The organism is Sorangium sp. So ce834, assembly GCF_051521425.1.
In the GTDB taxonomy this organism is placed as follows: Bacteria; Myxococcota_A; Polyangia; order Polyangiales; family Polyangiaceae; genus Sorangium; species Sorangium cellulosum_D.
The window spans coordinates 5,002,744-5,060,414 of record NZ_CP150351.1 but is presented as its reverse complement, the minus strand read 5'-3'; the positions used below and the strand labels follow the sequence as shown (position 1 = coordinate 5,060,414).

At 73.6% G+C, this 57,671-nt stretch carries 39 protein-coding genes (1 of these 39 running past the window's edge); 16 read left to right on the top strand and 23 right to left on the bottom strand.

Annotated elements, in window-relative coordinates; genetic code table 11:
- Window positions 1-13: 13 nt before the first annotated feature.
- Complete coding sequence (locus WMF20_RS18345; protein WP_437615335.1) at window positions 14-847, bottom strand: CheR family methyltransferase; 834 nt, start codon at window positions 845-847, stop codon at window positions 14-16.
- A 14-nt stretch (window positions 848-861) separates the two neighbouring features.
- Complete coding sequence (locus WMF20_RS18340) at window positions 862-1,149, bottom strand: hypothetical protein (protein ID WP_020735730.1); 288 nt, start codon at window positions 1,147-1,149, stop codon at window positions 862-864.
- A gap of 111 nt (window positions 1,150-1,260) precedes the next feature.
- Here WMF20_RS18340 and WMF20_RS18335 point away from each other — a divergent pair, with 111 nt between their 5' ends.
- A complete protein-coding gene (locus WMF20_RS18335) occupies window positions 1,261-2,181 on the top strand; it encodes an ABC transporter ATP-binding protein (protein ID WP_437615333.1) in 921 nt (306 codons plus the stop codon).
- Window positions 2,182-2,220: 39 nt separating this feature from the next.
- Here WMF20_RS18335 and WMF20_RS18330 read toward each other — a convergent pair whose 3' ends face one another.
- Window positions 2,221-3,795, bottom strand: coding sequence for an AAA family ATPase (locus tag WMF20_RS18330; protein WP_437615331.1), 1,575 nt, complete (start codon window positions 3,793-3,795; stop codon window positions 2,221-2,223).
- Between the two features lie 97 nt (window positions 3,796-3,892).
- Between WMF20_RS18330 and crcB the strand changes: the two genes are divergently transcribed.
- Together crcB and WMF20_RS18320 are read left to right on the top strand one after the other, a co-directional pair.
- Window positions 3,893-4,276 carry a fluoride efflux transporter CrcB gene (gene crcB / locus WMF20_RS18325; protein WP_437615329.1) on the top strand — a complete coding sequence of 128 codons (384 nt, stop codon included), beginning with the start codon at window positions 3,893-3,895 and terminating at the stop codon, window positions 4,274-4,276.
- A 75-nt stretch (window positions 4,277-4,351) separates the two neighbouring features.
- Entirely contained in the window at window positions 4,352-5,248 is an 897-nt protein-coding gene (locus WMF20_RS18320) for a hypothetical protein (RefSeq protein ID WP_437615327.1), read from the top strand.
- 42 nt (window positions 5,249-5,290) lie between these two features.
- On the opposite strand, the gene WMF20_RS18315 is transcribed toward WMF20_RS18320, so the two are convergent.
- The 6 genes from WMF20_RS18315 to rpsB all read right to left on the bottom strand — a co-directional run bounded on the left by WMF20_RS18315 (window position 5,291) and on the right by rpsB (window position 13,279).
- Window positions 5,291-6,286 (bottom strand): hypothetical protein, encoded by a 996-nt coding sequence (locus WMF20_RS18315; protein ID WP_437615325.1) that lies wholly within the window; start codon window positions 6,284-6,286, stop codon window positions 5,291-5,293.
- Between the two features lie 550 nt (window positions 6,287-6,836).
- A complete protein-coding gene (locus WMF20_RS18310) occupies window positions 6,837-8,537 on the bottom strand; it encodes a hypothetical protein (protein WP_437615323.1) in 1,701 nt (566 codons plus the stop codon).
- Between the two features lie 287 nt (window positions 8,538-8,824).
- The gene (locus WMF20_RS18305; RefSeq protein ID WP_437615321.1) at window positions 8,825-10,189 is read right to left on the bottom strand and encodes a hypothetical protein; all 1,365 of its coding nucleotides are present in this window, start codon (window positions 10,187-10,189) and stop codon (window positions 8,825-8,827) included.
- Window positions 10,190-10,232: 43 nt separating this feature from the next.
- Window positions 10,233-11,177 (bottom strand): polysaccharide deacetylase family protein, encoded by a 945-nt coding sequence (locus WMF20_RS18300; RefSeq protein ID WP_437615319.1) that lies wholly within the window; start codon window positions 11,175-11,177, stop codon window positions 10,233-10,235.
- Between the two features lie 9 nt (window positions 11,178-11,186).
- Entirely contained in the window at window positions 11,187-12,137 is a 951-nt protein-coding gene (tsf, locus tag WMF20_RS18295; protein WP_437615317.1) for a translation elongation factor Ts, read from the bottom strand.
- A 257-nt stretch (window positions 12,138-12,394) separates the two neighbouring features.
- Window positions 12,395-13,279, bottom strand: coding sequence for a 30S ribosomal protein S2 (rpsB, locus tag WMF20_RS18290; RefSeq protein ID WP_275938218.1), 885 nt, complete (start codon window positions 13,277-13,279; stop codon window positions 12,395-12,397).
- Between the two features lie 488 nt (window positions 13,280-13,767).
- Between rpsB and WMF20_RS18285 the strand changes: the two genes are divergently transcribed.
- Both WMF20_RS18285 and WMF20_RS18280 read left to right on the top strand, forming a co-directional pair.
- Window positions 13,768-15,879 carry an IPT/TIG domain-containing protein gene (locus WMF20_RS18285; protein WP_437615315.1) on the top strand — a complete coding sequence of 704 codons (2,112 nt, stop codon included), beginning with the start codon at window positions 13,768-13,770 and terminating at the stop codon, window positions 15,877-15,879.
- Window positions 15,879-17,921 (top strand): IgGFc-binding protein, encoded by a 2,043-nt coding sequence (locus tag WMF20_RS18280; protein ID WP_437615313.1) that lies wholly within the window; start codon window positions 15,879-15,881, stop codon window positions 17,919-17,921. Before WMF20_RS18285 ends, WMF20_RS18280 begins: the two co-directional genes overlap by 1 nt.
- 72 nt (window positions 17,922-17,993) lie before the next feature.
- On the opposite strand, the gene mutS is transcribed toward WMF20_RS18280, so the two are convergent.
- The gene (mutS, locus tag WMF20_RS18275) at window positions 17,994-20,639 is read right to left on the bottom strand and encodes a DNA mismatch repair protein MutS (protein ID WP_437615311.1); all 2,646 of its coding nucleotides are present in this window, start codon (window positions 20,637-20,639) and stop codon (window positions 17,994-17,996) included.
- A 7-nt stretch (window positions 20,640-20,646) separates the two neighbouring features.
- Between mutS and WMF20_RS18270 the strand changes: the two genes are divergently transcribed.
- A complete protein-coding gene (locus WMF20_RS18270; protein WP_437615309.1) occupies window positions 20,647-20,823 on the top strand; it encodes a hypothetical protein in 177 nt (58 codons plus the stop codon).
- On the opposite strand, the gene WMF20_RS18265 is transcribed toward WMF20_RS18270, so the two are convergent.
- Complete coding sequence (locus tag WMF20_RS18265; RefSeq protein ID WP_437615307.1) at window positions 20,820-23,711, bottom strand: hypothetical protein; 2,892 nt, start codon at window positions 23,709-23,711, stop codon at window positions 20,820-20,822. The two genes, WMF20_RS18270 and WMF20_RS18265, sit on opposite strands and share 4 nt — an antisense overlap.
- Window positions 23,708-25,399 (bottom strand): hypothetical protein, encoded by a 1,692-nt coding sequence (locus WMF20_RS18260; RefSeq protein ID WP_437615305.1) that lies wholly within the window; start codon window positions 25,397-25,399, stop codon window positions 23,708-23,710. Before WMF20_RS18260 ends, WMF20_RS18265 begins: the two co-directional genes overlap by 4 nt.
- Window positions 25,400-26,015: 616 nt before the next feature.
- Here WMF20_RS18260 and WMF20_RS18255 point away from each other — a divergent pair.
- The 5 genes from WMF20_RS18255 (at window position 26,016) to WMF20_RS18235 (ending at window position 35,240) form a co-directional block, all read left to right on the top strand.
- Window positions 26,016-27,314 carry a PP2C family protein-serine/threonine phosphatase gene (locus WMF20_RS18255; RefSeq protein WP_437615303.1) on the top strand — a complete coding sequence of 433 codons (1,299 nt, stop codon included), beginning with the start codon at window positions 26,016-26,018 and terminating at the stop codon, window positions 27,312-27,314.
- A 458-nt stretch (window positions 27,315-27,772) separates the two neighbouring features.
- Window positions 27,773-28,813, top strand: coding sequence for a hypothetical protein (locus WMF20_RS18250; protein WP_437615301.1), 1,041 nt, complete (start codon window positions 27,773-27,775; stop codon window positions 28,811-28,813).
- Between the two features lie 281 nt (window positions 28,814-29,094).
- The gene (locus WMF20_RS18245; protein ID WP_437615299.1) at window positions 29,095-33,231 is read left to right on the top strand and encodes a serine/threonine-protein kinase; all 4,137 of its coding nucleotides are present in this window, start codon (window positions 29,095-29,097) and stop codon (window positions 33,229-33,231) included.
- 90 nt (window positions 33,232-33,321) lie between these two features.
- A complete protein-coding gene (locus tag WMF20_RS18240; protein ID WP_437615297.1) occupies window positions 33,322-34,002 on the top strand; it encodes an OmpH family outer membrane protein in 681 nt (226 codons plus the stop codon).
- Between the two features lie 56 nt (window positions 34,003-34,058).
- Window positions 34,059-35,240 carry a hypothetical protein gene (locus WMF20_RS18235; protein ID WP_437615295.1) on the top strand — a complete coding sequence of 394 codons (1,182 nt, stop codon included), beginning with the start codon at window positions 34,059-34,061 and terminating at the stop codon, window positions 35,238-35,240.
- Window positions 35,241-35,307: 67 nt separating this feature from the next.
- Here the strand turns inward: WMF20_RS18235 and WMF20_RS18230 are convergent, their stop codons facing one another.
- Together WMF20_RS18230 and WMF20_RS18225 are read right to left on the bottom strand one after the other, a co-directional pair.
- Window positions 35,308-36,426: a hypothetical protein gene (locus WMF20_RS18230; protein ID WP_437615293.1), complete on the bottom strand. Its 1,119-nt coding sequence runs from the start codon at window positions 36,424-36,426 to the stop codon at window positions 35,308-35,310.
- A gap of 145 nt (window positions 36,427-36,571) precedes the next feature.
- Window positions 36,572-38,674 (bottom strand): hypothetical protein, encoded by a 2,103-nt coding sequence (locus WMF20_RS18225; protein ID WP_437615291.1) that lies wholly within the window; start codon window positions 38,672-38,674, stop codon window positions 36,572-36,574.
- A gap of 64 nt (window positions 38,675-38,738) precedes the next feature.
- Here WMF20_RS18225 and WMF20_RS18220 point away from each other — a divergent pair, with 64 nt between their 5' ends.
- Together WMF20_RS18220 and WMF20_RS18215 are read left to right on the top strand one after the other, a co-directional pair.
- Window positions 38,739-39,173, top strand: a complete 435-nt coding sequence (locus WMF20_RS18220) for a hypothetical protein (RefSeq protein ID WP_437615289.1) — start codon at window positions 38,739-38,741, stop codon at window positions 39,171-39,173.
- A 79-nt stretch (window positions 39,174-39,252) separates the two neighbouring features.
- Window positions 39,253-40,725, top strand: coding sequence for a hypothetical protein (locus tag WMF20_RS18215; RefSeq protein WP_437615287.1), 1,473 nt, complete (start codon window positions 39,253-39,255; stop codon window positions 40,723-40,725).
- Window positions 40,726-40,837: 112 nt separating this feature from the next.
- Here WMF20_RS18215 and WMF20_RS18210 read toward each other — a convergent pair whose 3' ends face one another.
- The 6 genes from WMF20_RS18210 to WMF20_RS18185 all read right to left on the bottom strand — a co-directional run bounded on the left by WMF20_RS18210 (window position 40,838) and on the right by WMF20_RS18185 (window position 50,691).
- A complete protein-coding gene (locus WMF20_RS18210) occupies window positions 40,838-41,440 on the bottom strand; it encodes a hypothetical protein (protein WP_437615285.1) in 603 nt (200 codons plus the stop codon).
- A complete protein-coding gene (locus WMF20_RS18205) occupies window positions 41,440-44,202 on the bottom strand; it encodes a type VI secretion system Vgr family protein (protein ID WP_437615283.1) in 2,763 nt (920 codons plus the stop codon). Before WMF20_RS18205 ends, WMF20_RS18210 begins: the two co-directional genes overlap by 1 nt.
- Window positions 44,203-44,218: 16 nt before the next feature.
- Window positions 44,219-46,492 carry a type VI secretion system Vgr family protein gene (locus WMF20_RS18200; protein WP_437615281.1) on the bottom strand — a complete coding sequence of 758 codons (2,274 nt, stop codon included), beginning with the start codon at window positions 46,490-46,492 and terminating at the stop codon, window positions 44,219-44,221.
- 27 nt (window positions 46,493-46,519) lie between these two features.
- Window positions 46,520-48,745, bottom strand: coding sequence for a type VI secretion system Vgr family protein (locus WMF20_RS18195; RefSeq protein WP_437615279.1), 2,226 nt, complete (start codon window positions 48,743-48,745; stop codon window positions 46,520-46,522).
- A 516-nt stretch (window positions 48,746-49,261) separates the two neighbouring features.
- Window positions 49,262-49,825: a hypothetical protein gene (locus tag WMF20_RS18190; protein ID WP_437615277.1), complete on the bottom strand. Its 564-nt coding sequence runs from the start codon at window positions 49,823-49,825 to the stop codon at window positions 49,262-49,264.
- A gap of 110 nt (window positions 49,826-49,935) precedes the next feature.
- A complete protein-coding gene (locus WMF20_RS18185) occupies window positions 49,936-50,691 on the bottom strand; it encodes an SDR family NAD(P)-dependent oxidoreductase (RefSeq protein WP_437615275.1) in 756 nt (251 codons plus the stop codon).
- A 308-nt stretch (window positions 50,692-50,999) separates the two neighbouring features.
- Between WMF20_RS18185 and WMF20_RS18180 the strand changes: the two genes are divergently transcribed.
- On the top strand, window positions 51,000-51,845 hold the full coding sequence (locus tag WMF20_RS18180; RefSeq protein ID WP_437615273.1) for a helix-turn-helix domain-containing protein: 846 nt from the start codon (window positions 51,000-51,002) through the stop codon (window positions 51,843-51,845).
- A gap of 343 nt (window positions 51,846-52,188) precedes the next feature.
- The gene (locus tag WMF20_RS18175) at window positions 52,189-53,586 is read left to right on the top strand and encodes a PA14 domain-containing protein (protein WP_437615271.1); all 1,398 of its coding nucleotides are present in this window, start codon (window positions 52,189-52,191) and stop codon (window positions 53,584-53,586) included.
- Window positions 53,587-53,617: 31 nt separating this feature from the next.
- Here the strand turns inward: WMF20_RS18175 and WMF20_RS18170 are convergent, their stop codons facing one another.
- The gene (locus WMF20_RS18170; protein ID WP_437615269.1) at window positions 53,618-53,785 is read right to left on the bottom strand and encodes a hypothetical protein; all 168 of its coding nucleotides are present in this window, start codon (window positions 53,783-53,785) and stop codon (window positions 53,618-53,620) included.
- A complete protein-coding gene (locus WMF20_RS18165; protein WP_437615267.1) occupies window positions 53,782-54,738 on the bottom strand; it encodes a LysR substrate-binding domain-containing protein in 957 nt (318 codons plus the stop codon). Before WMF20_RS18165 ends, WMF20_RS18170 begins: the two co-directional genes overlap by 4 nt.
- 124 nt (window positions 54,739-54,862) lie before the next feature.
- Here WMF20_RS18165 and WMF20_RS18160 point away from each other — a divergent pair, with 124 nt between their 5' ends.
- On the top strand, window positions 54,863-55,615 hold the full coding sequence (locus tag WMF20_RS18160; RefSeq protein WP_437615265.1) for a glucose 1-dehydrogenase: 753 nt from the start codon (window positions 54,863-54,865) through the stop codon (window positions 55,613-55,615).
- A gap of 57 nt (window positions 55,616-55,672) precedes the next feature.
- Here the strand turns inward: WMF20_RS18160 and WMF20_RS18155 are convergent, their stop codons facing one another.
- A protein-coding gene (locus WMF20_RS18155) for an alpha-2-macroglobulin family protein (RefSeq protein WP_437615263.1) crosses the window boundary here: on the bottom strand, window positions 55,673-57,671 show its end. It continues 2,813 nt past the right edge of the window; only the last 1,999 of its 4,812 coding nucleotides appear in the window; its start codon lies beyond the right edge, outside the window — the gene reads right to left on this strand; it ends in the stop codon at window positions 55,673-55,675.

Here is a 57,671-nt window from a genome sequence, read left to right as displayed (position 1 = left end):
GACTGTCGCTTTCTCAGGCGCCCGGGGCGCGGAAGGCGGTGACGTGGGCGTTCACCCGGACGGGGGTGAGGCCGGCGCCGCAGAGGCGCGGCGCCTCGCTCGCGGCCGAGAAGAGGAGCCCGCCGGGGCCGAGCTCGGCGGCGAGGCGGCGGGCGACCGCGTCGCCCGCGGGCTCCGCGAGGTACAGGAGGACGTTCTTGAAGAAGATGATCTGGAAGCCGCCGCTCGGCACGGCGTGGACCAGATCGCAGACCTCGAAGGAGACGACCTCACGGAGCTTCTGGCAGACGTGGAGCGCGCCGCCCTTCTGCTCACAGTAGCGCTGGAGCAAGGCCGGCGGGAGCTGGTCGGCGGCCTCGGCGGAGTAGGCGGCCTCGCGGGCCGCGTCGATGGCCGTGGCGGCGCGGTCGACGCCGAGCACGCTGAAGCGGCGGCCGGCGCTGGCGAGGACCATCCCGAGGGTATAGGCCTCCTCGCCGGTGCTACAGCCGGCCGAGAGGCCGGCGATGGGGACGTCGGGCGGGATCTTCGGCAGCACCGCGGTGGCGATGGCCTCCCAGATGATCGGATCGCGGTAGAACCGCGTCTCGCCGACGCGGAGCGCGCTGACGATGCCCTCGACGGCCTCCCTGTCCTCGTGCAGGCGCTCGGCGGCCGCGAACGGGGACACGCCGTGGCGCGCGGCCACGCCGCTCAGCACGGCGAGGACCCGCTCGCGGACCCACCCCGGGGCGGCGAGGCTGCGGCCCAGGCCGAACCTGCGCTCGAGCTCGGCGAGCGCGAGGTCGACGGCCCGCTCGGCGGAGCGCCCCGCAGGACCTCCTCCCGCTCTCGGCGATCTGGCCATCGGGGGCGCCGCGGTCAGCCGAGGAAGCCGGCCTTCCTGGCCTGGGCTCCCTTGCCGCCGCCGTCGAGGGCGATGGCGAACACGTCCTTCAGCGCGAGCACGAACGTCTCGCCCTTGGTGCTGCGCGCCTTGAGGAGCCCGCCCACGCTGAGGACCGCGTCGATCTTCGTCACCGGGAGCGACACGCCCTCGTGGGCGGCGTAGAGCGTGAGCACGCGCCCTTCCGGGAGCTCGGCCCAGCCATCCTTGTCGGTCTTGGCCTCGGCCGTGTCGAGGGCTGCTTTGAGGATGTCGTCGGTCATGAGCAACGTTTCCGCCCCGCGCCCTGCCGCGTCAAGCGCGTGCTGTCCCTTACTGGATTGCAAGGCGATCGGGGTCGTACGGGACCTCGTCCGTGGTACCGTAGTGCGCCGATGTGGAGAAGGGCTCCCAGCCAGCCCCCGAAGGACGGGGCCGCCTCCGGGGCGCAGCCGGGGGGCGCGATGCCGCCGGGGTGGGAGCCTGGGGACCATCTCTTCGTCGACGACATCAAGAAGTCGTTCGGGCCGACGAAGGTGCTGCACGGCATCACCATGCACCTCAGGCGGACCGAGACGGCGGTGATCATCGGCGGGTCCGGCGCGGGCAAGACCACGCTGCTGCGGCTGCTCATCGGCCTGGAGCGGCCGACCACCGGGCACATCTGGGTCGACGGCGTCGATATGGGCGCGCTCGGCGACTACGAGATGAACCGGATGCGCCAGCGGTTCGGGATGGTGTTCCAGTACGCGGCGCTGCTCGACTCGCTCACGATCTTCGACAACGTGGCGTTCCCGCTGCGCGAGCACCGGAAGCACATGTCGAAGCGGGACATCCGCGACAAGGTCGTGGGGATGCTGAACTCGCTCGGCCTGGAGAACAAGGAGGACCGGATGCCGTCGGAGCTGTCCGGCGGGCAGCGCAAGCGCGTGGGCCTGGCGCGCGCGCTGATGCTCGAGCCCGAGATCCTCATCTACGACGAGCCGACGAGCGGGCTCGATCCGCTGACGAGCCGGATGGTCGACGATCTGATCGAGGAGACGCGGGCGCGCTTCAAGGTGACGAGCGTGGTGATCTCGCACGACATGGCGAGCACGTTCCGCATCGCGCACCAGGCGTTCCTCGTGATCCAGGGGCGGGTGGTCGCGTCGGGGACGCCGGACGAGCTGGCGTCGGGCGACAACGAGCAGGCGCGCCAGTTCATCGCGGCGGCGGGGGTGGCGCCGGACAAGGTGTCGCGGGTGAACCGGCCGGCGCTCGCGGGCGGCAGCGGCGAGGGCGGCCAGGTGATCGAGTTCCGGAAGGCGGCGGAGTAGGTCGCTGCGGCGCGCGGGACGCTGCCCGCTGCGGCGCCGCTACAGGCGGAGCACCGCGACGCGGCGGCCGCGGGGCGTCGTCGCTTCGGAGAACCGGGGTGGGTTCCGGGCGAGCCGCCCGCGGGCGTCGAAGATCACGAGCGTCCCGCGCCGTTGACGCAGGCGCGCGAGGTACTCGTCGAGCTGGGCGAGGCCCTCGCGGAGCGGGTCCTTCTGGCCCTTGCGCCACACCTTGAGCTCGAGCGCGCGCCGCTGGACGGCCCGGGAGCCGTCGGGCTTGCGGTAGGGAAAGCGGACGAGCAGATCGATGCGCCCGCGTCCGACGCCGTACTCGCGATCGATGAAGCCACCGCCATTCACCGCGCGCTGCAGGAAGGCCATGAGGACGAGCTGCGGGGCGACCTCGGGGTACGGCATCCCGGAGGCGAGCACCTCGCCGTGCTCGTGCCAGAACGCGGCGAACGCGCGGAGCAGTCGCCGGAAGGCGAGGCGGCCGTCGGGCAGGAGAAAGCGCTCGGGCGGGGCGTCGATCCGCTCCTCGGCCGAGGACGAGAGGACGCGGGCGATCACCTCGCGGTAGATCGGGTTCGCCACGCGCAGCGGCTTGCCCTGGGCCACGAGGCCGAGATCGCGGACGTAGGAGGCGTCGTCGTCGTAGGTGTCGCCGCCGCCCTCGTACGTTCCCGCCAGCATGGGCTCGAGCACGCGGCGGACGCGCGGATCGGCGAGCTTGCTGACGAGCGAGTCGAGGTGGGTGGCGCGCTCCAGGATGAGGCGCTCCTTGGCCTGCTCGACGTGCGCCCGCGTGATGGCCTCGCCGGGCGCGACGGCCAGCTTCTCGACGATCTCGCGGCCGAGCGCGTTGACCAGCCAGGGCTGGCCGGCGGTGAGCTCGAAGGCCCGGGCGAGCGCTGCATCGAGGAAGACCTGGCCGGTGTCCTCGGTGTGCTGGGCATACAGCGCGCGGAGCTCTTCCTCGGAGAAGTCTCCGAGCCGTAAAGACTCGAGCTTGATGTTGAACGGGCTCGCGGTGCCGAGGCGCTCGGGATCGCCGCCGCTCGCGACCTTGTAGTCGCGGACGTCGCGCAGCCCGCAGAGGATGACCGAGGCGGGAAAGTGATCGGGACGGCTGGGGAAGCCGGCGCGGAGCTGACGCAGGATGCTGAGGAGGCCCTGGCCGCGCAGGGAGTCGATCTCGTCGAAGATGAGGGCGAGCGGACGCGGGCAGGCGCGCGCCCAGGCCGTGAGCGCCGCGGAGAGGATGCCCTCGTCGCCCTCGAGCGAGAACGGCGGCGGCTGGAGCTCGGGCGGCAGCGCGATCTGGGCCGCGCGCGCGAGCTCGCGCAGGACGGCGCGCTGGGCGGAGCCGTAGTCGTCGCCCGCGGCGCTGCCCTCCTCGCAGGAGAAGAGGACGGCGGCGTGGCGGCCCGAGGCGGTGAGCCGCTCGGCGACGGCGCGCAGGGCGGTGGTCTTGCCGGTCTGCCGGGGGGCGTGGACGACGAAGTAGCCCAGCTGCTCGACGAGGCCGGGGACCTCCGGCAGCCGGCTTTCGGCCGGGATCATGTAGTGCAGATCGGGGCGGCAGGGGCCGGTCGTGTTGAAGCGGCGCTTCACCCGCCGAGCCTTGGGCCAGCGGCCGGGAAGAAGCAAGGGAGCAGCCGCCGAGCGCTACGAGCGCTAGGGACGCGACGAGCGCGATAAAGTGACGCGAATGGATCGGTGGTTCTGGATCGGGCTCGGCGGCGCGGCGGGAACGCTGGCCCGCTACGCGCTGTCGATGTGGTGCGAGGAGCGCTTCGGCGCCGGTTTCCCGTACGGGACGCTCGCCGTCAACGTGCTCGGGTCGTTCTTGCTCGGCGCCATCGGCGAGGTCGCCGCGACGACGGCGCTCCTGTCGCCGACGCTCCGGCTGGGCCTGAGCACCGGCGTCATGGGCGGCTTCACCACGTACTCGAGCTTCAACAACGAGACGCTCAGGCTCATCCACTACAAGTCGCTGGCGGCGGGGCTCGTCAACATCGCGATCACGCTGTTCGGCTGCCTGCTCGCCGGCGTCCTCGGGATGGTCGTCGCGAGGCGGCTCGTCGCGAGCTAGGGCGGTGGTGGCGGGCGGTAGCGTGCGGCTTGGCCGGGCTGGTCACACGAACGCCGGCGTGCGAGCGTCGCCGCCATGGTGTCCGTGCGCCACGAGAGCCTCGTGGATCTCTTCAAGAATCGCCCCTCCCTCGCCGCCGAGCTGCTGGCCGAGGCGCTCGGCGTCGCGCTGCCGGTCTACTCGGAAGCCCGCGTCGCCTCGGTCGCGCTGAACCAGACGCAGCCCGCGGAGTACCGCGCGGATCTGGTGATTGTCCTCCACGCAGGAGAGGCGCCCGCGCGCGTGATCGTCGTCGAGGCGCAGCTCAGGCGCGACGACGACAAACGGTTCACGTGGCCCGCCTACCTCGCGGTCGCGCGGGACCAGCACCGCTGCCCGGCCCACTTGCTCGTCGTCGCGCCCGACCCCGCGGTCGCCGCGTGGTGCGCGGAGCCGATCGAGCTCGGCGTGCCCGGCTTCGTCCTGCGTCCACCCGTGCTGCGCAGCGAGGACGTCCCCGTCGTGACGGACGTCGCCGAGGCGGCCCGCCGGCCCGAGCTCGCGGTGCTCTCGGCCATGGCCCACGGCGCCACCGATCGAGGAGCGGCCATCGCCGGCGCCGCGCTGCCCGTCCTCCGCGGGCTCGATGACGAGCGGGCCAGGTTCTACTACGATCTCGTGGTCATCTCCCTCAACGAGGCGGCTCGCCGGGAGCTGGAGGCAATGATGAAAGGCTACGAGTACCAGAGCGATTTCGCCAGGAAGTACATCGCGCTGGGCCGCGACGAGGGCCGCGACGAGGGCCGTGACGAGGGCCGCGTCGAGGCGACGGCGCGCAGCGTGCTCACCGTGCTCCGGGTCCGCGGCATCGACGTGCCGGACGCCGCGCGCGAGCGCATCCTGGCCCAGAAGGATCCGGAGGTCCTGGAGCGCTGGCTCGAGCGGGCTGCCGCCGCCGCATCGCTGGCCGAGGTGCTCGACGAGCCCAGCTGAGCCGAGCCCGGCGCACGGCGCTCCTGGTCCCGAGAGCGAGGATCAGCCGTCGGCGCCGAGGATCGGCGTCGTGTCTTCGTTCACCGGCGCCGGGGGCGCGTCGCCCTGCGCTCCACTTCCGCTTCCGCCGGGCGGGGGCTTCTGTCCCGGGGGCGGCGCCTTCTTGCCGGCGCTGCCGGAGCGGGCCTCGAACATCCAGGCGGCCTTGTTCAGCTCGGGGACCAGGATGGTTCCATCGACCCGGCGCGCCGCCCTGAAGGCGCGGAGGATCTTCTCGATCACGATCGCGACCCTCCCGTCCTGCAGATCGAGCGCCCGCTGCGTCACCCGGCGCCCGGCGGCGACCTGGACGCTGGCGATCCCGCGCACCCGCTGCGCCGTGGCCCGGAGCGAGGCCGCGCAGTCGGCGCCGACCCCGTAGTCCTCGAGGAGCTGCGCGTCCTGCGCCGGATCCACCCGCCGGGTCTCCTCGATGAAGCTCGCGAGCGCCTCCAGGCCCTTGGCGAGGCTCTCTGGGGAATCCGCGCGCCCGACCACGGCGTCGACCCGCGCCATGCGGCGCGCGCCGAGCGCGTTGCGCAGGCCGTCGTAGCAGAGGTCGCGCTCGCCGATGCCGTCGCGCATCGCGCTCCGCCCCTGCACCTCGAGCGCGGCCCGCGCGCCGGCCACCTCGGTCGCCTCGGCGTCGTGCGACCGCTTCATCGCCTGGAGCCGGCCCGCCTCGGCGACGAGCAGCGGCAAGAGCGCGTCGGGCATGCGCACCTTGGCGCGCTGCGATCCGGAGAGCGAGCCCAGGATGCGCCGCGCGGAGGCGACGAAATGCGGGGCGTCATCGATGAGGCTCTGCGAATCGATGCGCGTACCCTCCGCGACGAGGTCCTCCTCGGGGATGCCCGCGTAGGTGCGCGCGGCGAACGCGCCGTCCGCGGGGCCGAGCTCCCGCGCGAGCGCGTCGAGGGTGATGGTGGTCGGTGGAACGGCAGGTGCCTCGGCCGGCGAGGTCGCCGGCGCGGGCTTCTTGGTCTTGGAAGTGGCCATGGGAGGAGAAGCTACGAGGGAGCGTCAACGAAGGGGAAGCGGGCACGTCCACGGGGCAAGATCTCGTCGCGGCGATCCCGGCGGACCGGGGGGACGCCGCGCCGGCGTGGCGACAGGAGGCCGACGATGGGGGCGCGCATGGCGGGGCGCGGCGCGCGCGCGCCAGGTGGACGGAACCGCGGCGGCGGACGGCGCGAGCGAGAGCGGCAGGCAGCGCGCGCAAGCCAGGTCAGGCCAGCGCACCACCGGGGCCGAGGCGCGCGCGGCGCGGCGAGAGACGCGCACAGGCGGGTCGAACGCGCGCACGATGCGAGGGTGGCGCGCGAGAAGCCTCTCGCCACCGCGCACCAGCGGCCTCGAGAACACGCACAACGCACCGGGAACGTGCGCACGACGCGCGGGAATACGCACACGACGCACCGGGAACGTGCGCACGACGCACCGGGAACGCGCGCACGACGCACCGGGAACGCGCGCACGACGCACTGCATCAATTTTCCTGGCTACCAGCGGGCAACAGGTGCGCTGGCGGCACGCCGCGCGCGGCAACCTAGAGCGAACGCGCTGCGGCGGTGAGCAGCGCGTCCCAGGCGGGCACGCCGAGGTTGCCGAGGGGCTGGGCGAGCGCTGCTGCGCGCTGCGCGACGGAGCGAGCGTCGCCAGCGCCGGCGCTCGCCAGGCGCCGCGCCAGCTCGCGATGCGCCGCCACGGCGAGCACGCGGCTCACTTGATCCTCGGCCGTGTCGCCAAGGAGCGCCTCGGCCCGGCGGGTGAGGTCGCGCGCGGCGGCGACCGCGCCATCGCCGTCCGGCTCTAGCGCAGCTCGAAGCAGCTCGATCAAGAGCTGTGCGCGAAGGCGTGATCGCCGGTCCAGGCCCCATCGACCCCAATCGGCGATCAAACCGCGCGCGCGCTCGAACGACAAGGAGGCGCCTCCACGATCCCCCGTGACCGTCGCGAGGAGCCCGAACGTCACCGCATGGAAGGCCTCTGCCCTGAAACCGCTTTCTGGCTCCGGCTCCCTCAAGTGCGAGGGAGCCGGTGAATTCCTCGGACCCCCGAGCAGCTTCGAGGCTCGCTCCTCATTTCCGCGAGCGATCTCGACAAGCGCCGTGGCGACTTCGCAGCGGCGAGGGAGGCTCGCGTGCGCCTCCGGCCAGACGGTGCCCTCGGCGCGAGCTTGATCAAGCGCCCGAACCGACGTATCGAGGTTGCCGGAGAGAAACTCTAGATCCGCGATGACAATGCGCCCCATCGCCCTCTCTGTGTGCAGCCAGGAATCGAGCAGCGCGGGGACCTGCTCTCGCGCCGCAGCGATCTGGCCGCGCTCGACGAGCCGGAGAAGGCGCGATCGAGCGACGAAGGCACGATGGAACCATCGGGCGATCTCTGTAGGCGCCTCATGCCCGGCCGCAAGCGTCTGATCGAGCTGCTCCGCATACTCGAGATGACCGAGGCACCAGTGCACGAGCGCGTTGGCCCGCAGCACGCACGCAGTGACGTACGGCGAGAGAGCCGTCCGGGCGCTCCCTCCGCCGAGCTCGGCGCCGAGGAGTGAAAGGGCCCGATTCCCATGAACAGCAGCGACGTCCGCGCGATCCTGCGCGGCGATCGCGATGGCAAGCTCCGAAAGCGCGACGGCTGTCAGCTCCGTGTCGTCGGCGTCGGCGCGCTCCAGCAGACCGGCGAGGAGCTCCTCTGCACCGTCGAAGCACCGCACAGCAAGCATATCATCGGCTCGGCGCAGCTCCCTTCGCGCCAGGACGGACGGCTCAACGCCCCATGGCTCGCGCTCCTGGATTGGTTCGCTCATCGGATCAGCGGCCCAGCGCGCAGACAGGAGATTCTCAACCCAGGGTCGGACCACGAGATCGCCGCCGAAGAGCGCGAGCGGCGGGACGGCCCGGAGGAGCAGCAGTGCGTCGTCGAAACGCCTGCTCACGCTCCCCGCCGCCGTCGCCGCCATTGCGGGAAGGGCCACGCGAGCAACGCCCACGAACGAGAGGGCGCCCTGCGCGCCGCTCTCCAGGCCAGCGCCACGGGCGGGCGCAACCTCGTCTATGCCGTACTCGCCGCTCCGGATCGACCACACGTCCGGCGCCGCGTTCGCAAACGATGGCGCGAGCACGGCCGGCAGCATCACCACGACCTCGCCGCGGGACGGGCCGAGGACGTTGCGCTTCTCGTTCCAGAGCGAGAAGAGGCGCGTCCACGCCGCGGTGTCCGCGTAAACCGCGCGCGACGCGTCCACGAGGTGGATCGCGCCGCGGAGCTCCTCGGGCGGGTCGAGGAGCGGAACCAGGACGCGCTCGGCGAGCTCACCGTCGGTGAGCGGCGTGTCCGACGGCCGCCCGCCGTACGGCTCCAGCCGTACCAGGCGGACGTCCGCGCGCCCGAGCCGCGGGAGCTCGGCCTCGAGCTCCGCGACCAGCTGATCCGCCGCCCGAGGGCTCGCGCACCGCGCGACGTAGAGGTGGAACCGCCGCGAGAGCGCGAGCGCCCGGATCAGCCGCGAGCGCTCCCCGCCCGCGGCGCCGGTCATGCGCCCTTCTCCGCCGCGGCGTCCTTCGCATCGGGAAAGGGCCCCGCGAGCTCCTGCATCCCCGCCACCGACGGGTGGAGATCGACCCACTCGTCGTCGTTGAGGTAACGCAGGATCACGTTGTTCTGGAGCAGGTGGTCGGCGGCCTCGCGCTCCTGCTCATTGCTTGTGATGAGCTGCTTCGTGCGGTTCACCTTCGCGAGCCACGGGATCGCGCCGCTGTCGTACACGATGCTCCGGTAGCCGTTCCCCGCGCGGCGCAGCTCCCGCTCGAGCGTCTCCCTGTCGACGGGGAACGTCTCGAGCTCGAGCAGCGTCTGGAGCAGCCGGACGATCTCCCGCGGGTAGCCGCCCGACCACAGCGCGATGGCGCGGAGCCGGTCCCGGAGCGCCGATTCGCCGAAGATCTCTCGGAGCGCGTCGTCGTCGATGCGCCGCTTCACGAGCTCGGTGATGACCTCGACCCCCTCGGGGTGAAGCCTGCCCTCGATGTCCCGCACCTTGATCATGGGCAGGAACGCCACGGGCGGCTCCACCATGCGGCGCGCGAGCGCCGGCGGGACCGTGTAGAGCACGTGCACCGGCAGCTGGAGGTACGGCGCGCCGGTCGAGAAGATGCGCTCGGCGCTCTCGAGCACCGGCTTCCACGTGAGGCTCGTGCCCCGGAGCTTCTCGAGCGAGTCGAAGAGGATCGCGATGCCCGAACGCCCGAGCTTGCGCGCGCGCCAGTCGAGCTCCCGGACCTCGTCGTGCACGAACCGGACGAAGGTGGACAGGTGCCTGGCGACGATCTCGCGGACCCGGTGGCGGACGGTCGGGTTGGTCTTGAGGTTGAGCTCAACCCCGGCCTTCGCCCCCGCCTCCACGCCCGCGGTGAGCTTTCCGATCTCCACGTCGGTCCGCGAGAGCCACGCCCAGAGTCGCCGGTGAGGGCCGTCCGTCAACGCGCTCGTCGCGTTGCCGCCCTCCGCGGCCAGGACGGCACGCTCGGCGTGGAGCAGCACGAGCGCGAGCACGTCCGAGATGTCGATCTCCACCGTGAGATCGAGGACATCGTCGGCGTCGATCAGGACCGTGAGGAGGTTGCGCCGCTTCGGATCGGAGAGCCTGGCCGCGAGCCGCTGGATCTCCGTGCTCTTCCCCGTGCCGCGGAGGCCGGTGAAGAGCTGGCAGACCGGCGTCCTGGAGAGCTCGATCTGGCGCGCGAGCTTGTTCGTCCAGTGCGCCCCGCGGACGCCGCGGACGTCGATGTCCACGTTGCGCTCGTCGCCCGGCGACAGCGGCTCGTCGGGGTTGCAGCGGTTGTAGAGCTCCTGGAGGCGCTCGAACTCCATCGCCGGGAAGGTACCCGACGGCACCATGCCCGTCAGGGAATTCGCGCCGCAGGCCGACCCCCTCCCCCGGTCACTCCACGAGCCCGCGCTCCCCCGCCGCCTCGTCCAGCCGCACGAACCTCGCTCCACCCCGCGCGACCTCGTCCACGAACGCCCCCAGCGCCTCCATCCGCCTGCCGAGCGGCACCCGGAGCTCCGGCTGGTACGGCGCGAGCGCCTCGAGGCCGTCCCCCCGGTCGAGGAAGTCCATCCCGTGCAGCTCCAGGTTGACCAGCGCCTCCCCGGCGCAGGCGCGCGCCAGGAGCCGCGCCCCCGTCGCGCCCGCGAGCGCCACGCTCGTCCCGATCACCGGCAGCCGCAGCCCCGGCGTCACCTGGATCGGCAGCTCGACGAAGCGCCGCCCGCCGCGCCGGTACCACGGCCGCCCCGGCCGGTACGGCCGCCGCGGCGCCGCGAGCACCCGCGGGGTGTCCAGGATCGCCGCCGATCCCCTCCCCTTCGCGCGCTGCACCCCCATCGCGAGCGCCTTCGCCGCGTAATACGGCGGGCACGGGAACACCGACGAGTCGAACGCGACCCCGACCGCGTCGAGCGCGTCGAACAGCGCGTCGCTCACCGTGTACCCCGGCGCGCGGAAGCCCGTGGGCCGCCGGCCGACCGCCTCCGCGATCGCCTCGGCGCCCAGCAGCACGTCGTAGGCGATCGCGGCGCGCGGGAGCCGCGAGAGGTCGTACCGGTGCCCGTACGAGTGGTTCTCGACCGCGTGGCCCGCGTCGCTCAGCGCGCGCAAGGCCGCCGCGCTCGCGGGGCGCGCGAGATCGCGGCCGATCGCGAACAGCGTGACGGGGATGCCGTGGGACGCGGCGAAGGCCGCGATGCGCGGCAGCGCCGTGTCATAGACGGCGCTCGGCGAGGCCGCCGCCCCGGAGCGCTCCGGGACGGCGAGCCCGTGGATGGCGAAGTAGTTCGGGACCTCGTCGAGATCGATCGAGACGGCGGCGAGGCGCCCCCCCATCGGACCGCGTCAGCTCGCGGCCATCTTCGCCACCTCGGCGGCGAAGTCGTCCTCTTTCTTGGCGATGCCCTCGCCGCGCTCGTACCGCACGAAGCGCGTGAGCTTGACCTCGCCGCCGGCCGCCTTCGCGGCCGCCTCGCGCAGCTTGTCGATCGTCTGGCCCGTCACGCCGCGCGACGCCGCCTCGACCGACTCCTGCTCGATCAGCGCGACCTCCGAGTACCACTTGTTGAACTTGCCCTCGATGATCTTCGGCCACGCCGACTCCGGCTTCGGCTTCGGATCCTCGCGCAGCTGCGCCTCGAAGATCTCCTTCTGCTTCGCCTTCAGCTCCTCGGTGATCTCCTCACGGCGGAGGACCAGCGGGCTCATCGCGGCGGCCTGCATCGCCGTGTCCTCGACGAACTTCTGCACCTCGGGGTGATCCGCCACCGCCTGGCTCGCGGCCTCGACCGCCACGAGCACGCCGATCTTGCCGCCGAGGTGCACGTAGGCGTGCGCGACGCCGTGCTTGCCCTCGGGGACCGACACCCGATCCCACCGCCGCACCGCGATCTTCTCGCCGATGCGCGCGGTCAGCTCCGTCGCGACGTCGGCGACCGGCTTGCCGCCGATCGAGAGCTGCGCGACGTCCGCGCCCTCCGGCGCCTTCTCGGCCGCGGCGAGCACGTCGCCGACGAACTGCCGGAACACGTCGTTGCGGGCGGCGAAATCGGTCTGGATGTTGACCTCGACCATCGTCGCGCTCCGCCGATCGGCCGCGACCGCCGCGCGAACCTCGCCCTCGGTGGCGGACGCGCCGGCCCGCTTGGCGCTCTTCGCGAGACCCTTCTTCAGGATGATCTCGACCGCCTTCTCCATGTCGCCCTCGGCCTCCGTGAGGGCGCTCTTGCAGTCGCTCATCCCCGCCTGGGTACGCTCACGAAGCTCCTTGATCGCCTGCGCATTGATGCCGGCCATGGCTCTTTCTCCTTCAACCTAGATAGGAAGAGGCCGCGCCGAGCGGCCCCTCTTCATCGCACTTCAGACTGGTGATCACGAGGGCCCGCGCGACGATCCGCCGGACCGCAGAGGCACAGAAGGCGCAGAGGCGTGAAATTTTCATTTCTGTCCCCGCGCCCTCCGCGCTCCCGCGGTCTCCACCGCGCCGGGCGGGAGGCGACGCCGTCACCCGCCGCCCGTGCGCCGGGCCGCTCTCCGATGCGGCTCGCGCCGCGCTACGACGCCTGCTGCTGGCGCGGACCGCCGCGGCCGCCGCGGCCGCCCTGGTAGACGTTGATCTCGTCGCGCTGGCCGCGGCCGCCGGCCGGGGGCTGCGAGCCGTGCGCGCCCTCGCCGTGATCCTTGCGGCGCTGCGCGCCCTCGACGCACGCGTCCGCGACGCGCGCCGTGATCAGCCGGATCGAGCGGATGGCGTCGTCGTTGCCAGGGATCACGAAGTCGACGAGATCCGGGTCGCAGTTCGTGTCCGTGATGGCCACGACCGGGACGTTCAGCTTGCGCGCCTCGCTGATCGCGATCGACTCCTGGTGCGGATCGATCACGAAGATCGCCGCGGGCAGGCCGCCCATGCCCTTGAGGCCGCCGAGGTACTTCTCGAGCCGCTCGCGCTCCTTCTCGAGGCGGACGACCTCCTTCTTGAGCAGCTGCTCGTAGGTCCCGTCCTCCTTCATGCGCTCGAGGGTGCGGAGGCGATCGAGGCCCTGCTTGATCGTGCGGAAGTTCGTCAGCGTGCCGCCGAGCCAGCGGTTCGTGACGAAGTACATGCCGGACCGGCGGGCCTCCTCCTGCACGATGTCCTGCGCCTGGCGCTTCGTGCCGACGAACAGCACGTGGCCGCCGCGGCCGACGGCGTCGGTCAGGAAGTCGTACGCGCGCTTGAAGAGCCGCGTCGTCTGGTCGAGATCGATGATGTGGATGCCGTTGCGCGCGCCGTAGATGAACGGCCGCATCTTCGGGTTCCAGCGCTTGGTCTGGTGGCCGAAGTGCACGCCCGCGTCGAGCAGCGAGCGGAGCGGGAGCGGGAAATCCCCCTGCTGGGGGGCAACGGCCTGCATGGTGTCGGCCGCCGGGGCGGATGCGGAGATGCTCGTATCGGTCACGGCTGTGTCCTTTCGGTTGGTCCGCCGCTCCCCCTCCCGCCGCCAACCCCACGCACGGACAGGAGCGTCCGAGCCGATGGGGCACCGGGCCGCGGAATGCCGTGGGTGCCAGGAGAGCGTGTGGATTTCGTCGCAGCGACGGCGAGGATTCGACCGCCGCTGTCCCCCTCGTCACGAAACCGCGAGAAGGGGGCGGTTTGCTACCCCGATGCGCCGCGCTTGTCAAGCGGAGGCGGCGGTGGGCACGGGACCGATATTTTCAAGTATTTATGCAAGGTTACGCGGGGTTATCGAGTTATCGAGTTATCGAGGCACGCGCGGCACGCGCGCCGCGGCGTTCGGCCGGCGCGCCCGTGCGAGCGCGCGTCGTCCCGCATGAATCCGACGCGGCCGCGCTGCTCGGACGAGGCGCGGCGCGGCACGGAACCGCTGCGCCGCGGGGCGCGGGGCGCCGTGTCCCGGCATCCACGATGGCGTACACTCGGCGCGTGCGAACCGCGTCACGACGCTTCCTTCCTGCACGCTTCGCCCCGATCTGCGCAGGCCTCGCGGTCGTCTCCGCCTGCATCGCCACGGCCCCGAGCGGCATCCGCCGGCAGACCGACGGCGACGGGGGCGGCGGCGGCGACTTCGGGACGGATCCGCGGACGACGTCCTCGTCGGCCGGCGCCGGGCTCCCGGACGCCGATCCGCACGCCCTGCTCGGCGCGGACCCGACGCACGGCCCGTTCAACGGGGGCCAGCGCGTCCTGCTCCACGGAAACGGCTTCAGCTCCAAGGTCCGCGTCTGGTTCGGCGACGTCGAGGTCGATCCGTCCGCGATCGTGCCCATCGATCCCAGCCGGGTCCAGGTGGTGGCGCCGCCGGGCGCGGCCGGGCCGGTGGAGCTCGCGGCGCAGAACGGCGACGACGCGTCGACCCGACGAGCGCTGCCAGGCGGCTACGTCTACGACGCGCTCTACGCGTCGCCGTCGAGCGGGCCCATCTCGGGCGGCACGACGATCGAGCTCATCGGGCAAGGCACGCGCTGGGACGCGACGACCGTCGCCAGGATCGGTCAGAAGCCCTGCACGTCGCTCGCCGTCCTGGAGCCGACCCGGCTCGCCTGCACCGTCCCCCAGGGCACGCCCGGCGCGAAGACGATCTCGGTGACGACCGGCGACGAGACGATCCTCGTGCTCGACGGCTACACCTACGAGGACAGCCAGAACGGCTACAAGGGCGGGCTCAGCGGCGGCCCCCTCGCCGGACGGCTCAAGGTCCTCGTCTACAACAACTTCACCGGCGACCCGATCCCGGGCGCGCGCGTGGTCGTGGGCAGCAGCCTCTCTTCCGCGCTCCTCGGCGAGGCCAACGCGTCCGGCGTCGCCGTGTTCGAGGACGCCTCGCTCGACGCCCCGCGGACCGTCACCGTCGCCGCGACGTGCCACAGCCCGATCTCGTTCGCCTTCGTGCCGGTCGACACGGTGACCGTGTACCTGGACCCGGTGCTCACGCCCGCGTGCGGCGCCTCCGGCGATCCGCCCCCGCCCGTCGGCGGCAAGGTGGGCAGCGCGGCCGTGCTCGACGGCGAGCTCGTCTGGGACACGGCGCTGGATCCAGGGGCCGCCGCGTGGGGCAACATCCCGAGCCCGCAGCGCGAGACCGAGCGCAAGGCGGCGTACGTGTTCACGACGGGGGCCGATCCGCTCGCGACCTTCAAACTGCCGCCGGAGTACCAGGCGATCACCCCGGACACGCCGGGAGACCTCGGGCACGGGTTCACGATGTACCTCGCGCCCGGCAACCGCACGATCTACGCGCTCGCGGGCGTCGAGGATCGATCGACGACCCCGCCCCGCTTCACCGCGTACGCGATGGGGATCGTCCGCGGGATCCCGCTGCTCCCGAACCGGGTGACGACGGACGTGTTCGTGCGGATCGATCAGCCGCTCGATCACGCCCTCAGGATGGATGTCACCGCGCCCGCGAAGGGGCCGAAGGGGCCGGACCGGATCAAGGCGAACGTGTCCTTGATGATCGGCAACGACGGGTACGCCACGCTGCCCGCCGGCGCCCAGAGCCCGCTGATCCCGTTCGACGGGCGGCTCTCGTTCGTGGGCGTCCCGCCGCTCAACCGCGATCTGCTCGGGGCGCGCTACCACTCCTCGGCGCGCGCCGTCACCGGCCAGGCCGGGCTCGCGCCGCTGTCCGTCGTCGGCCGCGCGCTCTCGATCAGCACGAGCGAGCCGGTGCGCATCGGCGATTTCGTGGGCGTTCCGACCCTCGAGACGCCGGCGCAGAACGGCGCCTGGGACGGCGCGCACCTCGCGACCTCGTTCGGCGCGGGCGCGCCCGTCGACCTCAGCGTCTACGACATCGCGAGCGGGAGCGGTCTCATCCGGTGGACCGTGGCCGTGCCGGCCGGGTCGCACGCCGTCGAGCTGCCCGACATCCGGCAGCTCGGGCTCGATCACGGCGCGCTGCCGCCGGGGCCGGTCACGATCGGCGTGTACGGGGCGCGGATCGACGGGTTCGATTACGGCAAGCTCGTCTACCGGCAGCTCACGCCGCAAGGGATGGCGGCGTACTCCCTCGACAGCTTCAGCGCGCACCTGTGATGAGCGAGCCGCTCCCCCCGACGCGATCCCGCAGGTCACGGCGCTGCGCCCGCCCGCGGCGCGCGGCGGCCGCCGCCCTCCTCGCCGCCGCGGCCCTCGGGCTCGCGCCGAGCTGCTTCGACAGCGGCCTCCGGTGGGGCGAGCTCCCGGACGAGCCGCCGCCGCCCCCGCCGTGCACGGCCGGCGAGATGCGGTGCGGCGCGGAGCTCTCGCGCTGCGAGGAGACCGCGGCCGGGCCCGCCTGGGTGACGCTCGAAGACTGCGCCGCGCAGGGGCTCGTGTGCGCGTCGATCGACCTCGGGTGCAGGGCGTGCGTGCCCGGCGTGACGTCGTGCCGAGGGCAGGACGTCGTGACGTGCGCGCCCGACGGCAGCTTCGGCGGCGTGCTCGAGACGTGCGACCCGGACGCCGGCGAGGCGTGCCGCGGCGGCAGCTGCCTCCACCTCTGCGCCGCCGCCGAGATCGAGCGGAGCAACGTGGGGTGCGAGTACTGGGCGGTCGATCTGGACAACGCGCTGATCGACGCGACCAGCAACGCGGCGGCGCAGCAGTTCGCCGTGGTGATCTCGAACCCGCAGCCGGACGTGCCCAACGAGGTCCATATCTTCCAGGACGACGGCGCGCCCGGCGATCCGCCCGCCCCCGTGGAGATCGCGAGCGCGCTGATCGCGCCGCTCTATCTCCAGGTGTTCAAGCTCGGGCCGCGCGAGGTCGATGGCAGCCCGGAGGGCGAGTACAACGCGGGCACGCACACGGCGCTCACGCGGCACGCGTACAAGATCACCTCGAAATTTCCCGTCGTCGCCTACCAGTTCAACCCGCTGGAGAACGCCAACGTGTTCTCGAACGACGCCTCGCTCCTGAAGCCGCGCGAGGCGCTGACGTACAGCCCGGGCGCGCTGACGACGGCGTACGTGGTCGCCGGGTGGCCGCAGACCATCGCGAGCACGGACGATCCGGACACGAACTTCGATCCGCTGAACCCGACCGATCTGCGGGCGTTCTTGACCATCGTCGGGACGCGCGAGGACACCACGGTGCAGGTGAAGACGACGGCGAAGATCGTCGGCGGCGGGCCGGTCCCGGAGACGCCGGCAGGCGGGTCGATCGAGGTAAAGCTCGGCGCGTTCGACGTGCTCAACCTGGAGACCGGCGGGTTCAACGAGGACTTCACCGGCTCGGTCATCAAGGCCGACCAGCCGATCGCGGTCTTCACCGGCAGCGAGGCGTCGGACGCGCCCCACTTCCCGAAGCTCGCGGATCGGCGCTGCTGCGCCGATCACCTGGAGGACCAGCTCGACCCGATCCGCGCGGCCGGCAAGCGCTTCGCGGTGCCGCACACGCCGAACCGGTCGCAGACGGTGAAGCAGGCGGGCGCGCAGATCGAGATCGTGCCCGAGCCGGAGTACGTCAGGATCGTGGCCGTGAGCAGCAAGGGCGCCGCGATCACGACGACCCTGCCGCCGCCGGACGACCGGATCACGCTGTCGTCGCAGGGCGCGTTCCACGAGGTGATGGCGTGGGGCGACTTCACGATCGAGAGCTCCGAGCCGGTCATCGTGTCGCAGATCATGGCCAGCCAGAACGCGACCGGGGTGCGGCAGGGGCTGCCGGGCGGAGACCCGAGCCTCGTCATCCTGCCGCCCATCGAGCAGTTCCGGCAGGACTACGTGTTCCTGACGCCGGACAAGTACGCGTTCGACTTCATCTCCGTGATCGCGCCGCCGTCCGCCGTCGTGCGGCTCGACGGCGTGGCGCTCGGGCCGGAGGAGTGCGAGATCGCGCCAGCGGACGGGCTCACCGACGAGCAGCGCGGGGGCGGCGCGCCGCCGTTCGTCGTCTACCGCTGCCAGCTGAGCTTCGCGTCGATCGATCCGACCCTGCCGGCGCCGGACAACGTGCTGCCCGGGCGGCAGCGCGACGGCGTGCACCGGATCGCGGCCTCCGCGCCCGTGGGGCTGCTCGTCACGGGGTTCGACTCGTTCGTGAGCTACGCGTACGCGGGCGGCACCGAGCTGCGGGAGATCGCGGCGCCGGACTGAGGCGCGGCGCCGCCTCGGTCCGGCCTGGCGCCGGCCTCCGCGGCCATCGGCCGGCGCGGCCGGCCGCCGCGGTCATTTGCCGGCGCCGCCGAGCAGCCCCTTCAGCTTCGCCACGAGCCGCAGCGCGTCGAGCGGCGCGAGCCGATCGACGTCCACGGCGCGGAGGGTCTCGAGGACAGCCGCCTGCTCCGGCGTCACGGCGGCCTGCGCCGGGACGAACAGGTCGAGCTGCGCGGCGCCGCCGCGCGTGCGGCCGCGGAGCGAGGCGTGCTTGCCGCCCGGGAGCGCGGCGCCCGACTCCAGGGTCGCGAGGATCGCGCGGGCGCGCGCGAGCACGCCCTCGGGCACGCCCGCGAGCCGCGCGACCGCCACGCCGTAGCTGCGGCTCGCGGGGCCGGGCTCGAGCTTGTGCAGGAAGATCACGTCGTCGCCGTGCTCGCGCGCGGCGACCGAGTAGTTCGCGATGCCCGGCGCGCGCGCCGAGAGCTCCGTCAGCTCGTGGTAGTGCGTCGCGAACAGGGCGCGGCAGCCGATCGCGTCGAACAGGTGCTCGGCCACCGCCCAGGCGATCGCGAGGCCGTCGTACGTGCTCGTGCCCCGGCCGATCTCGTCGAGGATCACCAGCGAGCGCCGCGTGGCGTCGCGGAGGATCTCGGCGGTCTCTCGCATCTCGACCATGAACGTGCTCTCGCCCCGCGCGACGTTGTCGCTCGCGCCCACGCGCGAGAGGATCCGGTCGACGAGGCCGATCTCGGCCTCGCGCGCCGGCACGTAGCTGCCCATCTGCGCGAGCACCACGATGAGCGCGACCTGGCGCATGAGCGTCGACTTGCCGGCCATGTTGGGGCCCGTGATCAGCCAGAGCCGCTCGCCCGAGAGATCGAGGCGGGTGTCGTTCGGCACGAAGTGCCCCGCGGCCGCGTAGCGCTCGACCACGGGGTGGCGGCCGTCGCGGATCGCGAGCGCCTCGCCGGCCGTGACGTGGGGCCGCACGTAGTCGTTGCGGTGGGCGACGTCGGCGAGGGCGGCGGCGACGTCCCACGCCGCGAGCCTGCGCGCGAGGGCGCGGAGGCGGCCCTCGCTCTTCGCCACGAGGCCCCGCAGCCGCTCGAAGAGCGAGGCCTCGCGCTCCAGCGCGCGCGCCCCGGCGTGCTCGATCTTGTCGGCGAGCTCGTCGAGCTCGTCGCTCGTGTAGCGCTCGCCGGTCGCGACGGTCTGCTTGCGGCGGAAGCTGTCCGGGACCTTGGCGACGTGCGCGCGCGTCACCTCGATGTACCAGCCGAAGACGCGCGTGTACTTGACCCGGAGCGACGGCGCGCCCGTCTGCGAGCGCAGCTTCGCCTCGAGCGCGAGGATGAGCTCGGTCGCGTTCTTCTCCACGGCGCGCGCCTCGTCGAGCTCCTTGTCGTAGCCCTCGCGGAAGATGCCGCCCTCGCGCGCGTTCGGCGGCGGCCGCTCGACCAGCGCGGCGGTGAGCTCGGCGCAGACGTCGGCGGCGACGTCCACGGCCGCCGCCTCGGCGAGCAGCGGCGCCGCGCCCCCGTCGCCGAGGTCGGGGATCGACCGGACCGCGGCGACCGCCGCCGGGGCCGCCGCGAGGCCGTCGCGCAGGCAGCCGAGGTCGCGCGGCGTGGCCTCGCCGAGGAGCGCGCGGACGCTGAGGCGCTCGAGGTCGCCGACGCCGCCGAGCGCCTCGCGCAGCTCGCCGCGGGCGCGCGGGTTCGCGACGAAGAGCTCCACCTCGTCGAGGCGGCGGCGGATGGCCGCGACGTCGGCGAGCGGCGTGAGCAGGCGGCGGCGCAGGAGCCGGGCGCCGCCCGGGGTGACCGTGCAGTCGATGACGTCGAGGAGCGTGCCGCGGCGGCCGCCGTCGGCGGCGCGCGCGAGCTCCAGGTGCGCCTGGGCCGTCTCGTCGATGCGCAGCGTGCCCGAGGTGTCGTGCGGGGCGATGCGCCGCACCGGGATGCGCGCGCCGGGGCTGCAGCGGCGCGCGAAGCGCAGCGCCCGCGCCGCCGCGCGCACCGCCGGGAGCGGGTGCTCGGCGAGCGCCGCGGCCGAGATCGGCTCGATCGCGGCGTCGTCGAGGATCGACGCGACGTCCGCGCTGTCGAGCTCGTCGTCGTCGCGCAGCGCCGCGCGGCAGGAGAGCGAGGTCGCGGCCGCGCGGATGTCCGGCAGATCCCGGGCGATCAGCGCCTCGCGCGGATCCGCCCGGGAGAGCTCCGCGAGCAGCGTGGCGGCGTCCGGGACCGACGTCGCCGAGAGCTCGCCCGTGGAGAGATCGAGCAGCGAGAGGCCGTACGGCCCGCTCGCCGCGCCGGCGTCGCCGCGCGGCGCGCCGCCGCCATCGACGGCCGCGAGGTAGTGGTTGGCGCGCGCGTCGAGCTGCTCGGTCTCGGTCACGAGCCCCGGCGTGACGACGCGCACCACCTGCCGCGGCACGAGCCCCTTGATCTTCGACGGGTCGCCGCACTGCTCGCAGATCGCCACCTTGTGGCCGAGCGCGAGGAGCCGCGCGATGTACCCGTGCGCCGCGTGGTGCGGGACGCCGGCCATGGGGACCTCCTCGGGCTCCCCCTTGTTGCGGCTCGTGAGCGTCAGGTTCAGCGCGCGCGACACGAGGACCGCGTCGTCGTTGAACATCTCGTAGAAGTCGCCCATCCGGAAGAAGAGGATCGCGTCCGGGTGGAGCGCCTTCGCGTCCTCGTACTGACGCATCACCGGCGTGAGCTTCTTCCTGGCCGCGGGCTGCTCGGACAGTTGCATCGCCGGGGTTTTAACCGCGACGCCCGGCAAGGTCTACGCGGGACTCGAGCGTTCGCAGCGCGATTATCCCGCGATTTTCGTGGAAAACTCGGCGCAGAAACCGGAATGGCGCGCGCCGCTCGGCGGGTGGAGCTAGTGGAACCGGCGCACGACCTCGGCGCCGTTTCCGCCGAGCAGGATCAGGCCCTGGAACGAGCCGTCGGTGACGGCGATCTCCCCGGTCGCCGGGACGGGCCGGATGGCCTGGGGCTGGAGCTCCACCTGGTTCCTGACGAGGTCCACGAAGAGGGGGTTGAACGCCCCCTGGGTGGTGAAGCGGAACTGCATGTCCTGCTCGGGCACGCCCCCCGTGATGGCGAAGCGGAACATCGGGTTGACGAACGCGCCCGGCGCGCCGTCGGTCACCCGCCCGTCGACGGGCGTGTGCGCGACGCGCCCGTTGAGCCGCGCGAGGCGCGCGTCGCACGAGTCGCGGCACCTGCCCGTTTCGGGATCGGCGATCACGCGGTGCAGGAAGCCGGCCGCGTTGCTCCGGACCACCCACTGGCGCGCCGGGCGGACGTCGAGCTGCACCTCGCCGGGGAAGCAGCACGCCGCGAACGCGACCTCGTCGACCGCGGGATCGCGCGACTCGAGCGCGAGGCGGTCCTCGTAGGCCTCGGCGACGCGGAGCCCCGGGCGCGACGTGATGACGCTGCCGTACTTCGCGTTGCAGCTCTCGAACGAGCACACGGCCGGATCGACCTCGTCCCAGTAGCCGGCGTCCTCGCCCGGGAGCTCGGACGTGATCTGCACGAAGTCGGCGAGCTCGGCGGCCCGCGCGTCGGCCTCGCCCTCGGGGACGCCGGCGGCGAGCAGCTGCTCCCGGGCGCTGGCCCGGCTCTGCACGCCGCGGCGGCAGAAGCGGGCGTCGCCGCTCCTCACGGCGGCCTCCTCGTCGAAGTGGACGAAGGTCCGCGTGAAGCCGGGGAGCGTCCCCTCGTAGGTGACGGTCCACGCCTCGTTGACGAGGTGCACGCGGGGGTCCTCGAGGTTCATCGCCAGCGCGTTCTGCGGCTGGCCGGACCTCAGCACGAGCCCCCGCTCGTCGAGCGCGCTCTCGCCGGTGTCGGCCGACTCGATCGCCGCGCGCTGGGTGCCCACCGCGAGCGCGAGCGCCGGCGCGTCCGCGGCCTCGGACGGGAGCGTGGCGCGCATCTTCGGGCTGTCCGCGGAGAGCGGGACGACCGCGCCGCTGCGATCGTAGAGGATCGGCAGGCCTTGCACGCCGGGCTCGAGGACGCCGGTGGCGTCGTTCGTCACGACGTAGTCCTCCGAGCGGAGCGCGTGCGGGAGGACGACGTTGCAGGAGACCTCGCCGCTCGTCTTGAGCGGCTCGCCGCCGGGAGACGCCCCGGCGCAGCCCGCGCGTGCGCTCTGCTGCTCGGGCCCGCGGCAGGCCGCGTCGAGGTCGTCGACGTCGACGACCGCGACCTGGCCGTTCGTGAGCGCGAGGTAGGCGAACGAGCCGCGCAGCTTGAGCGGGCCGGCGCCGGAGTCGCGGTTCGGCGAGGTGCGGTACAGCGTCTCGAGGTCGCACGAGGCGACGTTGACGTCGCACTGCCTGAGGTCCGGATCCGGATCGCACCGGAGGCCCTCCGGCGCCACGCCCGACGCGGGGAGGATGGCGGGGGCGTCGCGATGGACGATCGCGAGATCGCGGACCGGCGCGGTCAGCCGGATGCGGTCGGGCGGCTGGAACGGGTTCCACTCCGGATGGGGGCGCGCGAGCGGCGACCGGCTGGACGCGCCGTCGCTGACGTCGAAGACCATGACGCTGCCGTCGCCCGCGTCGACCGCGTAGAGGTAGCGGCGGAAGTCGGGCGGGAGCGCCTGGCTCACCGCGATGCGCCTCGTCGTGACGACGCGCGCGGGGTCGAGCGTCGACGCGGGCAGGAGCGGGGGCAGCTCGGTCGGCGCGCAGGGCGTCGGGAGATGGACGACGTGGATCACCGGCGCGTCGAGATCGCCGATGAACAGCCGGTCGCCGGCGAGCGCGAGCCCCGCGGGCCGCGGCGTCGCGACCGCCTGCGCGGGGCGCGCCGGGGTCTCCGGCTGGACGCACGCGGCGGGGCCGTCCGGCGCCTCGTCGGGCGCCGGGGACGGCGGCGCGACGGGCAGCGAGACCTCGAGGGGGACCCACCGCTCCACCTCGCACGGCGCGAACCCGCCGTCCTGGTACCGCTCGTCCTGGAGGAGCGTCTGCGCGTCGATCACGGCGAAGCCGCCGAGCTCGGGCATGCTCACGACGAGCTTCTGCCGGCCGAGCCCCTCCTGGCTCAGGTCGCCGCTCCCGCTGCCGCAGGCGTCGCCGCCCGCCTCGGCCTCCTCGGGGCTCGCCGGCTCGACGTCGTAGGCGCCCGAGCACGAGGCCCGCAGCTTGCCGTCGGGATCCGGCGGATCGGAGGCGAGCAGCACCTCGCCGGGCGGCGAAGGAAGCGAGCACGCCGGCCACGAGGTGAGCGACGGGACCGGACAGCCGGTGCGCGGCACCACCTTCGACGACGGGAGCGCGAAGATGCCCGCGCGCCCCGGCTCGGCGACGGCGACGAACGACGCGGTGCCGCCCGGCGTCGCGATGATGTCGACCGGCTGCGCGCCGACCGGGAGGAAGCTCGCGCCGGGCGTGCCCGTGTCCTGATCGAGGATCGGCGAGCTCTCGGTGGTCATGTCGATGACCGCGATCTCGCCGCGCGACGTCTGCGTCACGAGGGCGTAGAGGTGCGGGAGCGTGGCCTTGCCCCCGCTGGCCGCGTCGACGCCGAAGTCGCTGGGCGACTTGGCCGTGCGGTCCCCGCAGTCGGTGATCGGCAGCGAGCGCACCACGCCCGGCGCCTTCGGATCCGGCCGGTCGACGGCGAGGCAGACGAAGGCGCTCTGGCCGGACTGCGCCAGCGCCTCGACGGCGACCGGCTCGGGGTCCTCGGCGCACCCGGCGAGCGCCAGGACGGAGGCAGGGGCGATGACCGCGGCGCGCAGCTTCATTGGGACTCCCGGGGCGGGACCGGCGTGCCCACCGTGAGGATCATCTGTGCGGACGTGTTCGCCTTGCGCAGGTCGAGGTCGACGACGCCGAGGTACGAGTCGGTAAAATGCGCGATGTACATGAGGGAATAGGGTTCGCAGCCGTCGCTGCCCGGCGCGCAGTCGCAGCGCTCCTTCTCGTCGCCGCAGGCGTAGCCCGTGTCGAACGCGAGCGCCTGCGGCCCGCGCCCGGTGGCGATCTCGGCGTCGACGCGGCGCGCTTCCGGGTCGTAGGAGAAGACGCGCCCCGAGTCGAACGCGGCCGCGAAGACCCGGCGGTGGCGCTGGTTGTCCGCCCCGATCACCTCGCCCACCTCGACCCGCGACGGGTAGGCCGCGAGCCGCGCGGCGTCGCGGATCCTGACCGTCTCGTACGCCGCGGCCCACCGATCCTCGGGCCTCTCGGGATCGGCCGATGCGTTCTCGACCAGGGTCGTGATCACCTCCCCGATGAGCAGCGAGTTCGGGAAGCGGTGCGCCACGTACAAATCGAGCGGGATCTCCGTGCACCGCGCGAGGCACGCGTAGTCGGCGTCCCCGCAGCCCGCCTCGCACGCCTGCCGCTCGCGCGCGTCGATCGCGATGCCGCGGGAGTCGGTGCCGTTCGCGAGCGCGGTGATCGGGGTGGTGGGCGACTCGAAGAGGAGCGCCGCCGCGCCCTCGGACGCTTCCTGGTAGCGGAGCAGACCGAGCTGCGGCGCCGCGATGAACGTGAGCGCGAACGCGGGCTGGTAGTCGATCTCCTGGTCGGCTGCCTTCAGCTGGGCGATGAGGCGCGGGCGCGGCACGGCCGCGAGCTCCGTGGGGCCGAGGGCGAGATCGGTGAGGACCGCGGCCAGCTGCGGCCTCCTCCCTCTCTCCCACGGGTTCACGATGACGCTCGCGGTGTCCTCCGTCTGGTGCGAGACGACGACGCTCGTCCCGTCCGGGCCGGCGGCGATGCCGAACGGCTCGAGCGGCAGCTTGCGCCGGAGGAGCTCCTGGCCCGGATCCTCCCCGATGCGGTGGTCTCGGCCGCAGCGCCCCCCCGCCTCGGCCGCGCCGCAGTCCAGCTGAAAGCAGGAGTCCCCGCTGCAGCGCTGCGCGTCGGGGGCGTCGAGCCGATCGTCGGCGACGTCGAAGAAGGTCACCGAGGGGTCGCCGCGGACGGGCACGAACAGCCGCGCCTTGGGCGCGTCCGCGTCGCCGCCGGCGGCGTCGCCGGCGAGCGGCCGGTGCACGAGGAGGACGTTCGACGCGAACGCGCCGATGACGGCCGAGCTCCGCACGACCGCCTCGTCTCCCTGGAGGGAGGAGAGATCGAGCGGCGCGCACGGCCCCGGGTAGCTCAGCGGCGCCGGGTTGGTGCCGAGGCCCACGGCCCCGCACGCCGCGCTCACGGTGACGCCCTCGCCCGCTTCGGCCGGCGCGAGCGACGCCTGGAGCGCGAGCGCCCGCTTGCGCAGCCGCTGGAGATCCAGCGCCTGGACCGTGCCGCCGTTGTACTGGAGATCGAAGTCCGAGTTCGCGACGTAGAGGACCCGGCCGCCGGGGGACGCCGCCAGGCCGGTCGGGAAATAGAGCCCTGCGCCCGGCGGCGGGAGCCCCTCGCTGTCGACGAAGCAGCCGGCACCCCCGAGCCCGCCCAAGATCGAGGCCGCGAGGCCCACGCCAACGATGCGAGGTGTCTGGAGAAGTGCGCGGCCGAGCTTCATGCGGGCGCGGAGACTAGTCAGCGCCACGAGCACTGGCAACCCGCTCCACGAGTTCGTTTGCGGCGGACGCGCGCGGCGCGCGCCGGCGCGACGGAAGCGTGCGGCGCATGCCGGCGCGAGCGTCGGCGGACGAAGCCGGCTCCGGAGAGCGCGCAGCGCCGGGCGGTGGAGGGCACCGCGACGTCTCGAGCGCGTCGAGCGCGGGCCCTTCGACCTCGCCGCGGTCGCAGCGGGCGTCGCGGCGACCAAGGACCGAGGCGCTCGCTCCTCCGGTTGCCGCAACGCAGCACGACCCCGCGCCCGGCCCGGCGAGCGCACACAGCGTGGCGGCGCCGCCGCCCGCGAGGTGTGCTGTGGCGCCCGCCCGCCGGCGCGCCCGCGACAGGACGCAACGTCGCTCTCCTGCGCCGATTGGTACCCAAGGTGCGCCCTTCCGGTGCGGGCTCCGCCGCCGAGGCCGGGGCAAGATCGATCGCCGTCGTCCGTCCCCCTGCATGTTGATCTCGGAGACGCGTCGCGCCTTTGCTACGTTGGTCGCCGGGACATGGCCGATCTCGCAGCCGCCCTTGTCATGGGAATCGCCCTTCTCGGGCTGATCTATTGGTATTTTCGTTCCAACAACGGCGACCGGGCACGGCCGCGCGCGGCGATGACGCCGTCGCACGGTGGCCCAGGAGCCCAGGCCCTCGACGAGGGGGAGGCAGATCTCGAAGGCCGAGCGGCCGCAGCCGACGCACAGGAAGACGCGCGCGTGCCCGCGGGCGAGAGCTCTCACGCGAAGACCACGGGTGGACACGGCCGCGCGGAGCGCGTCTCGGGCGCCGACTGGAAACGTGCGAACGGGCCGTCGCGCCACGACGACGACGATGACGCCTTCGACGACGACGACGACCTGACGCTGATCACGCTGGCGCCGCCGGAGGTGCTGCAGAGCACGATCAAGCGCCCGAGCGCCCCGTCGTACGGCGGCGACGACGACGACGACGACGATGACGACGATGAGCACGAGCGCGAGGAGCCCTCCGCCGTGCCGATCATCTACGACGACGAGGCGGCGGTGGACGAGCCGACCAGCTCGTCGCCGCTCCTGCTCATCAGCGCCGTCGGGCAGACGGATCCCGGCCAGAAGCGCAAGAAGAACGAGGACTGCTATCTCTGCCTGGACGAGCACTACCTGTTCGCCGTGGCCGACGGCATGGGCGGCCACGCGGGCGGCGACGTCGCCAGCCGCCTCGCGGTCGACACGATCGCGCGGGCGTTCAGGGATGAGTCGTTCGTGGACAGCGACGCCGAGAGCCCCTACCCCGACGTCCCCCGCCGGGGCAGCGAGCTCGCCGTGGCGATCCAGCGGGCGAACCAGGCCATCTACGAGCGCGCCCACGCCGAGCGGAGCCTCACCGGCATGGGCACGACCCTCGTCAGCGCCCGGTTCTCGCCCAACAAGCAGCGCCTCTACATCGGCCACGTGGGCGACAGCCGCTGTTATCGCCTCCGCGACAACGAGCTCACGCAGCTCACCACCGATCACACGATGGGCGCCGCGGGGATCACCGGGCCGATGGCCAACCACCTGAGCCGGGCGATCGGGATCTCCCCCGCGGTCAAGGTCGATCTGATCATCGCTCGCCCGCACCCCGGCGACGTCTACCTCCTCTGCTCCGACGGCCTGTCGAAGATGACGACGCACGAGGCCATCCGCGACATCCTCCTCGCCGAGCCCGATCCCGAGAAGGCATCGCAGGCGCTCATCGAGAAGGCGAACGCGGGCGGCGGCCGCGACAACATCACCGTCATCCTCGTCCGGGTCAGCGACCCCAAGGATCTCGCGCGGCTCGCCTCGCGCGCCGGCGCCGGCGCCGGCGCGGGCTGATCGCCCGGCCTTCTCCCCTCTCTCTCGTCCTCTCCCCCCTCCCATCGACATCGACCCCGCGCAGCGCTGGCCGAGCGGCCCGCGCTGACGGCGGAGCGCGCGCACGCGGTCGCCGCACGCCGTTCGCACGCGGTCGCCGCACGCCGCTTGCACGCCGTTTGCGCGCTGTTACGGCCAGCGTGCCTCGATTGCCATGAATACAGCCACGCTCGCTCGATGGACCGCACAATGGCCCAATACGTACGCTGGCCAGAATCGTCACAGATTCGGATCTCGGCCGCTCACAAATCACGTTAACGAGCCCATTACGCATCATCATCTTCGATTATCACGCTGCGTGGCGCTCGCCGGGCTCGAGATCGCGCGCCAAAGAAGCGTCATGAGCTCTTGACGCGCTATGCCTCGAGAGCTCTCAATGGCCGCCGCCAACAGCCAATCCGCGGAGCCATCGAACCGGAATGCCACGCATCTCTCTCTGCAAGATTGTTTTCGCCTCTCTCCTGTTCAGCGCGCCCGCGCTGGCCGCGGAGCCGACGCGCCGCACGCTGCGGATGCACTACAGCGAGGATCCGCGAGCGGCGTCGTGCCCGGGAGAGGGCGCGCTGCGCGAGCAGGTCCGGCGGCGCACGGGCTACGACCCCTTCCGCGAGGACGCGCCCGAGGGGGTCGACGTGGCGATCGGGCCTCGCGGCGCGGCGCTGATCGCCACCCTCAAATACCGGGACGAAGATGGCAGGGAGTCCGCCCCGCGCGATTTCAGCGCTCCGCTCGGCGACGGCGCCTGCGCGCTGCTCACGAGCTACGTCGCGCTCTCGATCGCGTTCACGCTGACGCCGTTCGGGAGCGACAGACAGGTCCCCGCGACGGCGCCGCCTCCCCCCGAGCTCGCGCCGCCTCCGGCCCCGCCGCGGCCGCGCACGCCGCCGGCGCGCCCGCTCCCCGCGACAGAGCCCGCCGGGCGCCGGAGCGCGATCCGGGGCGGCACCGGCGTGTTCGCGCAGATCGGGCTGACCGATCAGCTGATCGGCGGCGTCTCCTGGTTCTGCGAGGCGCGCTGGTCGGACCGCCTCTCCTTCGGTCTCGAGGTCCAGGATGCGTTCCTCCCGCTGAGCGCAGGCCCGAGCGAGGGGGGCTGGAGCCTGGGCGCCTCGAGCGCCGGCGGGCGCTCGGACGAGGAGCCGGGCCACACCCGCATGCTCGTCACGACCGCGCTGGTCCCGTGCCTCCACACGAACGACCTGCTCGCCACCTGCACCGTCGTGGAGCTCGGCGTGCTGACGCTCTCCGGGCAGCCCGGCAGCCCGAGCGGGCTGCTCCTGGTGTTCGTGGCGCTCGGGCTCCGCACCGGGGTCGAGCTCGCGCTGAACGACCGGCTCTCGCTCTCGACCCACCTCGAGCTCCTCACGGCCGTGGGGCTTCAGCAGCGCTCCCCCGTCGACGTCCTGAGGGCTCCTCATCTGAGCGCGTCCGTGGGCGCCGGGGTGATCGCGGCGTTCTGAGCGCGCCGGCCGGCGCAAGCGCATGCGGCGCGCAGCATGCGGCGCACAGGAGGCGCGCGGGATGCTTCCGGCGAGGTCATGACGGTGAGGACGGCGCGGCGGCACGGATCGTGGCTGGAATTTTCGACCACCGGCCCGGTCCTCGACGCGCTCCCTCGGGGCGCCGCGCGCCGCGCCGCGCGACGAGCGTCGGCCCAGGTCGCCCGCCGGCGCGCGCCCCGCGGCGCAGAGCGCCTTCTCTCTGGCACGAAGCCGCGAAATTCGCGTAGCCTTTCCTGACGGTGCTCCCGGAGTTCACCGATCCGACCGACCGCTTCATGATCGAAGCCCGCAGCCGAAGCGGCGGCATGGGCGATATTTTCAAGGGCACCGACCAGACCACCGGCGCCCCGGTCGCGATCAAGATCCTGCGCGCCGCCGCGTCGCCCCAGGAGCGCGCCCGCTTCGCGCGCGAGATCGCGATCCTCGCCGATCTGCGGCACCCGAACATCGTCCAGTACATCGCGCACGGCACCTGGCTCGACGGGCGCCTGTTCTTCGCGATGGAGTGGCTCGACGGCGAGGACCTCGGGCAGCGCCAGCGGCGCGCGCCGCTCGGCCTGCGCGACTCGGTGGAGGTCGTCCGGCGCAGCGCGGCCGCCATGGCGGCCATCCACGCGCGCGGCGTCGTCCACCGCGACCTCAAGCTCTCCAACATCTTCCTCGTCCGCGGCAAGGGCACCGCGATCAAGCTGATCGACTTCGGCGTGGTCAAGCTCGCGACCCCGGACGACTGCCCCACCGAGCGCGGCACGATCATCGGCACCCCGCACTTCATGGCGCCCGAGCAGGCGCGCGGCGAGCCCGTGGACGCGCGGGCCGACGTCTACTCGCTCGGCTCCGTGCTGTTCCGCCTCGTCACCGGCAGGAACGTGTTCGAGACCGAGCACGCGATCGCCCTGCTCGGCCGCCTCGTGCTCGAGGACCCGCCGCGCGCGCAGCAGATCCGCTTCGACGTGCCGGAGGCGCTCGACGAGGTGATCACGCGCGCCGTCGCCCGCGATCGCGAGGTGCGGTACGAGAACGGCGGCGAGCTGGCGCGCGCGCTCGCGCGCGTCGGGGAGCTCAACAACGACCCCCCGGCGACCGACAGGTCCGCTTCGGCGATCCGCCGCGCGGCGGCGCCGGAGGTCAGGTCGGGCCCGGCGAGCCCCGCGGGGCCGAGCGACGAGCGGCCGCAGGTGCGCCTCGCGACGAGCGAGCGGCGCGTGGTCGCGTGCGTGCTCTTCGAGCTCGGCGCCGGCCCGCTCCGCCCCGAGGTGGACGCCGCGCTCCGCGAGGTCCTCGGCGACGACGCGCGGCTCGAGCCGCTCCTCAGCGGGAAGATGGTCGCGGTGCTCGGGGTGGAGCGCTCGCGCGGCGACGAGGCGATGCGCGCCGCGCGGGCGGCGCTGACCGTCGCCAGGTCGACGCCGGGCGCGCGGGTCTCGGTCGCGGTCGGGCACGCGGTCCGCGGCCGCGCGAACCTCGCCGGCGAGGCGCTCGAGCGCGCGGCGCAGCAGCTGGAGTCCGCGGTGCCCGGCGCCGTCCGCATCGACGGGTACGCGACCGCGGCGCTCGAGGGGCGGTTCGTGGTGCAGGAGGACGCGCGCGGCGGCGTGCTCCTCCACGAGGACGCGGCCGGCTTCGACGCGCGCAAGCTCCTCGGCCCCCCCACGCCGACCATCGGGCGCGAGCACGAGATCGCGCGGCTGCAGGGCATCTACAGCGACGTCGCCGAGGACGCGGTCCCGCGCGCCGCGCTGGTGACCGGCCCGGCCGGCATCGGCAAGAGCCGCGTCCGCGCCGAGCTGATCCAGCGCCTCGACATGGCGCCGCACGCGCCGGTCATCCTGCTCTGCCGCGGCGATCCGATGAGCCAGGGGTCGGGGCTCTCCGGCCTGGGCCGCGCCCTGCGCGCGCTCATGGGCATCCACGACGGCGAGCGCCTCGACGAGCAGGTGCAGAAGGTGAACGCCCACGTGGCGGTGCGCCTGGCCCGCCCGCTGCGGTTCCTCGCGGGCTTCATCGGGGAGCTCGCCGGCGTGCCCTTCCCCAACGAGGGCAACGAGCCGCTCCGCGCCGCCCGCGAGAGCCCGCAGCTCATGGAGTCGCGCACGCGGATGGCGATCGAGGCGTTCTTCCGCTCGAAGTCCGAGAGCACGCCGCAGATCCTGGTCATCGAGGACATGCACTGGGCCGACAGCACCACCGTCGAGCTCGTCGACTGGCTGCTCGGCTGCACCGACCTCCGCTTCGGGGTCTTCGGCTTCGCGCGCCCCGAGCTCGCGGGCCGGTTCCCGTCGCTGTGGCAGGAGCGCAACGTGACCCGCATCGCGCTCTCCCCGCTGTCGCCGCAGGCCGCGGATCGCCTCGTGGCGACCGCGCTCCCCCAGGCCGACCCGGCCACGCGCGGCGCCATCGTGCAGCGCGCCGGCGGCTACGCGCTCTTCCTGGAGGAGCTCATCCGGCACGCCGCCGAGGGGCGCGACGACGTGCCGCTCAGCGTGCAGGCGCTCGTGCAGCACCGCGTCGACCGCATGTCGAGCGGGGTGCGCGAGGTGCTGCGCGCCGCGTCCGTCTTCGGCCCGGTCTTCTGGACCGCGGGCGTCGAGGCGCTGCTCGAGCGCGCCGTGGGCGCGGAGCTCGCCGAGCTCGAGGCGGGCGAGATCATCGCGCGCGAGCTTTCGCCGCGCGTCGCGGGGCACGCGCAGTGGACGTTCCGCCAGTCGCTCGTGCGCGACGCGGCGTACGCCTCGATCCTCGAGGAGGACCGCGCCGCGCTCCACCGCGCCGCGGCCGCGTGGCTCGAGTCCGCGGGCGACGTCGACCCGGGGCTCGTCGCGCGCCACGCCGAGGCCGGCGGCGAGAAGACGCGGGCCGCGCTGCTCTACGCCCGGGCGGCGCGGGCCGCGGTGGCGAGCGGCGCGGAGCTCGACGCGGCGCTCGATCTCGCGACGCGCGGGCTCGCCTGCGGGGCCGAGGGGACGACGCGCGCGACGCTCCTCGTCCACCGGGGCGAGGTGTGCGAGCTCCTGGGCCGCGCCCCCGAGGGGCTCGACGCGGCGGAGGAGGCCGCGCGCCTCGCGCTGCCCGGATCGGACCTGTGGGGCGAGGCGCAGCTGCTCGCGGCCCGGTGCATGATCGCGGCCGGCCAGAGCGCGGAGGCGGACGCGCGCGCCGCCTCCGCGCTCTCGCCGCAGTTCGCGGCGGCGCTCTCGCCGCAGATCCGCGCGATGCTGCTCGCGTCGCGCGTGCGCGCCCTCGTCGACCTGAGCCGGCCCGCGGAGGCGCTCGGCGCCGCGGAGGCGGCGATCGAGGTCGCGCGCGCGAGCGGCTCGACGGCCGCGCTCCTCCACACCCGGGAGGCGCACCTCGCCGCGCTGATGCACGTCGGCGACCTCTCCGCCGCGGCCTCCGCGGGCGCGTCGCTCGTCGCGGACGCCGACGCCGAGGGCGACGCCGTCATCGCGGCCAAGGCCCGCCTGAACACCGGGTCGGCGCTGAACCAGCTCGGCCTGTTCGAGGAGGCGCAGGCGCTGCTCGAGCGCGCGCTGCAGGGCGCGCGGAGCCGGAAGCTCCGGGCGCTCGAGGGCTTCGCGCTCCACAACCTCGGCATGTCGTACGCGCGGCTCGGCAACCTCGAGGAGGGCATCGCGCACGAGCGCCAGGCGAGCCGGATCGCCGACGAGTGCCACGTCGCGCGCCTCCGGATCGCCGGCCGGCTGTACGAGGCGATCTTCCTCGTCTGGCGCGGCGCGCCCGGCGATTACGGGACCGCCCACTCCATCGCGCGCTGGCTCTGCGAGGAGACCGCGCGCCACGCGACCGCGCTGCAGGCGATGGCGAGCTTCGCGCTCGCCCGCGTCCAGCTGGCGCGGCGCGAGCTCCGGGCCGCGGTCGAGGCGGCGCGGGAGGCCGCGCGCCACCTGGAGGGCGGGCCGATCGAGGAGTGGAACGACGCGATCCGCCTCACGCTCGTGGAGGCCCTCCTCGCGGCCGGAGAGGAGCGCGAGGCGCACGCCGCGCTCGACGCCGCGTTCACCGCCCTCCGCGCGCGCGTCGACGCCCTCCGCGATCCCCGCCACCGCGAGGCGTTCCTGCGCGGGAGCGACGACGTCGGGCGGCTCATCGCGCTCGCCCGCGAGCGCCTCGGCCGTTCGCTGCCCGCGGCCTCGGCGGAGCACGCGGCGGACGCGTCCGTCCATCGGGCCGCTGCAGCGCCGTCGCGAGGCAGGAGCGCGACGAAGACCGCCAGCGCCGTCTCGCGGAAGGATCGCGCCGACGCGCCGGGCGCCGAGGCCGCGGGGCAGCGCGGCGCGGGGCCGGCGCAGGGCAAGGAGGCGCACGGCGACGGCGCGGCGGCTCCGGCGCGCGAGAAGGGCGCGCCACGTTCTTGACGTTGGGTGACCAGGTAGCTAAGGCCTTGCCCGATGCAAAACAACGCTCCTGAGCGGCCCTTCGCGCGCTGCTCCACGATCTCCAGCCCCGTGCGTTCGGCCGACGCGAGCCGTTGTGCTGCGCCCCCTGCCCGCCGTGCCGCGGGCCGGCGCCCCGCGGCGCGCCTCCTGCCGCTGATCGCCGCGGCGGCGCTGGGCGGGGCGGCGCTCCTGTCGTCCGCGCCCGCGTTGGCGCAGTCGAAGATCGCCGTCGTCGACGTGCGCCGCGCCATGCTGGAGACGGAGGAAGGGCTCCGCGTCCAGGCGACGCTCAAGAAGCTGTTCGACAGCCGCCAGGTCGAGCTCGACACGAAGCAGCGCGCGCTCGCCGACGAGCGCGACAAGCTCGACAAGGAGGCCCAGGCGGGCAAGACGCCGAAGGACGCGCTCCAGCGCCGGTTCGAGACGTGGCAGCGCCAGGCCGCCGAGCTCCAGGCGACGATGGTCGATTACCAGCGCGAGATGCAGCGCAAGGAGAGCGAGCTGACCACGCCGATCCTGCAGAAGGTCCTCGGCCTGCTCCGCCGCCTCGCCGCGCAGGAGGGGTACGACCTCATCCTCGACAAGTCGGCCGCGCCCTATTACCGCGCCGATCTCGAGCTCACCGATCGCGCCATCCAGATGTACAATAGCGGGCAGGTTGGCGAGGCGGCGCCCCCCAAGGGCGCGCCGCCGGCCAAGGGCGCTGCGCCCGCGGCCCCGGCGAAGCCGGCCGCGCCGGCCAAGAAGTAGCCGAGCCGCGACGGCCCTCGGAGGGGCCCGCGCCGCTCCGTCGGGGAGGTGATCCGGTGACCTCGTCTCTCGTCGGCCGGGGAGCGCGCCTCGCGGCCTGGATCGGGCTCGGCGCCGCGGGCGCCCTCGCCGCGCCCGCGGCGTGCCTGTACCCCGACTACACCTTCGATGAGCCGGAGCCCTCGGGGAGCGCCGGCGCGGGCGGCGGGGCCGGCGCGGAGGACTGCTCGAACGGCGACGACGACGACGGCGACGGGCTGGTCGACTGCGCGGACCCCGCGTGCGGCGACTTCGTGTGCACGACGGCCGTGCCAGAGGGCTGGAGCGGCTACTTCGCGCTGTTCGACGGGGAGCCCGCGAGGGACCCGGGCTGCCCCGACGCGTTCGCCGCGGGGGAGCCGTTCGTCGGCAACCGCGGCCTGTCCGCGCCGCCGGCGCGCTGCACGTGCTCGTGCGGCCCGGCGGAGGGGCAGGCGTGCGATGCGCTGGGGGACGTCCTGATCACGGTGAGCGACGCGCCGTGCGGGTCGGCGCACGTCTGCGCGTGGGAGCTCGACAAGATCCCCGGCTGGATGCCCAACACCTGCAAGGGCCCCGACGGGGTGTTCGGCGGCGGGACGACCTGCATGCCGGGCGGCCGCTGCGACGCGAGCCCGGACGGGCGTCCGTGCGTCGCCTCGGTCTCTGCGAGCGCGATCGCCGCGACCGGCGGCGCGTGCGCGGCGAACCCCGTGCAGGTCCAGACGGAGGACCCGCGATGGACGCGGCTCGGCCGCGCGTGCGCCGCCGCCGAGCCGCCGGGTCAGGGCTGCAACCTCGGTCGGGTCTGCGTGCCCAGGCCGGCGGCGCCGTTCGAGGGCGGGCTCTGCATCGCGAAGGACGGCGACAACCCCTGCCCGCCGGGCGCGTACACGGAGAGGCACGTCTTCTTCACCGGCGTCGAGGACGACCGCGGCTGCAAGGACGACTGCGCGTGCGGGGCGCCGTCGGGCGGGGCCTGCCCGACGACGATCACCCTCTACTCCGACGACGATCGGATCGACACGTGCACGACACCATTGACCGAGCTGCAGACCGGCGGGTGCGAGGACCTCGAGGGGAACCCCACGATCGTCGGGCGCAAGGCGATGCCGCCCGGCGCGCCCACCGGCGGCGCGTGCGCGGCGAGCGGAGGGACGGCGACCGGAGAGGCCCGGGGCGCCGCCCCGAGGACGTTCTGCTGCCAGGGCGCAGGCTGACCGGCCCGGAGGGCGCCGACCGGCCCGCGGGCGCCGAGGCGACCCGGCCGCAGCGGCCTCGGCGGCCTCAGAACCTGCCGGCGATGCTGAGGCCCGCGAGGTCGGCGCCGGGCGCCTGCGGCACGACCTCCGCGCGGCGGACGCGCCCGCCGGCGCTCCGCCGCGCCGCGGCCCGGGCAGCGGCGGCGCCCGCGTCCGGCTCGGCGGCGCCGCCGCTGCTCGTCGCGAGCAGGACGATGCCCGCGGCCACGGAGGCGACGCCGAGCCCGATCGCCGCCTCGGCCACGCCCGTGTAGAGCCGGCCCCGGTCGGCGATCGGCCTGGCCGAGGGAGGGCAGCTCCTGTCGCCGCCGCACAGCGCGTCGAGATCGCTCAGCGTGCCGGCGCGGAGGCCGAGGAAGACGCCGCCCACGGCGCCGAGCGCGATCCCGGCGCCGAGCGCCACGAGGCCCGGCGCCTTCGACGGCCGCGCCGCCGCCGGCGCCTCGCTCGCCGTCGCCGCCGGCGGCGCTCCCGGCGGCGGCGCGCCCGCGGCGGGCGCAGCGGCCGCCGGCGGCTCGGCGATCGTGATCTCCACGGTCTTCGCGTGGCCCTCCTCGAGCGTGACCGTCTCCCGCACCACCTCGCGGCCGCCGATCCGGGCGGCGACCACGTGCGGCCCGGGGTCGACCGGGATGTCGGCGCTCATCTCCGCGGCGCCGAGCGCGGTGCCGTCGAGCAGGATCGTCGCGGTGAGCGCCCCCGCGCCGCGGCGGATCGCGAGCCTCGGGACGCGCGCCTCGAGATCCTCGATCCGCGCGCCGACGTTCGCGGTGACGTCGTTCGCCCTCGGGTCGCCCGCGGCCGCGGCCGCGGCCATGCGGTAGTTACCGAGCGCCGAGACGAGCTTGCCGAGCCGCGCCTCGCACTCGGCGATGTTGAACAGCACCTGCGGCGTGCGCCGCACGTTCGCGACCGCCTGGAACCTCGCGAGCGCCGCGGCGCAGTTGTTCGCCGCGCTGAGCGCGACGCCCTCCTGGAAGAGCACCCGCGCCGCCGCGAGCTCCTCCTTCGTCTGGGCCCCCGCCGGAGGCGCCGCGACAAGCGCGGCGCCGAGCGCCGCGGCCGCGACGATCTGCCTGCCGGTCTTGCGAAGTCCGCCCTGCTCCATGATCCCCTCGGGGGCGCAGCGCCCAGCGTGGGCCATGCTCCCTCCATGGCGCGCGGCGCGGCAAGGCCGGCAGCGCGCGCCGCCTGCGCGGCGCGGCGGCTCGGCGCTGGAGTTCATCCTGCCGCCGTGGCCCGCGCGACAAGCGAGGCGCCCCGCGACGCCGCGCGCCCCCTCGCCTCGCTCACCCCGCGCGCCGGCGCGGCCGCGTCCAGCGCCCCGGCGCGCCCGACGCGTGCGCGGCGATCGGCCGCCACGCCGCGATGGCCTCCTCCTGCACCACCACGAAATCGTGCGGATCGAAGCGCACGAAGGCCCCGGTGCGGACGATGAGCTCGCGCTGGAGGTGCCGCCGCTCCGCCGGGGTGACCCGGCCCGCGTCGAGCTCGTCGAGCACGACCTCCGGCGAGTACGGTCGCCCCCGCCGGTACCGCGCGCCGAGATCCCAGCCCTGGCAGCGCTCCATCCAGAACGCCCTCCAGCGCGCGGCGTCCACCGTGGGCAGCTCCACCAGCTCGGGCGCCGGCGCCGGCGGCATATCGCGCGGGTCGCTCACCAGCTGCGCGACCTTGAGCTCGCGGGGCTCGCCCACATCGGGGTCGGGCGGATCGGCGACCACGATCTCCTCGTCCTCCACCGCGACCTCTTCCCACATCCCGGCGCCGGTGATCCGCTCCAGCGCGAAGGCCGCGGCGAGCTTCACCGCCTTGTCCACGTCGCGCTCGAGCAAGTCGATGAGCAGCGGCACCGCCGAGGCCGCGCCCGTCCAGCCCACGGCCGCGATCAGGCCTTCGCGCGGCGCCTCGAAGGCGCGCGCGACGAGGTGCCGCGCGTCCGCCTCGTCGCCCGCGATCGCGAGCAGGAGCGCCGCCGCGTCGCCGCCCTCCGGCGCCTCCATCGCGCCGCGCAGCGCGATCGAGGCGTGCGGGTGGTCCGAGAGCGCCATGGCCGTCCAGGCGGCCTCGCGGAGCGCCGGGTCCTCGGCCGCGAGGGCCCGCTGGATCAGCTCGGGCAGGCGCTGGCTCGGCCCGCAGGCGAGGTGATGGAGCGCCCGCGCGGCGACCGGGGCCGCCTCGTCCGAGGCGGCCCCGACGAGCTCGTCCTCGGTCGCGAGGCCGCGGTACGCGAGGACGTCGATCGCCATCGCGCGGACCAGCGGCTCGGGCTCGCGGAGCAGGCCGCGGAGCGCGAGCGGCAGGAGCTCGTGCGGGACGAGCTTCAGGGCGGCGCCGAGCTCCTCGATGAACGCCTTGTCCCGGTCGCTCCGGAGCAGCGCGAGCTCGGCCGCGGCGAGCGCGTCGCGGCCGGCGAAGCAGCCGAGCACCATCGCGCTCGCGAAGGCCAGGCTCGGATCCTTCACCGGGGCCTCGGCCACGAGCCGCGGCACGTGCTCGAGCGCCGGCGCCCCGATCGCCGCGATCACGTCGATGGCCGCCAGCAGGCGCCGCTCGAGGACCAGCGCGCCGCGGAAGGGGTCGCCGAGCAGCGGCGCCCGCTGCATGCCGACCATCGCGACCTCCTCGAAGCACTCGCGGGTGCGGGCGCGGAGGAAGGCGAGATCGTCGATCGCGGCGCCGATCTCGGGCGCGAAGCCCGGCGGCGCCGGGCGCGCGGCCGGCTCGTCGCGCCGCGCCGGGAGCGGCCGCGCCTCCGCCGCGGCGGGGAGCGCGCCGGGCGCGGGCGCCCGCTGCTTCAGCGCCTCGACGGCCGCCTTGAGCTCCTCGAACGTCTTCGGCCGCGCGATCGGCGGCGGCGGCGCGGCGACGAGCTCGGCCGGGGGAGGCTCCGGGACCTTGATCCTCGGCACGAGCGACGCCCGCGGGACCGCGTGCAGCCGCGGCCGATCGCGGCTCGCCCGGATCGGCGGCGGGTCGAGCGGCGGCGCCGGCGGCACGGCGGCGAGCCGCGCCTCGGCGCGCTGGAGCCAGGCGCGCGCGCTCCGCAGCCGCTCGCCCACCGCCGCGAGGCCCGCCTCGATCCCCGCCGCCTCGCCGACGGCGATCGCGGCGCCGTCGACCTCCGCCGCGGCGGCGCGCACGGCGGCGACGCGATCGGCGCGGCCGTCGAAGGCGTCGTAGATCGCGCCGAGGGCGCGTTCCAGGGCGCGCGCGGGCCCGGTCAGGTCGGTGACCGGCTCGACGTCGTGCTCGAGCGTCAGCGCCGCGCGGCGGAGCGCGGCGTGCGCGCTCTCGAGCGCGTCGTGGGCGAGCAGGTCGAGGCTGCCGGGCGCGGAGGGCTGCCCCTCCTGACCGCCGGGCGCGACGAAGGGCAGGTACGAGAAGGACACCCGCCATGGATACACCCACGCGGAGGAGGCCCCAAGCCGCGCGCTGAGGTAGCCTGGCCGCGCGATGAAGGATCCTGCGCAGGACGTCGAGGTCTACGCGACGCTGGCCGCCCGGCTCGCGGACCCGGGTGCCGACCGCGCGGCGCTCCTCGCGGAGCACGGGCTCGACGAGGCGGGGTGGGAGGCGCTCGACGACGCCTGGCAGGCGCGGCTCTCCGAGGCGGACGAGGACGACGGCGATGAGGTGGGCGTGCCGCCGCTCGTCGCCGCCTTCGCCGAGACGTTCGCCCGGGTCCAGCGCGGCCGCGCGAAGGGCGAGCTGTCGTTCGAGCGGTTCCTCGAGGCGGCGCGCGCGATGAAGCGGGGCACCGACATGGCGACGGTGCTGAGCCGGCTGGACCTGACGCTGGAGGACTACCTGGGCGCGCAGCAGCGGTGGACCGCGGCGATGCTGGAAGACGACGAGCTCATGGCGCAGTTTCAGCGGGCGATGAGGTAGCGGGGATGGCCGCAGGGCGAGATCGGTCGGGGGAGCCGGCGCATCGCTGAGCGGCGAAGGGGCGTAGGCTCGGGGAGGCATGGTGGAGGGCGAGGGGCGCGAGGGGACGGTCCGATCGATCACGCTCGAGGAGCTCGCCGCCATCGCCGGGGCCCTCGAGGCGGGCTTGCCGCGGGACGAGGTGCTCGCCGGGGCGGGGCTCTCGGTCGAGGCGTGGGAGGCGGCGCGGGAGCGCTGGATGTCGCGGCTCGCCGCGCGGGCCGCCCGGGGGCAGCTGCGATCGAGCCAGCGCTACCTGGAGCTCGTCGCGGAGCAGAAGGGCCGCGCCGAGGCGAAGGCGCGGGACGCGCGCCGGAAGCTGGAGGGGCCGGTGCCGGTGGCGCCCGCGGCGCACCTCTCCCCGCTGAGGAGCGCGCCCCGGGACGCGGCGACGCCGACGCCCGCCGCGGGCGCGGGCGGTGAGGCGGCCGCGCGATCGCCGTGGGTCAGGATGGGCGCGGCCGCGCCGCCGGGGGCCGGCCGCGAGGAGGCGCCGGCGCTGGCGTCGGCCGTGCCGTCGCCGCTGGCGTCGGCCGTGCCGTCGCCGCTGGCGTCGGCCGTGCCGTCGCCGGTGCCTGCGGTCACGCCCGTGGCGAGCTCCGAGCCGCCGACGACGGCGCCGCGGGGCGGCGTGACGCTCTTCGGCATGCAGGCGGTCGCGCCGCGCGAGGCGCTGCCCTTTCGTCGGGCCCCTTCGAGCGCACCTCCGGCCGAGAGCACCGCGACCCCGGCCGCAGCGAGCATGAATGCCACGCGCATCGGGGCGATCAGCCCGCTGCCGGCCGACAAGGCCTTGCCCTTCGCTCGCTCGGCCCCTGTCGCTCCGATCGACACGGCGCTGCCGTTCTCGCGCCCTACCCCTTCGCCCCCGGCCGACAACGCCATGCCCTTCGCGCGCCCCAGCCCTCCGCCCCCGGCTGACAACGCCCTGCCCTTCGCGCGCACTGCCTCTGTGGCTCCGACCGACAAGGCCCCCCTGCCCTTCTCGCGATCCACCCCTTCGCCCCCGGCCGACAACGCCCTGCCCTTCTCTCGCCCTGCCCCTCCGCCTCCGGCCGACAAGGCCCTGCCCTTCTCTCGCCCTGCCTCTCCGCCTCCGGCCGACAGCGTGCTTCCGTTCGCGCGCTCCGCCCCTGCGCAGCCCGTCCGTGACGAGACCGCGCCGTTGCCACCTCAGCGCTCGTCGGGGAGCTGGGCCCTGCCCTTCCAACAGCCGAGCTCCGCCTCCGGAACGCCCGCGAGCGCGTCGCCCGCCACATCCGCCGCGCGGGCGCAGGCCGACGTCGAGAAGCAGGAGATGCGGCGCGTGGAGCGGATCACCCTCGGAGAGTACGCGCACATCTGCGCCGAGCTGCGAGAGCGCCCGGGACACGACCAGCAGATCCAGAGCCGTTACGGGCTCAGCCCGCAGGGCTGGGCCGCGCTCCACGCGATGTGGCACGAGCGCTTCCAGTCCGATCCGGCCCTCAAGGCGCGGTGGCAGGCGCTCATCGAGCAGAGCGCGCAGCGCTGAGCCACGAGCGCCGAGGCGCGGCTTCTCCTGCCCCGACGCGCGCGAGACATCGACCTGCGACGGGCGAGGTCACCGCCCTCCGCCTGGACGCCATCCCCCTCCGCGGCCGCCGTCAGTTCAGGCGCAAGAGCCGCCCCACGATCCGGAACAACCCCCGCGAGGCGGCGCTGATCCGGCTGCCCACCACCTCGATGTCGCCGTCCTCGCGGATGCGGACCGCGCCCCGGCCGGAGCGGAGGAGCAGCTCCTGCTCGCCCTCGATGGTGATCGTCCCCGCCTTGAAGTGGAGCGCCTTCGGCCGCTGTGTCGTCAGGGCCCCGACGATCAGCGGCGGCTCGCCCTCGCAGAGCTCGACGAGCACCGCGTCGCCGCGGGCGTGCGCGTCGGCGATCACCTCGGGATCGACCTCGGGCGCGACCAGCGCCTCGACCGGCCCCGCCGCGCCCCGCACGACAAGCTGCGCCCGCCGCCCGGCGACCGCGGCCACGCGCGCGGTCCGCATCGCGGCGCCGAGCGGCTGCGCGCCCCGCGCCGGGAGCGGCTCCGCGGCCTCCGCGGCCGGCGCCGCGGCCTCCGCGGCCGGCCCGGCGAGCACGTCGTCCAGGGTCACGCGCGGCGCCCCGGACGCCCCTCCGGGCTCGCCCTCGGGCTCCAGCTCCTCCACCGCGGCCGGCGCGCCGGACCGGCCGGGATCCCCGTCGAACGAGGCCGCCATCACACCTCCGAGACCTTCTTCGGCAGCTGGATCTTCGGCGCCAGGAACGCCACGAGCGGGGAGCTGATCGTGACGCCGCCGCCGTTGATCACCACCTCGCTGCCGCCGCACTTGAACACGATGGCGCCCTTCGCCTCCACCTTGTGGAACGCCCCGATGAACGTCGCGGGCCCGACCGCCTGCACCACGTGCGACCCCTTGAGCTTGTCGACGACCGCGCCGCCCACCATCGAGGTGCGCGAGCCGGTGATCGTCTCGCTCTCGCCCGCATTGCTGAGGACCACGAGCCCCGTCGCCTTCTCGCTCTTCGAGCCGGTGACGCTCTCCGCGTAGCTGCCGAACGCGACCTGCACCGTCGCGGCGCCGACGTCGATCGTCTTCTTGCCGGTCACGTTGTTGTCGATGTCCCGGACCGCGCCGAGGATCTTCATCGAGCCCACGTCCTCCTTGTGGGTGCCCGCCACCTTCGCGGTCGAGTGCCCGGGCCCCTTCTCGCGATCGGTCGCGTCGACGCCGTCGACGTTGCCCTCCGGCCCGGCCGCGTTCGCCATCGACGCGCCGCCGCCGCCGCCCGAGTCCATGCCGAGCGCCGACGCGAGCGCCTCCGGCTGGACGAAGACCCGCCCGGCCAGGCTGCTGTGCACCGCGTTCGAGGCGATCGACGCGAGCATGTTGGGAGGACCGGAGCCGCCCGGCGCGCCGCCGCCACCGCCGGCGCCGCCACCGCCGCCTCCGCCCATCGAGGCCGCGAGCTGGCCCGCGCCGGGGATGCCCGACGCGCCCGCGATCATCGCCGGCATGCGGCCCATGTCCCCGCCGGCGACGGCCCGCATCGCGCCCGCGACCCCCTGCGCCTGCTGCGTCAGCGCGTTGATCGGCCCCATCACCTGGTTGATCGCGCCGTCGACCTGCCCCTGGATCGCCGAGATCGCGTTGTTGGCCATCACGCTCGCGAACTGCACCGCCGCCTGCGCCGCGAGCGCGAGCATCGCCTCGAGCGGGTTGCCGTCCATCTCGAACTGGTTCCCGCCCACCGTGGTCGTCGCGTTGCCCTTCGCCGTCACGGCCGACACCGCGTTCACCTCGAGGGTGCGGTTGCCGCCCACGCTGATCGTCTGATCCGCGCCCACCGTGTTCGACGAGCCCTTCGTGATCTTCGTCGTCTGGTTGCCGCCGACCTCGAGGGACGCGTTGTTCCCGACCACCGTGGTCTCGTTGTTGCCGATGTTCTTCTTGGCGTTGTTCGCGGCGGCCGTCTTCATGTCGTGCTGGGCGTGCACCATGATCTCCTCGGCGCCCGCCTTGTCCTCGAAGCGCACCTCGTTGGCGCCGCCGCCGCCCGGCGTGCTCGCGGTGCGGATCGCCGTGCGGGTCTTGCCCTCCGGCAGCGCGTACGGCGGCATGTACACGCCGTTGTAGAGGCGGCCGGTGACGATCGGACGATCGGGGTTCCCCTCCAGGAACTCGACGATCATCTCCCAGCCGATGCGCGGGAGCATCATCGAGCCCGACGTCTGGAGCTGCGCGACCCGCATCCAGCACGAGGCCTTGTCGTCGGTGACGTCGCTGCGATCCCAGTGGAACTTGACCTTGCAGCGGCCGTGCTCGTCGGTGTGGATCGCCTCGGGCTGCGCGCCGGCCGGCGCCACCACGGTCGCGGTCTGCGGCCCCTCGATGACCGGGATCGGGGTGACGCGCCGCGGCCTGTACTTCACGTCGGCCGGCACGAGGCGCGCCCGCGCCCTCGAGCGCGGCGCGGCGCCCTCGCGCTCCTCCCCGTCGTCGTGGACGAAGGTGTGCGTCACCGCGAAGAGGAAGTACTCGCCGTCGAGCTCGCCGGCGTCCGTGATCGTGAGCGTGTGGCCGACCGCGAGCCGCGGGCAGACCGCCTCGATCTCGATCGTGCGCCGCTCGACCTGCTCCTCCTCGAGCCGGATCTGCGCGAGCCGCTGCCCCTCGCTCGGCTCGACATAGCCGCCCGGGTAGTCGTAGCGCTCGAGCTCGGCGTGCTCGCTCGACGCCGCGCTCGCCGTGAGGTCGAGCTGCGGCCGCTCGAAGTCGAAGTCGCGGAGGACGAACTTCCCGGAGCGCACCCGCTCGAGCTCGCGGATCGCGTAGATCGCGTCGCGCTCGTCCGCCGCGCTCAGGCCCGTGCGCCGCCGGAACGGCAGCGCGGGGTCGCCCGGGATCGGCGCGGCGATGGTGCTGTCGTCGTCGAAGACGAGGAGCTCCCCGCCGGCGTCCACCTCGACGAAGCTGTAGATGCCCTCGTGCTCCATGAGCCGCGAGATGAACGCGAGCGCGCTCTCCTGGTACTGCACGCAGTACTCGCGCTTCGGACAGTCGCCGCTGAGCCGCCACTCGACCCGGGCGACCCCGTGCTCGTCGAGCACCTGCGCGACGATGTCCTTGGCGCTCATGTCCTGGAAGATGCGGGAGTCGACGCTGCGCGCGAGGAGCGCGAGCGCGGAGACGACGCGCACGGCGTAGCGCGCGCCGATCGCCTCCATGCCGAGCTCGGAGGAGCCGATCGAGGTCGCGGCCTCCACCGTGCCCGCGATGACGCGCGGCGCCTCGCCGGGCGCGCCGAAGGAGAGCGCCGCGGGCTTGCCGATCATCGCGTCGAGCTCCTGGAACACGTGGAGGATCACCTCGACGTCGACCACGAGCGGCCTGCCCGCCTCGTGGATCGACTCGAAGCGGAGCACCCGGGCGGCGGGGACCTCGTCGATCGTGAAGTGCGCAATGGTCTCGCGTGCCACGTTCGCCTCCTGCTCCTCAGTTGTCGATCACGAGCGCCGCGGTGTCCGCGACGTCGCCGTCGAGCTTCGCGGACAGGCCGAGGATCGCGACGCTCGCGGGCGTCAGCGAGACGATCGACGCGCCCATGACCAGCGTGAGCGCGCCGGTCGCCTCGAAGACGACGTTGTTCGCCTTGACGAGCTGCGCGCCGCCCGCGAGCTCGGTGTAAGTGCCGAGCGAGCTCTCCACGCGATCCCCGTTCGCGACGTTGACGATCGCGCCGCCGACCTTCACGTTCATCGATCCGCCGACCTGGACGCCGCGCCCGGCCTTGACCGCGATCACCTTCGCGCCGGTCGCCGTCTCGCTCCGGTCGCCCTGGACCGTCACGGAGCGGTGGCCCAGCGCGAGCTCCACGAGCGCCGCGCCGACCTCGTGGTTGAAGGCGGCCAGGGTCTGATCCGTGACCGACCCGACCACGAGATCGATCTGGTTGCCCGAGACGTTGAGCGCGCTGTCGCCGGCGACGTCGCGCTTGTGATCCCCGCCGATCTTCATGTCGCGGTTGCCGCCGATCGAGAGCGCGTGGTCGCCGCCGATGTCGTCCACGTGGAAGGTCTCGACCTTCATCGCCTGGTTGCCCGCGACCGAGATCTTCTGGTTGGCCCCGACGCTGCTCGTCATGCTGTTCGTGACGTTGGTCGTCTGGTCCGCGCCGATCTTCTTCGCGTGGTTGTTGCCGATCGACTCGGTGGCGTTGTTCTTCACCTCGGTGGACATGTCCCTCGAGGCGTTGATGAACATCTCCTCGCCGCCCTTCGTGTCCGACATCCGGAGCTCGTTGCTGCTGCCCCCGCCCGGCGTGGTCGCGGTCTGGAGCGAGCTCTTCCCGGCCTCCTTCGGCAGCGCGTAGGGCGGCGGCGTGAGCGCGTTGTACATGCGGCCCATCACGAAGGGCCGGTCCGCGTCGCCCTCGACGTGGCGCACCGTGACCTCCCAGCCGACGCGCGGCAGCAGCATGGAGCCGCCGGTCGGCACCTGGCTCGTGCGGATCCAGCGGCTCGACGTGTCGTCCTTCTTGCCGGAGCGATCCCAGTGGAACGACACCTTCACGTGCCCGCTCGCGTCGGTGTGGATCTCCTGCCCCGAGGGCCCGGTCGTGATCGCGGTCTGCGCGCCCGGGATGACCTGCTCGCGGGCGCGGCGCGGGGGCCGGTAGCGCGTGGTCCCGGTCGGCACGCTCCAGAACTCGCAGACCATCCGGACGTCGCGCGCGCCCTCCAGGGCGGCGGCGGGGCTCGAGAGCTCGAAGTTCCGCGGCCGGCTCCCGGCGATGCGCGAGCGCACCACGAGGTACTCCTGGTTGAGCGGGTCGTACGGGTGGCCCTCCACCGAGAAGCGCCGGCCCGGGAGCAGCGCGAGCGAGCCGGTCTCGCCGCGCACGACGTCGCGCTCGGCCTGCACCGCGTCGAGCAGCACCTTGGCGAGCCGCTCCGCCACGCTCACGTCGGCGGTGCGCGCCGGGTACTCGTAGATCTCGAGCGCGTGCTCCCCGGGGTCGCTGCTCTCCGCCGACGCCTCCAGCTTGAGCGAGGGCTTCTCCGGGTTGTAATCGCGGACGAACACCTTGTCGCTCCGCACCGAGACCTCGCGGGAGAGGCGCACGACGCGATCGGCCGAGCCCGCGACGCCGAAGTCCTGGAAGAACGGGAGCGACGTCGCGCCCTCGATGTCCTCGAGGCCGGCCTGTGCGTCGCTGAAGACGGCCACGTCCCGCTCGCCCTTCGTGTGGATCGCGAAGTAGATCCCCTCCTCGGCGAGGAGGCGGTGGACGAAATCGAGATCCCGCTCGCGGTACTGGACCGTGTAGACCCGCGCGGGGTGCGGCTCGGTCACGCGCCAGTCCTGCTGGCCGGCGGGCACGCCCGCGCCCTCGAGGACCTCCTTCACGATGTCGACCGCGCTCTTGTCCTGGAAGATGCGGCAGTCGGCGCGCTGCGCCAGGTTCCACAGCGCCGGCGCGACCTGGATCCGCAAGGTCGGCACGTCGTCGGGGTCGGGCAGGAGCTCGGCGAGGACGACGGTCCCCGCGAAGGTGCGGGTCTGCGTGTCGTCGCTGCGCGACAGCGTGAAGACCGCGCGCTTGCCGAGGACCTCCTTCGGCCTCGGGAGCGCGGCCTCGTCGTCGAGCAGCTCGCACTCCAGGTGGGTGAGCTCCGAGAGCTGCTCGGAGAGCTCGAACCGCAGCACCCGGTAGATCTTGCCCTCCACGCTGACGGAGGGGATCGCGAGGACATGATGGTCAGCCACTCTTCACCTCACAAGCGCCCTTGGACCTCACGATCCGAGCTTCATCGACGCGCCCATCTTGACCACCAGCGCGCCCTTGACCGCGATCTTGGACCCCTTGATCACGATGGGTCCGCCGCCGAGCTTGAGCTCGCTGCCGCCGCCCTTGAAGACGCCGACGGCGCCGAGGAGGGTGATGAGCGGCGCCTGCACCACGAGATCGCCGTTCAGCTTCTGGTAATGGAGCCCGCCCACGAGGTTGGTCACGCCGGCCGCCACGTGGGAGAGGGAGCCCTTCGTGAGGTGGAGCTCGGCCGCGAGCGACGTCTGGTCCTTGTTCGCGGTGATCTGCTCTCCGTGGCTGCCGTTAATGATCTGCGCCTTCACCGCGCCCACCGTCTCGGTCATGCCGCCGAGGACGTTGTCGTTGATCGAGGCGAGGCTCCCGGAGAGCTGGAGCGCGCCGACCTTGCGGCTCATGTCGCCGGTGATCGACTGCTCGACGCCGTTCGAGATCGTGATCTGGTTGCCGCTCACCGTGTACGAGCGATTGCCGGTGATCTTCTCGACGTAATTGCTGATCGCGTTGGTCGTGTCGTTGCCGCCGATCGAGATGCTCTGGTTGCCCGAGATCTTGTGCGAGAGCACCGCGCCGACGTCGAGCGATTGATTGCCGGCCACGGAGATCGACTCATCGACCTTGACCGACCGGGAGCCGTTCACGCTGATGTGCTGCTCCTCGTTGACCGCGACCTCCTCGACCTTGTCGTTGCCGATGGTGACGTTGAGGTCCTTCTGGGCGTGGATGCCGAAGCCCTGGCTGCCGGAGCTGTCGGACATGCCGATCTCGTTGTGGCCGCCCGCGCCCGGCGACGACATGCTCTTCAGCGTGCCGGACGCCTTGGCGGCGGGGAGCGCCTGCGGCGGCGTCTTCTCGGCGTTGTAGGTGCGCCCGAGGGCGACGGGCCGGTCCGGGTCGCCGTCGAGGAAGGCGACGGAGACCTCCCAGCCGACGCGGGGGAGGATCATCGAGCCGCCCATCGCGATCTGCGAGACGCGCAGCCAGCAGCTCGAGGTGTGGTCTTGCTGGCCTTGCCGGTCCCAGAAGAAGCGGACCTTGATGCGGCCGTGCTTGTCGACGTGGATCGCCTGCTCCTGGGTGCTCGACCCCGTGACGACCGCGGTCTGGATGCCGCGGATGCGCGGCCGCCGCGCGCGGCGCTCGGCCGCGAAGGGGGCGCCCTTGGGGATGCCGCGGAAGTGGTTCTCGACGTCGACGTTCGTCTCTCCGCCGGTGAGCGTCTGGTTGCCGCGCGAGACGAGGTGGGTGACCACGAATTCGCCGTTCAGGCACGGCTCCGCGGCGCCCTCGACGAGGAACGGCTCGCCGACCTTGAGCCCGGCCGCGCGGCTCTCGCCCTCGCACACGTCGGCGTCGGCGGCGAGCTCGCGCATGCGGGCGTCGGCGCGGCGGGCGCCCACGCTCCCCTTGGTGAAGCCGGCGGGGTACTCGAAATAGGGCAGGACGAAGGCCTCCTTGCGGGGCAGCGAGGACTCGGGCTTCACGTCCGGCTTCTCGAAATCGTAGTCCCGGAGGTGGACGCTGCTCGTGCGCAGCGCGCGCGTCCGCGTGAGCCTCTTGAGCGGCAGGCTGCCCGGGAGCCCGCCCTGCGCCATGCGGAAGAGCACCGGGGTCCCCTCCTCGACCGCGAAGGCGGCGGGGTCGTCGGTGATGATCATCGTGTGCCCGGCGGCCTCGTGCCGGAAGTAGTAGAAGAGGCCGTTGTCCTCGAGGAGGCGTGAGACGAAGTTGAGGTGCGACTCGCGGTACTGGACGATGAACTCGCGCGGCTCGTATTCCTTCGCGGTCCGCCACTCGACCTTGTCGCCGAAGCCCGCGTCCTCGAAGATCGTCTGCGCCACCTGGACGATGGTCTTCTCCTGGAAGATGCGGCACCCCTCGCGGTGCGCGAGGGCCGCGAGGGCGGGCCGCAGGCGGACGTCGAACTGGCGGGAGTCGCCGACGAGGCGCGCGAAGCCCGCGCGGTCGACGATGCCGTCGAACAGGCGCTCCTTGCCGGCGGTGTCGATGACGCGCAGGCAGAGGCGGCTGCGCAGGCAGTCCTCGACCCGGAAGGCGGCGTCCATCGTCGCGAAGCGCACCTCGACCGTGTAGGGGGTGGAGATGGCCTCGACGGCCTCGAAGCGGGTCACGGCGGTGTCCGCGGGGAGCTTGTCGCCCTCGAGGGAGAAGGTGGCGAAGGTGTCGGCCATCGGGGCCATGGTAGGCGATCGGCGGGCGGCGCCAAGCCCCGGCGCTGGGCGAGGGCACGGGACCGACGCGGGGAGAGCGGCGTGGGGGGCGGATCGGGCGGACCTCAGGGCGTCGGCAGATCGCGCCGACGATGCCCCCACCATGAGCGCGAGGCGCCGGAGCACCGGGCCCCGGCGGCGCATTCATGACTCGGGCGCGCGACAGGCTCGGGAACGAGGCGCGGCGCGGACGCCGGTCATGGCAAGTCGCGTGATCGCGTCGCTTCCGGTCGGCCGTAGTTGAGTTTCCGATCCGTGTAGCCCTCCGCCGGAATCAGCCGCACGTACTCCGCGGGGAATACGGGTGGTACGGACGCGAACCAGGCGCGAGCAAGGACCGGCAGCCCGAACGGGCCATGAACGCCAGTCCGGTGAAGCCGACGCACCCGACCGCAAGGGATACCGCCAGCAGTCGTCTACGAGTCATATGTCGCTCACTTTCGCAGAACGATCCCCCGTTCAACGTGGCGCGCGCGGTCATGCGACACCGTCGTGCTGGTGACCGCGCCTCTTCGCCGAGCTATCCGTCGATGGGTCCACCGAAGCCGCCGGGGCGGACCGGCCCTCCAGAAGGACGCCGACGAGGACGCCGAGGTAAACGCCGGCGTGGATCCCGCAGCAGACGAGGTACCGCGTGGCGGTGCCGCGGGGCCACGCGCCGAGGCTCGCCTCGCGCACGCCGAACGGGTCGAGCGCCGCCATGGCGGCCGGGCAGAGCGCGAGCGCTGCGGCGAGCGCCGCCATGATCCTGACCAGCCAGGAGCGCCACGAGAACCGGTCGCTGCGCGCGGCGCGGAGGAGGCCCACGCCGGTGACGAGGGCGCCGAGCGGCAGACCTCCGCGGAACCCCGTCCACGCGACCGCGAGCCGGAACGGCAAGCTCGACGCGGCGAGGCCCTTTCCGTCGAGGAAATACTCCGGAGAGATCGTGCCGGTGACCTGATCGAAGAGCGCCCCGCAGGCGCCCGCGGCCAGGGCGCCAGCGAGGATGGCGAGGTGCTCGCGAGCGCGGGTGGACGAGGCGGGTGGGCGAGGCCGCACGGCGCCCAGGATACGATGGACGGAGGCGACAGCGGCAAGCTTGCCGGCGCTCACTCGATCACGATCGGCCGCGCCGGGACCACCGCCACCGCGTCCACACAGCGGCCGTGTCAGGCCGCGACGAGCCCGCCATCGATGGGCAGGGCGACCCCGGTCACGAACGACGCCTCGTCGCTCGCCAGGAAGAGCGCCACCCGAGCCGGCTCGATCGGGTCCGCGAACCGGCCGATCGGGTGGCTCGCGAGGACGCGTTGCTCCACGGCCCCATCCTTTATCCATTTGTCGAACATCGCGGTGTGCGTGCCCCCAGGGCAAATCGCGTTCACCCGCACGTTGCGAGCAGCGAGATCGATGGCCGCGACCTTGGTCAGCCCGATGATGCCGTGCTTCGACGTCACGTACGCGGACAGGCCAGGCGTCGCCACGAGGCCTCCGACGGAGGACGTGTTGACGATCGCGCCCCCGCCGGCCTTGAGCATCTCCGGGATCTGGAACTTCATCGACAGGAAGACGCCCTTCAGGTTGATGTCGATCACGCGATCCCACTCGTCCTCGTCGAGCTCGGGCACGCTCTTGACGACCTGCTCCACGCCTGCATTGTTGAACGCGACGTCGAGCCGCCCGTACCTCTTCACGGCGGCCGCGACCATGGCGGCGCAGTCGGCCGAGCGCGACACGTCCGTCGGAACGAAGATGGCGTCTCCCCCTCGGGCGACGATCTCCGCGGCCGTCCTCTCGCCCTCGGCCACCCGGCGAGCGGCGATGACCACCTTGGCGCCTTCCTGGGCGAACAACAGCGCTGCGGCCTTGCCGATTCCCATGTTTCCACCCGTGATGAGCGCGACTTTATCTTGCAACCGTCCCATAGGATTCGCTCCGGATCTGTGGGCCTGACGAACGACAGGCCATGCCATGCCAGCGCGCGGCGCCGAGGCGCTCTGCCGCGCGTCGAGGAGGGCAGCGCCCGCGTCGAAACGCAGCGGATCGCCTGCGATCGCGGCGTCCGTCAGCTTCGCGCGCAGGTGGGTCGAGGATGACGAGATCCGCGACCTCGGGACGGAGGATGTCCACCCTCCGCCGGCGCGGCTTGGGCAAAATTGACGGGACCCGCGCGGCGTGCGATCCCCGGAGATGAGCCTGGCGCAGCGCGCGTTGGCCCACTACGATCCGGAGCATGCCGAGCGCGCTGCCAGGCTGCGATCCGGACGATCCGCTGCGTATCGAAATCGTGCATCCGAAGGCGCTCTCCGGCGTGACCGTGGCCCGCTGCCGCAGCGATGCCCGTCGCCACCGTTCCGTGAAGGACCGCTTCGCCTCGGTCTCCTTCACGGCCGGCCAATGCGAGTGGCGGGCGCGCGGGCGCGCTTGGACGGCGAAGCCGGGCGCGCTCGCGCTCATGCTCCCGGGTGAGGTGCATCGCGAGGAGAGCCGCGATGGGCCGGCGCGCTTCCAGGTGGTGCTCTTCAACGACGCGCTGGTCGACGAAGCGCGCCTCTCGCTCGGAGGTCGGCCCTCCGCGCCCCGGCCAGGCCTGTTTCTCGAACGCGGAGCGCCCGATGGCGCGCCGCTCCGCGCCCTGCACGCGCTCGTCCACGAGGGCGACGCCGAGCCCCTCGCGCTCCAGACCGCGCTCGCCGAGTCGCTGCGCTCCCTCGTCGCGCTCACCAGTCCGGGTCACGCGGAGCGCGGACGCCCGTACACCTGGGGCGCCCGCCTGCGCCGCGCGTTCGAGCTCATCCGCGAGCGCTTCGTCACCGCGCTCTCTCTCGACGAGATCGCGCTGCACGTGGGGCTCGACAAGTTCCAGCTCATCCGCGCGTTTCGCGACCAGCTCGGCGTGACGCCGTATGCCTATGTGACGCAGCTGCGCGTCGGTCGCGCCCGCGCGCTCCTCACGCGGGGCGTGCCGCCGTCCGAGATCGCCGCGCGCGTCGGCCTCTACGACCAGAGCCAGCTCAACCGGCATTTCAAGCGCATCGTCGGCATCACGCCGGGACAGTTCGCGCGCGCCGTGGTGTGAGCGCGCCTCGCGGCGCTCGGCTCGCCCCGGATCGGCGTTGAGCGCCGATCGCGCGCCGGCATGCATGCAATGCATGAGGTCGATGTGATCTACGCATTGGAATCGCTCCGGCGGGCGACCTAAACAGCGCCCATTGAGCCCTCGCGGGGGGAGGGACCTCGGAGAGCGGGCGCCGCCGCGCCGCTCGCCGGGCCTCGTCCGTCTCCGCGGATCTCGCGCCCACCTCGCCCATCGCGCGGAGGCGGGGCGCTGCTCAGGAAAGGCATCCATGGCAAAGACCCTCTCTTCGTTGACGGATACCTCCTCTCCTCGCGGCCTTCGCGCCGCCGGATGGCACGCCGGCGTGGCGCTCTTGCTCCTCGGCGCGCTCGGGCCGACCGGGTGCGTCGCCGGGGCCGGCGACGACGGCGAGGAGACCCTCGGCGTGGCGACCCAGAGGTGGGGGAGCTACGATCTCACGAGCAGCTACACGGGCAATGTCGCCGACACGCGCGGCTGGATTGTCGAGTGGGAGGTCCCCGAGCTCTTGAACGAGAGCACGGCCTGGACGGCCGTGGGCCAGTGGTACAACAACCTCGAATCGGGCATCTACCACTATCCGCCCGGCTGGTTCGTCTACTACTTCGCCGACGACAACGGCGTCACGGGGAATCACCCGAGCTGCGCCTACGACTGGCACAACCTCGAGACCGGCGTCCCCATCGGGGGCACCTGCGGGCTCGGCGGCGACCTTATCGCGCTTCAGCCGGGGCAGCATGTCGCCTTCAAGTACGAGTCGTGCACGACCGAGCGCGTGGCCGACGTGAACGGCTCTCAGATCTGCCTCTACGTCGACGTGAACGACGGCAAGGGCTGGCAGTTCCTCGCGGAGGACGACCCCGGGAACATCGAGATGTACACGCACGACGTCGAGCACTGGGCGTCCGAGGGCATGGTCACGCCGGAGATCCCCTGCGATGCGCCCATCAAGATGCTTCGCCAGGAGGTGAAGACGACCGCGGGCACCTGGCAGCCGCTGTCGGGCGCGAGCACCTGGTCCTTCAATCAGTTCACGCCGTACGCCTACCAGAACCGCAGCCTCACCACGTCGCCGGCCACCTGGGAGGCCTGCACGCCCCCGCCCGACGGCAACGGCGACGGCCTCCGCGGCGAGTACTTCAGCAACACCAGCCTGACCGGCACTCCGTTCGTCCGCACCGACCCGATGGTGGCGTTCGGCTGGGGCACCAGCTCGCCCGGAGGGTCCGTTCCCGCCGACGGCTTCTCCGCGCGCTGGACCGGACAGCTCGTGCCGCGCTACTCGGAGACGTACACGCTCTCGACCGAGTCCGACGACGGCGTGCGCCTCTGGGTGAACGGCGCGCTGCTCATCGACAACTGGACGGATCACAGCTCCACGCTGGACAGCGCCACCCTCTCGCTCGTGGCGGGCCAGCCGTACGACGTGAAGCTCGAGTATTACGAGAACAGCGTCGACGCGACGATCCGGCTCTTCTGGTCGAGCCCGAGCCAGGTCCGGGAGGTGATCCCGCAGAGCCGGCTGCACGCGGCGGGCGCGGACTGCAGCGGTGTGCCGGCGTGGGCCTCGGCGCAGGTCTATACGCCCGGCACCCGGGTGACCGACGGCGGCCACCTGTGGGTCGCCGCCCAGCAGGTCTGGTGGTCGAACCCGGCCTGCCCGCCCAGCAACCCGACCTCGTGGTGCCCGGCCGACTGGATCGACCAGGGAGCGTGCCAGTAGCACCGCGCCGGGCCGGGCGGGATGGGCCCGCTCAGGCGCCGGCGAGCAAGAAGAGCCCGTAATCGCCGACGGGCGTGAATCCGAGCGACGCATAGGCGGCGATGGCCGCGCGGTTCTCGGCGCCCGTGAAGAGGATCGCGCGCGCCGCGCCGCCGTCCCGCGCCGCGAGCAGCACGGCCGCGCCGAGGGGCTCGCTCACGTGGGCGTCGTGGCCAGCCCTCCGGGGCGACAGCCTCCTCCGTCGATACCCTCCTTCATCACGCCGTCATGGATGTGGCTCGCGAGGTGCTCGATCAGCGCCCGGACCGCGGGCGGTAAGCCGCGGCGCGAGGTGAACACGAGGTGGACGATGCCCTCGGTCACGTACCACTCGGGGAAGACGCGGACGAGCTTGCCAGCCCTCAAGTCCGCCGCGGCGATGTGATCGGGTAGCAACGCCACGCCCAGCCCTGCGATGGCCGCCTCTCGCAGGGCGACGAAATCGCCGCACGAGAGGCGCGGCGCGTGACGCACGACATGCGTTTGCGCGTCGGGCCCGACGAGCTCCCACGCATCTTCGCCGGCCTGCTCGCTCTGGCTGAGGGTCGGTACGGAGGCGAGCGCGGCGATCTCCGGCGCGCCGCCCAGGCGACGCGCGAGGGCGGGGCTCGCGACGAGGAACCGGCGGCTCTTCGCGAGCGTCTTCCGGGTGAGCGTGGCGTCGGTGTCGAGCTTCGTGCGCACCCGAAGCGCGATGTCGATCCGCTCCTCGATCAGATCGACGCGCCGATTGGTGGGGATGACCTGCAGCGCGACACGCGGGTAGCGCTCCATGAAAGAGGGAAGGATGGGCCTGACCAGCTCCATCATGCCCGTGGGGCAGCTCAATCGGACGAGCCCCTGCGGCTCGCCTTGCGCCTCGGCGACGATGGCCTCCGCCAGCGCCACCTCGCTCATGACGGATCGGCAGCGCTCATAGAACGCCTGGCCCACCTCGGTGACGCTGAAGCGGCGGGACGAGCGCTCGATGAGGCGAACGCCGAGCCGCGCCTCGAGCTGCGCTATCCGCCGGCTGAGCTTCGATTTCGGCTGCCGCAGCGCGCGCCCCGCCTTCGCGAACCCGCCGTTCGCCACGACCTCGGCGAAGAAGAAGAAGTCGTTCAGATCCTGCATCGGTGATCTCTTCGTTCTGCCAGCGGAACGCAGCGTGCCACGATCGCCGGATGGCCGCCCCCCGCTTCGGCTCTACCTGTAGGGGGCCGGCGACGTTGAGCGCCGAGATCGAGGGACGGACACCATGAGCGACAAACTCCAGGGGAAGGTAGCGATCGTCACAGGCGGCACCACGGGGATCGGCCTCGCGACGGCGAAGCGGTTCGCGGCGGAGGGCGCGCGCGTCGTCATCACCGGGCGGCGGCAGGCGGAGCTCGACGCGGCCGTGAAGGAGATCGGTGAGAGGGCCACCGGCGTGCGGAGCGACGTCTCCAACCTCGCCGATCTCGATCGCCTCTTCGAGGTGGTGAGGCAGCGAGGCGCCCCCATCGACGTCCTGTTCGCCAACGCCGGCGGCGGCGAGCTCGCCCCGCTCGGCGCGATCACCGAGGAGCATTTCGACAGGACCTTCGCCATCAACGTCAAGGGGATGCTGTTCACGGTCCAGAAGGCGCTGCCGCTGCTGCGCGACGGGGCGTCGATCATCCTCAACGGCTCGACGACGGCCTCCACCGGCACCCCTGCGTTCAGCGTCTACAGCGCGACAAAGGCCGCGGTGCGGAGCTTCGCGCGCACCTGGGCGCTCGACCTGAAGGACCGCGGCATCCGCGTCAACGTGATCAGCCCGGGGCCGATCGACACCCCGGGGCTGCACGGGCTCGGCGCGACCGAGGAGCAGGCGCAGCAGATCAAGGCGAGCCTCGTCGCCAGCATCCCGCTCGGGCGGCTCGGCTTGCCGGAGGAGGTGGCCAAGGCCGCCGTCTTCCTCGCCTCCGAGGACAGCAGCTTCACCAACGGAAGCGAGCTCTTCGTCGACGGCGGCATGGCGCAGGTCTGAGCGCTCGATGTGGTTGCCGGCGCGGGCGGAGAGCGAGCCGGCCTCCAGGAGCGCCGCTCACTCGATCACGATCGGCCGCGCCGGCACCACCGCGCGCGGCAGCTCCTCCTGCGCCACCCGGGCCTGCGCCTCGGGCGCCGTCACCTTCCCGGCGAGCGCGAAGCGCACCGGGATCTCCACCAGCGTCGAGAGCCGCCTCGCCTCCAGGGAGGCCCGCAGCGCGAGCACGCCGTTCACCTGCCGCACGCCGTCGAGCGGCGCGGCCAGCGACACCCCGGGGGGGAGCGGGATGCGCACGTCGACCTCGATCGGGCGGCCCAGCGTGTGGCGCAGCGAGACCCCGAGCTTGCCCGTCGTGCCCGCGCGCGGGCGCTTCGGCCAGGAGATCTCCGCCTGCACGGGGCTCGCCGCCGCGGACGGCGGTCGGCTCCAGCGCCGGAGCGCCGGGCGCTCCAGGCGCGCCACGACCGCGGGCCCCGCCACCTCGATCGCCGCCTCCGTCGCGCCCGCGTCGAGCGGCACCACGAGCCGCCCCGACGGCCCGACCTCCACGTCGCGGCGCGCGCCGCCCGACGTCACCGTGACCCGCGCGACCCCTCGATCCTCGCCCCCGTGGGCCAGGAGCGCGCGCACCGCCGCGAGCGTGCTGGCCGGCGCGCCGTAGCCGCCGCGCACGTCCCGCTGCACGCCCACCCAGCCGAGGAGCGTCGCGGGCGGCGCCGCGCTCCGGCCGAGCCCGGCAGCGCGGAGGAGCGCCGCGTAGACGACCGCGCGCGCGCTCCGATCCTCGGCCTGGCCCGGCGGCAGCGTGATGCCGCCGGTCGGGCCCAGCGCCACCCAGGCGCGCAGCCGGTCCGCCACGCTCGCGGCCAGCGCGGCCCGGTGCGGCCGCTCCGCGAGCGCGAGCAGGACGCGGGCGAGCGCCACGCGATCGCCGCTCCGGATCACCTCGTCCACCGTGCTCGTGACGAGCGCGTCCCAGCACGCGTTCACCGCGCCCCCCGCCGGCGAGGGCTCCGCCTCGAGCGCGTCGAGCGCCGCCGCGGGCTGCAGGGCCTCGGGCGGGCAGCGCGCGGCGAGCGCCGGCAGCTCCTCCGCCACGGCCGCGGGGGCGAAGGTGCGCGCCCGGAGCGCCGGGGGCCAGAAGCCCACGTCCTTCTTGCTGGCCTTGTACGCGAGCAGCCGGCCCACGGCGCGGCGGCCGATGTCCTCCGCGCGCGCGACGAGCGGCGCGCCCTCGCCCCCGCGCGCCGCGGCCCAGCGGCCCACGAGCGCCGCGACCTCCACCGCGTCCGCCATCGCCCCTGCGGACGTGAGCCGATCGGGATCCATGGCCTCAAGCGCCGCGGCGAGCGCGCTCGCGAGGCCGCGCTCGACGACGAGCCGGGGGCGGCCGGTGAGGCGGTAGCGCTGCGCGTCCGCCGAGACGCGCAGCGTGGCCGTCGCGCCGCCCTCGACGCCCTGGGCGTGGGTCAGATCGGTGGGCTCGCCCGCCGGGCCCACGTCCCACGCGTGCACGAGCGCGTCGCCCGGGAGCCCCTGCGCCTTCACGGCGACCGCGAGCTCCGCCCGCCCCGCGCGCAGCGCGCGCACCCGCGCGCGCACCCGCGCGCGCACCGGCGCCGCGCCCCCCGCGGGCACGTCGACCGCCGCCGCCCGGCTCCGCGCGTCCGCGAGGGCGGCCGCGCCGCGCGCCGTGAGCGCCACGGTCGCGCGGAGCGGCCTCGGCGAGCGGTTCCGGACCGAGATCTCCACGTCGACCTCGTCGCCCTCGACCCACGCGGCGCCCGCCTCCACGCGCGCCGAGAGCGGCTGCGCGGTGGGCACGTCGAGCGTGGCCGTGGCCGGCGTGGCGCCGTCCGGCACGCCCACGAAGACGAGCCGGTAGGTCGTCTCGACGTCGCCGAGCGGAACGCGCATCCGCAGCCGACCATCCCTGTCCGTGCGCTGGGGCGGCGACCAGAAGAACACGCCCCGCGGCGCGCCGTACGAGGTCCGGGCCGCGCCGCCCAGCCTGCCGTGGCCTTGACCGAACCCCGCGCCGGAGCCCGTTCCC

What these genes read in the sequence shown, in the direction of transcription:
- WMF20_RS18210 (WP_437615285.1), bottom strand. Translation starts at nt 41,440, where the DNA reads ATGGCGGCCTCGTTCGACGGGGATCCCGGCCGGTCCGGCGCGCCGGCC.
- WMF20_RS18320 (WP_437615327.1), top strand. Translation starts at nt 4,352, where the DNA reads ATGGTGTCCGTGCGCCACGAGAGCCTCGTGGATCTCTTCAAGAATCGC.
- WMF20_RS18300 (WP_437615319.1), bottom strand. Translation starts at nt 11,177, where the DNA reads ATGGGGGGGCGCCTCGCCGCCGTCTCGATCGATCTCGACGAGGTCCCG.
- crcB (WP_437615329.1), top strand. Translation starts at nt 3,893, where the DNA reads ATGGATCGGTGGTTCTGGATCGGGCTCGGCGGCGCGGCGGGAACGCTG.
- WMF20_RS18255 (WP_437615303.1), top strand. Translation starts at nt 26,016, where the DNA reads ATGGGAATCGCCCTTCTCGGGCTGATCTATTGGTATTTTCGTTCCAAC.
- mutS (WP_437615311.1), bottom strand. Translation starts at nt 20,639, where the DNA reads ATGCGTCAGTACGAGGACGCGAAGGCGCTCCACCCGGACGCGATCCTC.
- WMF20_RS18305 (WP_437615321.1), bottom strand. Translation starts at nt 10,189, where the DNA reads ATGGTGCCGTCGGGTACCTTCCCGGCGATGGAGTTCGAGCGCCTCCAG.
- WMF20_RS18220 (WP_437615289.1), top strand. Translation starts at nt 38,739, where the DNA reads ATGAAGGATCCTGCGCAGGACGTCGAGGTCTACGCGACGCTGGCCGCC.
- tsf (WP_437615317.1), bottom strand. Translation starts at nt 12,137, where the DNA reads ATGGCCGGCATCAATGCGCAGGCGATCAAGGAGCTTCGTGAGCGTACC.
- WMF20_RS18230 (WP_437615293.1), bottom strand. Translation starts at nt 36,426, where the DNA reads ATGGCCCACGCTGGGCGCTGCGCCCCCGAGGGGATCATGGAGCAGGGC.
- WMF20_RS18315 (WP_437615325.1), bottom strand. Translation starts at nt 6,286, where the DNA reads ATGGCCACTTCCAAGACCAAGAAGCCCGCGCCGGCGACCTCGCCGGCC.
- WMF20_RS18335 (WP_437615333.1), top strand. Translation starts at nt 1,261, where the DNA reads ATGTGGAGAAGGGCTCCCAGCCAGCCCCCGAAGGACGGGGCCGCCTCC.
- WMF20_RS18160 (WP_437615265.1), top strand. Translation starts at nt 54,863, where the DNA reads ATGAGCGACAAACTCCAGGGGAAGGTAGCGATCGTCACAGGCGGCACC.
- WMF20_RS18265 (WP_437615307.1), bottom strand. Translation starts at nt 23,711, where the DNA reads ATGAAGCTGCGCGCCGCGGTCATCGCCCCTGCCTCCGTCCTGGCGCTC.
- WMF20_RS18185 (WP_437615275.1), bottom strand. Translation starts at nt 50,691, where the DNA reads ATGGGACGGTTGCAAGATAAAGTCGCGCTCATCACGGGTGGAAACATG.
- WMF20_RS18280 (WP_437615313.1), top strand. Translation starts at nt 15,879, where the DNA reads ATGAGCGAGCCGCTCCCCCCGACGCGATCCCGCAGGTCACGGCGCTGC.
- WMF20_RS18340 (WP_020735730.1), bottom strand. Translation starts at nt 1,149, where the DNA reads ATGACCGACGACATCCTCAAAGCAGCCCTCGACACGGCCGAGGCCAAG.
- WMF20_RS18180 (WP_437615273.1), top strand. Translation starts at nt 51,000, where the DNA reads ATGCCGAGCGCGCTGCCAGGCTGCGATCCGGACGATCCGCTGCGTATC.
- WMF20_RS18215 (WP_437615287.1), top strand. Translation starts at nt 39,253, where the DNA reads ATGGTGGAGGGCGAGGGGCGCGAGGGGACGGTCCGATCGATCACGCTC.
- WMF20_RS18195 (WP_437615279.1), bottom strand. Translation starts at nt 48,745, where the DNA reads ATGGCCGACACCTTCGCCACCTTCTCCCTCGAGGGCGACAAGCTCCCC.
- WMF20_RS18345 (WP_437615335.1), bottom strand. Translation starts at nt 847, where the DNA reads ATGGCCAGATCGCCGAGAGCGGGAGGAGGTCCTGCGGGGCGCTCCGCC.
- WMF20_RS18250 (WP_437615301.1), top strand. Translation starts at nt 27,773, where the DNA reads ATGCCACGCATCTCTCTCTGCAAGATTGTTTTCGCCTCTCTCCTGTTC.
- WMF20_RS18165 (WP_437615267.1), bottom strand. Translation starts at nt 54,738, where the DNA reads ATGCAGGATCTGAACGACTTCTTCTTCTTCGCCGAGGTCGTGGCGAAC.